55 protein-coding genes, 1 tRNA gene and 1 pseudogene (2 of these 57 running past the window's edge) are annotated in these 55,458 nt (G+C 64.2%); 25 read left to right on the forward strand and 32 right to left on the reverse strand.

Annotated features, from left to right (window positions below):
• Positions 1 to 277, forward strand: partial view of a glutamine amidotransferase gene (locus IVB13_RS18030; protein ID WP_026233871.1) — the end only. Its footprint begins 518 nt before the window's first position; only the last 277 of its 795 coding nucleotides appear in the window; its start codon lies off the left edge, out of view; the stop codon is at positions 275 to 277.
• Between the two features lie 109 nt (positions 278 to 386).
• Positions 387 to 1,199, forward strand: coding sequence for an enoyl-CoA hydratase (locus IVB13_RS18035; protein ID WP_018459743.1), 813 nt, complete (start codon positions 387 to 389; stop codon positions 1,197 to 1,199).
• Positions 1,200 to 1,307: 108 nt separating this feature from the next.
• Here IVB13_RS18035 and IVB13_RS18040 read toward each other — a convergent pair.
• Positions 1,308 to 1,383, reverse strand: a tRNA-Ala gene (locus IVB13_RS18040).
• 204 nt (positions 1,384 to 1,587) lie between these two features.
• Between IVB13_RS18040 and IVB13_RS18045 the strand changes: the two genes are divergently transcribed.
• Genes IVB13_RS18045 through folD form a run of 3 tightly spaced genes read left to right on the forward strand, consistent with a single transcriptional unit; the run spans position 1,588 to position 3,138 of the window.
• Entirely contained in the window at positions 1,588 to 1,878 is a 291-nt protein-coding gene (locus IVB13_RS18045; protein WP_007598721.1) for a YggT family protein, read from the forward strand.
• 20 nt (positions 1,879 to 1,898) lie between these two features.
• A complete protein-coding gene (locus tag IVB13_RS18050; RefSeq protein WP_018459744.1) occupies positions 1,899 to 2,243 on the forward strand; it encodes a DUF167 domain-containing protein in 345 nt (114 codons plus the stop codon).
• Between the two features lie 10 nt (positions 2,244 to 2,253).
• Positions 2,254 to 3,138 carry a bifunctional methylenetetrahydrofolate dehydrogenase/methenyltetrahydrofolate cyclohydrolase FolD gene (gene folD / locus IVB13_RS18055; protein WP_018459745.1) on the forward strand — a complete coding sequence of 295 codons (885 nt, stop codon included), beginning with the start codon at positions 2,254 to 2,256 and terminating at the stop codon, positions 3,136 to 3,138.
• 37 nt (positions 3,139 to 3,175) lie between these two features.
• Here folD and ppa read toward each other — a convergent pair whose 3' ends face one another.
• Both ppa and IVB13_RS18065 read right to left on the reverse strand, forming a co-directional pair.
• Positions 3,176 to 3,712 (reverse strand): inorganic diphosphatase, encoded by a 537-nt coding sequence (ppa, locus tag IVB13_RS18060; RefSeq protein ID WP_007604168.1) that lies wholly within the window; start codon positions 3,710 to 3,712, stop codon positions 3,176 to 3,178.
• A 175-nt stretch (positions 3,713 to 3,887) separates the two neighbouring features.
• Complete coding sequence (locus IVB13_RS18065; RefSeq protein ID WP_007598725.1) at positions 3,888 to 4,397, reverse strand: GNAT family N-acetyltransferase; 510 nt, start codon at positions 4,395 to 4,397, stop codon at positions 3,888 to 3,890.
• A gap of 262 nt (positions 4,398 to 4,659) precedes the next feature.
• On the opposite strand from IVB13_RS18065, the gene IVB13_RS18070 reads away from it, so the two are divergent.
• On the forward strand, positions 4,660 to 5,547 hold the full coding sequence (locus tag IVB13_RS18070) for an alpha/beta fold hydrolase (protein ID WP_018459747.1): 888 nt from the start codon (positions 4,660 to 4,662) through the stop codon (positions 5,545 to 5,547).
• 42 nt (positions 5,548 to 5,589) lie between these two features.
• A complete protein-coding gene (locus IVB13_RS18075) occupies positions 5,590 to 5,997 on the forward strand; it encodes a thiol-disulfide oxidoreductase DCC family protein (protein WP_018459748.1) in 408 nt (135 codons plus the stop codon).
• Between the two features lie 7 nt (positions 5,998 to 6,004).
• On the opposite strand, the gene IVB13_RS18080 is transcribed toward IVB13_RS18075, so the two are convergent.
• The 7 genes from IVB13_RS18080 to IVB13_RS18110 all read right to left on the reverse strand — a co-directional run bounded on the left by IVB13_RS18080 (position 6,005) and on the right by IVB13_RS18110 (position 13,548).
• Entirely contained in the window at positions 6,005 to 6,874 is an 870-nt protein-coding gene (locus tag IVB13_RS18080) for a type II restriction endonuclease (protein WP_247370613.1), read from the reverse strand.
• Positions 6,846 to 8,102 carry an NAD(P)/FAD-dependent oxidoreductase gene (locus tag IVB13_RS18085; RefSeq protein ID WP_247338195.1) on the reverse strand — a complete coding sequence of 419 codons (1,257 nt, stop codon included), beginning with the start codon at positions 8,100 to 8,102 and terminating at the stop codon, positions 6,846 to 6,848. Before IVB13_RS18085 ends, IVB13_RS18080 begins: the two co-directional genes overlap by 29 nt.
• 125 nt (positions 8,103 to 8,227) lie before the next feature.
• Positions 8,228 to 10,054, reverse strand: a complete 1,827-nt coding sequence (typA, locus tag IVB13_RS18090) for a translational GTPase TypA (RefSeq protein WP_018459751.1) — start codon at positions 10,052 to 10,054, stop codon at positions 8,228 to 8,230.
• A gap of 256 nt (positions 10,055 to 10,310) precedes the next feature.
• The gene (locus IVB13_RS18095; protein ID WP_018459752.1) at positions 10,311 to 10,580 is read right to left on the reverse strand and encodes a hypothetical protein; all 270 of its coding nucleotides are present in this window, start codon (positions 10,578 to 10,580) and stop codon (positions 10,311 to 10,313) included.
• Positions 10,577 to 12,007 (reverse strand): radical SAM protein, encoded by a 1,431-nt coding sequence (locus IVB13_RS18100; protein WP_018459753.1) that lies wholly within the window; start codon positions 12,005 to 12,007, stop codon positions 10,577 to 10,579. The genes IVB13_RS18095 and IVB13_RS18100 overlap by 4 nt, the downstream gene beginning before the upstream one ends.
• On the reverse strand, positions 11,988 to 12,704 hold the full coding sequence (locus tag IVB13_RS18105) for a prolipoprotein diacylglyceryl transferase family protein (protein ID WP_247295794.1): 717 nt from the start codon (positions 12,702 to 12,704) through the stop codon (positions 11,988 to 11,990). Before IVB13_RS18105 ends, IVB13_RS18100 begins: the two co-directional genes overlap by 20 nt.
• 79 nt (positions 12,705 to 12,783) lie before the next feature.
• Complete coding sequence (locus tag IVB13_RS18110) at positions 12,784 to 13,548, reverse strand: Crp/Fnr family transcriptional regulator (RefSeq protein WP_018459755.1); 765 nt, start codon at positions 13,546 to 13,548, stop codon at positions 12,784 to 12,786.
• Between the two features lie 156 nt (positions 13,549 to 13,704).
• On the opposite strand from IVB13_RS18110, the gene IVB13_RS18115 reads away from it, so the two are divergent.
• Entirely contained in the window at positions 13,705 to 14,106 is a 402-nt protein-coding gene (locus IVB13_RS18115) for a response regulator (protein ID WP_026233873.1), read from the forward strand.
• Between the two features lie 10 nt (positions 14,107 to 14,116).
• On the opposite strand, the gene IVB13_RS18120 is transcribed toward IVB13_RS18115, so the two are convergent.
• Both IVB13_RS18120 and IVB13_RS18125 read right to left on the reverse strand, forming a co-directional pair.
• Positions 14,117 to 15,658, reverse strand: a complete 1,542-nt coding sequence (locus tag IVB13_RS18120) for an alkaline phosphatase D family protein (protein ID WP_018459757.1) — start codon at positions 15,656 to 15,658, stop codon at positions 14,117 to 14,119.
• A gap of 103 nt (positions 15,659 to 15,761) precedes the next feature.
• On the reverse strand, positions 15,762 to 17,207 hold the full coding sequence (locus IVB13_RS18125; protein ID WP_247489935.1) for a TAXI family TRAP transporter solute-binding subunit: 1,446 nt from the start codon (positions 17,205 to 17,207) through the stop codon (positions 15,762 to 15,764).
• 154 nt (positions 17,208 to 17,361) lie between these two features.
• Between IVB13_RS18125 and IVB13_RS18130 the strand changes: the two genes are divergently transcribed.
• Both IVB13_RS18130 and IVB13_RS18135 read left to right on the forward strand, forming a co-directional pair.
• A complete protein-coding gene (locus tag IVB13_RS18130; RefSeq protein WP_018459759.1) occupies positions 17,362 to 17,664 on the forward strand; it encodes a 4a-hydroxytetrahydrobiopterin dehydratase in 303 nt (100 codons plus the stop codon).
• 91 nt (positions 17,665 to 17,755) lie between these two features.
• Complete coding sequence (locus tag IVB13_RS18135) at positions 17,756 to 18,145, forward strand: YkvA family protein (protein ID WP_018459760.1); 390 nt, start codon at positions 17,756 to 17,758, stop codon at positions 18,143 to 18,145.
• A 144-nt stretch (positions 18,146 to 18,289) separates the two neighbouring features.
• On the opposite strand, the gene IVB13_RS18140 is transcribed toward IVB13_RS18135, so the two are convergent.
• The 3 genes from IVB13_RS18140 to IVB13_RS18150 all read right to left on the reverse strand — a co-directional run bounded on the left by IVB13_RS18140 (position 18,290) and on the right by IVB13_RS18150 (position 21,699).
• Complete coding sequence (locus IVB13_RS18140) at positions 18,290 to 19,456, reverse strand: TAXI family TRAP transporter solute-binding subunit (protein ID WP_247338184.1); 1,167 nt, start codon at positions 19,454 to 19,456, stop codon at positions 18,290 to 18,292.
• Between the two features lie 18 nt (positions 19,457 to 19,474).
• A complete protein-coding gene (locus tag IVB13_RS18145; RefSeq protein WP_247370620.1) occupies positions 19,475 to 20,518 on the reverse strand; it encodes a hypothetical protein in 1,044 nt (347 codons plus the stop codon).
• Positions 20,519 to 20,724: 206 nt separating this feature from the next.
• Complete coding sequence (locus IVB13_RS18150; RefSeq protein ID WP_018459762.1) at positions 20,725 to 21,699, reverse strand: NADPH:quinone oxidoreductase family protein; 975 nt, start codon at positions 21,697 to 21,699, stop codon at positions 20,725 to 20,727.
• Between the two features lie 214 nt (positions 21,700 to 21,913).
• Here IVB13_RS18150 and IVB13_RS18155 point away from each other — a divergent pair, with 214 nt between their 5' ends.
• From IVB13_RS18155 to argG, 6 genes are all read left to right on the forward strand, one after another.
• The gene (locus IVB13_RS18155; protein ID WP_018459763.1) at positions 21,914 to 22,753 is read left to right on the forward strand and encodes an SDR family oxidoreductase; all 840 of its coding nucleotides are present in this window, start codon (positions 21,914 to 21,916) and stop codon (positions 22,751 to 22,753) included.
• Between the two features lie 117 nt (positions 22,754 to 22,870).
• On the forward strand, positions 22,871 to 23,533 hold the full coding sequence (locus IVB13_RS18160; protein WP_018459765.1) for an invasion associated locus B family protein: 663 nt from the start codon (positions 22,871 to 22,873) through the stop codon (positions 23,531 to 23,533).
• 169 nt (positions 23,534 to 23,702) lie between these two features.
• Positions 23,703 to 24,905, forward strand: coding sequence for a 23S rRNA (adenine(2503)-C(2))-methyltransferase RlmN (gene rlmN, locus IVB13_RS18165; protein WP_018459766.1), 1,203 nt, complete (start codon positions 23,703 to 23,705; stop codon positions 24,903 to 24,905).
• A gap of 157 nt (positions 24,906 to 25,062) precedes the next feature.
• Positions 25,063 to 25,557, forward strand: a complete 495-nt coding sequence (locus IVB13_RS18170) for a hypothetical protein (protein WP_018459767.1) — start codon at positions 25,063 to 25,065, stop codon at positions 25,555 to 25,557.
• A gap of 56 nt (positions 25,558 to 25,613) precedes the next feature.
• Positions 25,614 to 26,390, forward strand: a complete 777-nt coding sequence (locus IVB13_RS18175; RefSeq protein WP_018459768.1) for a phosphatase PAP2 family protein — start codon at positions 25,614 to 25,616, stop codon at positions 26,388 to 26,390.
• A 93-nt stretch (positions 26,391 to 26,483) separates the two neighbouring features.
• Positions 26,484 to 27,821, forward strand: a complete 1,338-nt coding sequence (argG, locus tag IVB13_RS18180; RefSeq protein ID WP_018459769.1) for an argininosuccinate synthase — start codon at positions 26,484 to 26,486, stop codon at positions 27,819 to 27,821.
• A 77-nt stretch (positions 27,822 to 27,898) separates the two neighbouring features.
• Here the strand turns inward: argG and IVB13_RS18185 are convergent, their stop codons facing one another.
• The 11 genes from IVB13_RS18185 to sdhC all read right to left on the reverse strand — a co-directional run bounded on the left by IVB13_RS18185 (position 27,899) and on the right by sdhC (position 40,257).
• On the reverse strand, positions 27,899 to 30,064 hold the full coding sequence (locus IVB13_RS18185) for an OmpA family protein (RefSeq protein ID WP_247489937.1): 2,166 nt from the start codon (positions 30,062 to 30,064) through the stop codon (positions 27,899 to 27,901).
• A 185-nt stretch (positions 30,065 to 30,249) separates the two neighbouring features.
• The gene (locus IVB13_RS18190) at positions 30,250 to 30,492 is read right to left on the reverse strand and encodes a hypothetical protein (RefSeq protein WP_018459772.1); all 243 of its coding nucleotides are present in this window, start codon (positions 30,490 to 30,492) and stop codon (positions 30,250 to 30,252) included.
• Positions 30,492 to 30,977 (reverse strand): pyridoxamine 5'-phosphate oxidase family protein, encoded by a 486-nt coding sequence (locus IVB13_RS18195; RefSeq protein ID WP_018459773.1) that lies wholly within the window; start codon positions 30,975 to 30,977, stop codon positions 30,492 to 30,494. The genes IVB13_RS18190 and IVB13_RS18195 overlap by 1 nt, the downstream gene beginning before the upstream one ends.
• A 72-nt stretch (positions 30,978 to 31,049) precedes the next feature.
• Positions 31,050 to 31,436, reverse strand: coding sequence for a VOC family protein (locus IVB13_RS18200; RefSeq protein ID WP_007598770.1), 387 nt, complete (start codon positions 31,434 to 31,436; stop codon positions 31,050 to 31,052).
• A 22-nt stretch (positions 31,437 to 31,458) separates the two neighbouring features.
• A complete protein-coding gene (locus IVB13_RS18205; RefSeq protein WP_018459774.1) occupies positions 31,459 to 32,283 on the reverse strand; it encodes an FkbM family methyltransferase in 825 nt (274 codons plus the stop codon).
• A gap of 127 nt (positions 32,284 to 32,410) precedes the next feature.
• A complete protein-coding gene (locus tag IVB13_RS18210; protein ID WP_026233875.1) occupies positions 32,411 to 34,366 on the reverse strand; it encodes an ABC transporter ATP-binding protein/permease in 1,956 nt (651 codons plus the stop codon).
• A gap of 53 nt (positions 34,367 to 34,419) precedes the next feature.
• Positions 34,420 to 36,591 (reverse strand): hybrid sensor histidine kinase/response regulator, encoded by a 2,172-nt coding sequence (locus IVB13_RS18215; RefSeq protein ID WP_247295784.1) that lies wholly within the window; start codon positions 36,589 to 36,591, stop codon positions 34,420 to 34,422.
• Between the two features lie 189 nt (positions 36,592 to 36,780).
• Positions 36,781 to 37,563, reverse strand: a complete 783-nt coding sequence (locus IVB13_RS18220; protein WP_018459776.1) for a succinate dehydrogenase iron-sulfur subunit — start codon at positions 37,561 to 37,563, stop codon at positions 36,781 to 36,783.
• 42 nt (positions 37,564 to 37,605) lie between these two features.
• Positions 37,606 to 39,441 carry a succinate dehydrogenase flavoprotein subunit gene (gene sdhA / locus IVB13_RS18225; protein WP_018459777.1) on the reverse strand — a complete coding sequence of 612 codons (1,836 nt, stop codon included), beginning with the start codon at positions 39,439 to 39,441 and terminating at the stop codon, positions 37,606 to 37,608.
• 4 nt (positions 39,442 to 39,445) lie between these two features.
• Positions 39,446 to 39,862, reverse strand: a complete 417-nt coding sequence (gene sdhD / locus IVB13_RS18230) for a succinate dehydrogenase, hydrophobic membrane anchor protein (protein WP_007598776.1) — start codon at positions 39,860 to 39,862, stop codon at positions 39,446 to 39,448.
• Complete coding sequence (gene sdhC / locus IVB13_RS18235; RefSeq protein WP_018459778.1) at positions 39,859 to 40,257, reverse strand: succinate dehydrogenase, cytochrome b556 subunit; 399 nt, start codon at positions 40,255 to 40,257, stop codon at positions 39,859 to 39,861. The genes sdhD and sdhC overlap by 4 nt, the downstream gene beginning before the upstream one ends.
• Positions 40,258 to 40,779: 522 nt before the next feature.
• Between sdhC and IVB13_RS18240 the strand changes: the two genes are divergently transcribed.
• Positions 40,780 to 41,640, forward strand: a complete 861-nt coding sequence (locus tag IVB13_RS18240) for a sulfite exporter TauE/SafE family protein (RefSeq protein ID WP_018459779.1) — start codon at positions 40,780 to 40,782, stop codon at positions 41,638 to 41,640.
• On the opposite strand, the gene IVB13_RS18245 is transcribed toward IVB13_RS18240, so the two are convergent.
• On the reverse strand, positions 41,637 to 42,146 hold the full coding sequence (locus tag IVB13_RS18245) for a hypothetical protein (RefSeq protein WP_204512880.1): 510 nt from the start codon (positions 42,144 to 42,146) through the stop codon (positions 41,637 to 41,639). The two genes, IVB13_RS18240 and IVB13_RS18245, sit on opposite strands and share 4 nt — an antisense overlap.
• A 28-nt stretch (positions 42,147 to 42,174) precedes the next feature.
• On the reverse strand, positions 42,175 to 43,704 hold the full coding sequence (locus tag IVB13_RS18250; RefSeq protein ID WP_018459781.1) for a malonyl-CoA synthase: 1,530 nt from the start codon (positions 43,702 to 43,704) through the stop codon (positions 42,175 to 42,177).
• Positions 43,705 to 43,814: 110 nt separating this feature from the next.
• Here IVB13_RS18250 and IVB13_RS18255 point away from each other — a divergent pair, with 110 nt between their 5' ends.
• From IVB13_RS18255 to IVB13_RS18270, 4 genes are all read left to right on the forward strand, one after another.
• A complete protein-coding gene (locus IVB13_RS18255) occupies positions 43,815 to 44,576 on the forward strand; it encodes an SDR family NAD(P)-dependent oxidoreductase (RefSeq protein ID WP_018459782.1) in 762 nt (253 codons plus the stop codon).
• Positions 44,577 to 44,876: 300 nt separating this feature from the next.
• Positions 44,877 to 45,431, forward strand: coding sequence for a fasciclin domain-containing protein (locus IVB13_RS18260; RefSeq protein WP_018459783.1), 555 nt, complete (start codon positions 44,877 to 44,879; stop codon positions 45,429 to 45,431).
• A 183-nt stretch (positions 45,432 to 45,614) separates the two neighbouring features.
• Positions 45,615 to 46,244, forward strand: a complete 630-nt coding sequence (locus tag IVB13_RS18265; RefSeq protein ID WP_018459784.1) for a cytochrome b/b6 domain-containing protein — start codon at positions 45,615 to 45,617, stop codon at positions 46,242 to 46,244.
• A gap of 14 nt (positions 46,245 to 46,258) precedes the next feature.
• Complete coding sequence (locus IVB13_RS18270) at positions 46,259 to 47,041, forward strand: molybdopterin-dependent oxidoreductase (RefSeq protein WP_204512876.1); 783 nt, start codon at positions 46,259 to 46,261, stop codon at positions 47,039 to 47,041.
• A gap of 138 nt (positions 47,042 to 47,179) precedes the next feature.
• Here IVB13_RS18270 and IVB13_RS18275 read toward each other — a convergent pair whose 3' ends face one another.
• On the reverse strand, positions 47,180 to 48,370 hold the full coding sequence (locus IVB13_RS18275; RefSeq protein ID WP_018459786.1) for a YbfB/YjiJ family MFS transporter: 1,191 nt from the start codon (positions 48,368 to 48,370) through the stop codon (positions 47,180 to 47,182).
• 132 nt (positions 48,371 to 48,502) lie between these two features.
• Here IVB13_RS18275 and leuB point away from each other — a divergent pair, with 132 nt between their 5' ends.
• The gene (leuB, locus tag IVB13_RS18280) at positions 48,503 to 49,615 is read left to right on the forward strand and encodes a 3-isopropylmalate dehydrogenase (RefSeq protein ID WP_018459787.1); all 1,113 of its coding nucleotides are present in this window, start codon (positions 48,503 to 48,505) and stop codon (positions 49,613 to 49,615) included.
• 148 nt (positions 49,616 to 49,763) lie between these two features.
• On the opposite strand, the gene IVB13_RS18285 is transcribed toward leuB, so the two are convergent.
• Complete coding sequence (locus IVB13_RS18285; RefSeq protein ID WP_018459788.1) at positions 49,764 to 50,150, reverse strand: hypothetical protein; 387 nt, start codon at positions 50,148 to 50,150, stop codon at positions 49,764 to 49,766.
• A gap of 156 nt (positions 50,151 to 50,306) precedes the next feature.
• Complete coding sequence (locus tag IVB13_RS18290; protein ID WP_018459789.1) at positions 50,307 to 51,095, reverse strand: hypothetical protein; 789 nt, start codon at positions 51,093 to 51,095, stop codon at positions 50,307 to 50,309.
• Between the two features lie 116 nt (positions 51,096 to 51,211).
• On the opposite strand from IVB13_RS18290, the gene IVB13_RS18295 reads away from it, so the two are divergent.
• Positions 51,212 to 52,246 carry an aspartate-semialdehyde dehydrogenase gene (locus IVB13_RS18295; RefSeq protein WP_018459790.1) on the forward strand — a complete coding sequence of 345 codons (1,035 nt, stop codon included), beginning with the start codon at positions 51,212 to 51,214 and terminating at the stop codon, positions 52,244 to 52,246.
• 115 nt (positions 52,247 to 52,361) lie between these two features.
• Here the strand turns inward: IVB13_RS18295 and IVB13_RS18300 are convergent, their stop codons facing one another.
• Positions 52,362 to 53,006, reverse strand: a complete 645-nt coding sequence (locus IVB13_RS18300; RefSeq protein WP_018459791.1) for a carbonic anhydrase — start codon at positions 53,004 to 53,006, stop codon at positions 52,362 to 52,364.
• Positions 53,007 to 53,116: 110 nt separating this feature from the next.
• On the opposite strand from IVB13_RS18300, the gene IVB13_RS18305 reads away from it, so the two are divergent.
• Both IVB13_RS18305 and IVB13_RS18310 read left to right on the forward strand, forming a co-directional pair.
• Positions 53,117 to 53,998 (forward strand): CoA ester lyase, encoded by an 882-nt coding sequence (locus tag IVB13_RS18305; RefSeq protein WP_018459792.1) that lies wholly within the window; start codon positions 53,117 to 53,119, stop codon positions 53,996 to 53,998.
• Positions 53,999 to 54,157: 159 nt separating this feature from the next.
• Positions 54,158 to 55,458, forward strand: a pseudogene (locus IVB13_RS18310) (caspase family protein) (it continues 342 nt past the right edge of the window).

Raw genomic sequence — 55,458 nt, forward strand, 5'->3', positions numbered from 1 at the left:
TGGCGCTGAACTGCTTGCCGAAGGCGATGATTTTCCGGTGCAGGCGTTCCGCACCGGCAACGCTTTCGGCGTGCAGTTTCATCCTGACGTGACCTACGCCATGATGCATTGCTGGACCACGCGCGGCTATGACGGTCTCAGCGCGCCCGGCGCGCGGCAGCGGCATCATCACTTCGCGGACCGTGCCGTCTACGATGCCGCGGAACGGGCCTGGCTTGATCAATTCATCGACGGCTGGCTGGCGCGTCGGCCGTTGCTGGCGCAAGCCGCCGAGTGATCGCGCCCTCCCAGGCCGTTGGCACAAGCCCTTGTCTCATCCCTTGATATGCTAGGCTCATGTCAACGAGCGCGCGCGAAACTGCGCCGGCAAACAAAGGGAGAGCACCATGGCTTACGAACACATTCTCTATGAGGTCAGCGACAAGGTCGCGACCATCACGCTCAACCGTCCCGATCGCATGAATGCGTGGACGCCGATCATGGAGCGCGACGTGCGCCATGCGATGGAAGCATCGAGCGCCGATGACAATGTCCGCGTCATCGTGATCACCGGCGCGGGCCGCGCCTTCTGCGCCGGTGCCGACATGGACGCATTGAAGGGGCTCGACCCCGATGATGTCAGGCGCGCGTCGAACCTGCCGCCCTTCGACATGAACCGGCGGCCGGACTGGCAGACGCGCCATGGCTTCTACCCGTCGATCGGAAAGCCTGTCATCGCCATGCTCAATGGCGCGACCGCCGGCATCGGCCTCGTCCACGCGCTCTATTGCGACCTGCGCTTTGCCGCCGACAACACCGTGTTCACCACCGCCTTCGCCCGGCGTGGTCTGATCGCCGAGCACGGCATCAGCTGGATGCTGCCGCGAATCGTCGGCCACGCCAACGCGATGGATCTGTTGCTCTCGGCGCGCCGCGTTTCGAGTGACGAGGCGCTGCGGATCGGGCTGGTGAACCGGCTCTGCTCGCCCGAGAAGCTGCGCGAGGAGACCTATGCCTATGCGCGCGACCTCGCCGATTTCGTCTCGCCGAGCGCGATGGCCGTGATCAAGCGGCAGCTCTACGAGGTGCCGTTCCAGACGCTGGCGGAGGCGACGATCGAAGCCAACCGGGACATGATGGTGGCGCTGAACGGCAGCGATTTCCGGGAGGGGGTCGCGAGCTTCATGGAGAAGCGGCCGCCGAGGTTTACGGGGAAGTAGGGAAGCTTAAGGGGCAGTCCGTCTTCGCCCTGCGGGCTACGCCGGACACCACGCTTCGCCCCTCGAGCTCCGCGCGGCTGCGCCACGCGTAGCCCGAAGGGCGAAGCGTGGTGGAGCCAGGCGGGATCGAACCGCCGACCTCGTCATTGCGAACGACGCGCTCTCCCAGCTGAGCTATGGCCCCTTTTGTAGGCCGCTCTGGTCAATGCGGCCGACAACCGGGCGCCATTTAAGTCCCCGCCAAGGTCAAGTCAAGGACGGGTGTAACCCGGTTTTAGCCATCCCGGCACCGACTTCCCTTGTTTGGACCGGGGGGAACCGATATCTAGCAGCAGGCGTCAATCCCGACCGCAGCCAGAATTTTCAAAAGTCAGAGTCTTCAAAAGCCATGCGTGCCGTTCTCGACATCGTCATCATCGTGCTCGACCTCTACGTCTGGCTGCTGATCGCGTCCGCGATCCTGTCCTGGCTGATCGCCTTCAACGTCGTGAACACCCGCAACCAGTTCGTTTCGGCGGTGGCGGAGTTCCTGTACCGAATCACCGAGCCGGTCCTGGCTCCGATTCGCAATTTCCTGCCCAGCCTCGGCGGCCTCGACATCTCGCCGATCATCCTGATCCTGCTCATCATGTTCATCGAGCGGGTGATCCTGTATTACATCTACCCGAACGTGATCTAAGCAAGCTGGAGCGCCCTGGGTTGCCAAAGAACCTTGTCATCAAGGAACCTTGGCGTTACGGGGCCGCAGGTATCAGCATCGCGCTGCGGGTGACGCCGCGCGGCGTCCGCGACGACATCGACGGGATCGAGCAGCTCTCCGATGGCCGCAGCGTGCTCAAGGTGCGGGTGCGCGCTATCGCAGATGGCGGCGAGGCCAACAAGGCCGTTCTGGTGCTGCTGGCGAAATCGTTGGGCGTGCCCAAGGCCAGCGTCAAACTCCTGTCGGGAGCGACCTCGCGGCTGAAGCAGATCGCGGTCGACGGCGATCCGGCGCGGCTCGGCGAAGCCCTGCGCCAGCTCGCATCAGCCAAATCGACAGACTGAGGGAACTGACATGACCGCCAAGATCATCGACGGAAAAGTCATCGCCGCAGAACTTCGCGCCCGCGTCGCCGACGAGGTCGCACGCGTCAAGCGCGAGCACAATCTGGTTCCGGGCCTTGCGGTGGTCCTGGTCGGAAGCGACCCGGCGAGCGAGGTCTATGTCCGGTCGAAACACACCCAGACCCAGGCCGCCGGCATGGCCTCGTTCGAGCACAAGCTGCCGGCCGACGTCTCGCAAGCAGATCTCCTGGCGCTGGTCGCAAAACTCAACCGCGATCCCGCCGTGCACGGTATTCTGGTGCAACTACCGCTGCCCAAGGGCCTCAATACCGAGGCGGTCGTCAATGCCATCGACCCCGCCAAGGATGTCGACGGGCTGCATCCGAACAATGCCGGCCGCCTCGCCGGCGGTTTCGAGGCGCTGTCGCCCTGCACGCCGCTCGGCTGCATCATTTTGACCAAGAGCGTGCATGCTTCGCTTGAAGGCATGAACGCCATCGTCATCGGCCGCTCCAACCTCGTCGGCCGACCGCTGGTGCAGCTGTTGCTGAACGAGAACGCCACGGTGACCATCGCGCATTCGCGCTCGCGTGACCTGCCCGGGCTCGTGAGGCGCGCAGACCTCGTCTATGCCGCCGTCGGAAAGTGCGAGATGGTGCGCGGCGACTGGCTGAAGCCGGGGGCGACCGTGATCGACGTCGGCATCAACCGGATTCCGAGGGACGACGGCAAGACGCGTCTCGTCGGCGATGTTGCCTATCAGGAAGCGCTCGCCGTGGCTGGCGCCATCACGCCGGTACCGGGCGGCGTCGGTCAGATGACAGTCGCCTGCCTGCTCGTGAACACGTTGCGCGCGGCCTGCGCGATTGCAGGGCTGCCGAAGCCGGCGGTGTAGTTCACCTCGCCCCGCAAGCGGGGCGAGGGAGCAGAGCTCAGGCCTTCTTCTTTTTCTCGCGATCGATGCCTTCGAGGATCAGCTTGTGCGCATCTTCGGGGCCGCCCCAGCGCAGGATCTTCACCCACTTGCCGGGTTCGAGATCCTTGTAGTGCTCGAAGAAGTGCTGGATCTGCTGGAGCGTGATGTCCGGCAGGTCGGAATACGACTTCACCTTGTCATAGCGCTGCGTCAGCTTCGACGACGGCACCGCAAGAATCTTCTCGTCGCCGCCGGCTTCGTCTTCCATGAACAGCACGCCGACCGGGCGCACGCTCATGACCGCGCCGGGAATGATGGCGCGGGTGTTGATGATGAGGACGTCGCAGGGATCGCCGTCGTCGGACAGCGTGTGCGGAATGAAGCCGTAGTTCCCGGGGTAACGCATCGGCGTGTAGAGGAAGCGGTCAACCACCAGCGTGCCGGCTTCCTTGTCCATCTCGTACTTGATCGGTTCGCCGCCCACGGGGACTTCGATGATGACGTTGACGTCGTGAGGGACGTTTTTCCCGATCGAGACCGCATCGATACGCATTCAAGGCTCCGTTGTTGCCGAGGTTAAATCGCACCCGGCAGCGATTTTGGCGCTGTCATACGCGGGCTTGGCCCGCTGATCCATCGCGTTTTTGTGAAATAATGAATCCGGCGATCACCGGCTCAAGGCAGCGGTATCGACGGAAGGAAAACGCTGCCGGCGGGACTTCAGCAGCTCAATTGGTCCAAGCGAAGGCAACCTTGTCGAGCGACTTCGGCCCGAAACGCTCCGAGGACCGCGCCACCATGCGGCCGCCCAAGGCGCGGTAGAACTCGGTGGCCGGATCGTTGTCCGAGAGCGCCCACACCACCATGCTCTTCAGGCCGCTCTGCATCAGGTCGCGGCGGGCCGCGGTGAACAGGCGGCGACCAAAGCCCAGGCCCTGGAATTCGGGACGCAGATAGAGCTCGTAGACCTCACCGTCGAAATGCAGGCTGCGGGCGCGGTTGCGGCCGTAATTGGCGTAGCCTGCGATCTTGTCGCCGAACACCAGCACGCTGACGCGGCTGCCCTTGCGGATCGCGCTGTCCCACCATTGCGGACCGCGGCGGTTGATCAACTTCTCCAGTTCGGCGCCGGGAATGATGCCCTGATAGGCGGAGCGCCAGGCTTCGTCATGGGTGGACGCCACCGCAGTTGCATCTGCGGCTTTGGCCGGCCGGACCTCGATCAGGGTTGTGCTCATGGACGTGATCAAACCAAGTCGCCGCGCCGGCGGCAAGACCTATCGTTAATTATCGGTTAACGTGTGGACTTTCTGCATCAGTATTTGAACCATGTTGTACCGAAAAAAGACAAGACGCCGATTCGAATGGCACCGGGGTGCTCTGCGCCGGTGCAAAACTGCTTTGCGGCAACGAATGAACGGCAATGGCAACGCAGAAAGTCTGCCGATATTGATTCGTTCCTACTAGTCTAACTGTCGCTGTTCTCGCCTCCGGCAATTCATGCGGATCCCCAACATCCTCGTGCCTTTGGCTCTGCTGGCCTTGCTGGCTGCGCCGCCGGTGTGCGCTCAGGTTTTTGGTTCGTCCGGAGCGGAGGGCGATCCGTTTCGCCGTCAGCAATGGCGCGTGCCGTCGCCGGATACCGACATCGCCGCTCATGCCCGGCTGTTTCGCCCGCCGGGTGCCGGCCCGTTCCGGCTTGCGGTGATCGCGCATGCTTCGACGCAAAATGGCTTGCGGCGCGCGCAAATGTCTCAGCCGGAATACCGCGCACTCACGGCATTCCTCATCGCGCGCGGCTTCGCCGTGCTGGTGCCCGAACGGCTCGGCCATGGTGCGACCGGTGGCCGCTATGTCGAGGACCAGGGTGGCTGCGACGAGGCGGACTACGTGCGCTCGGGCCGCGCAACGGCCGACGAAATCGCGCTCGCGCTGGACTATGTGCGAAAGCAGGATTTTATCCGCAAGGACGCCGCGATCGTGATCGGCCATTCCGCCGGCGGTTGGGGCGCGCTGGCGCTCGCGAATGCCGATCCGAAGGCGATCTCCGCCATCATCGCCATTGCGCCGGGCCGCGGCGGCCATGCCAATGACGAGCCGAACCGGATCTGCGCGCCGCATACGCTTCTCGCCGCGGCGGCTGAATTCGGCAAGGCCGCGCGCATCCCCATCACATGGCTCGTTGCCGCCAATGACAGCTACTTTGCACCGGCATTTTCGCTTGCGTTGGTCGATGCGTTTCGCGGCGGCGGTGGCAAGGTCGACTTCCGAACGACGCCGGCCGTCGGTAGCGAGGGCCACTGGATGATCGAAACCGAGGCAGGCGTCAAAGCCGCGAGTGCCGAGCTTGCGCGTGGGTTGAAGCCGGCGGCTGCCAAAAAGCCATGACGCCGTATTCCTGGTCACGCACCTGATATTGGACAATCGCTAATGCCCAAATGGCCCGACGATGACGTCATCCTGTTCGACGGCGTCTGCATCTTCTGCTCGCGCTGGGTCCGCTTCGTCGCCAAAAGGGACCCGGCGAAGCGGTTTCGCTTCACGCCGATTCAATCTGACTATGGCGCCCGGCTCGCGCGCACGTTCGGCATCGATCCCGCTGATCCCGACACCAATGCCGTGGTTCACGGCGGCGCGGTGTTCATGAAGTCGGACGCTGCGCTGACGGTGCTGTCGCAGCTCCCCGGCTGGGGCTGGGTGCGCGCGTTGTTCGCTGTGCCCAAGCCGCTACGGGACCCGCTCTACAATCTCGTCGCGCGCAACCGATACCGCATCTTCGGCAAGTATGATTCGTGCTTCGTACCGGATGCCGACTTGCGGGCGCGGGTGATCGAGTAGGACGTGGTCAGCGTTGGATTTTCTCTACAAGAGCCACAAATTCTTGCAGGTCCAAAAGGGCTCTTTGTTGAGTCGACTTGTACGTTTCGTGAAGCTTTTTTGGCAAGACAAGTTGCAACGATTTGGTGCGCATTTCGGATGTTTGATTTTCTGAAATTCCGGGCTCTAACGTCAAGAGATGCTTCGTCTTGATCCGGTTCGCTTCAGCTAACACTTGACGCCACCGATCCTTGCAGGTCGATTTTGCGCCGAGCATTACAAGGCGATTTTCTGAAAACGCTGACGAATTGTATTCCTTCGCCCCCGGGAACAGGAAATCCGGTCTATTGTTATTTTCGGTTCGCGCCCCTCTCTCGAACCTTAGCTTGCGGGCAGAAAAAATTGCAGCGAGATGATGCTCAAGAGCCGATCCGGCGCGCGACTTGCGGCGATTCTGGACGCTCAGCGAAAATTTGATGAAGCCTTCAACGTCAGCCTTCTTGCTGAGCATGAAACCGTCGGCCAGCCTTTTCGAGACAATGTGCCGCTCTAGGGTACGGAACAACCTTTCCTCAAATTCGATCCATGTCATGAGCGCGTGATCAGGATCGTCTCTAACACTCGTCTCGGGAGCATGCTTCCTAGCAAACTCAGAGAAGATGCCCGTTGCGGGGAATTCTGCACCAAATTTCTTTAGGAGCGCGTCGAGCCACTCATCCTCAGTAACGATAGCTTCGATTTCGATGAGCTCAAGAATATAGCGAGCCGTGAAAGAAAGTTCCTGACCGCGCTCTCGGCGAAAGTCTCGCTTATTGTCGTCGAAACGGTCTCCGGTTGCACGCAGACCGAATAGCCAAAAGAGTTGCTGCTCAATTGCGCTGCCCGCGGTGCAACTCATCGCAAGCAGTGGACCAGATTTTGGCTTGCAGAAAAACAGCGTGTCGCCAGCGCGCGCCTTCCGAACGACTTCTTCGGCAGCCGCCCGCAAAGAACAGCCGCCCATCGGTCGGTGCCGCCAGCACGGCGCGGTCACCGGCGTGGCCGGGCAGGGCGTGCGAGTAGGAGCCTCTCGCGAAGGGGTCGTGGGCCCAGCGCGACTCGTAGAGCGGCTTCAGCTTTCGCCTGATGTCGTTGCCGAGGAAGCCTGCGATCTCCTCGATGCTTTGGGCGGCAATGGCGCCGTCGCCCGCGTCTTCCAGTTCGCGTGCAAAGCTGCCGCCGAAAAAGCCTTCGATGCAGGGCTGGCCGAACGGGCGGATATGATAGGTGCCCATGTCAGTGCGCATCGTGGCGCCGCGCAAATTACCTTCCTTCGGGAAGGCTTCGGCATCGTCGAGCGCCAGCGTCACCTTGTCATCGACACCGAGCGGCAGGCCGGCCGCGGCGTCGACCTTGGCGGGGAGAGGTGGCGAGAAGCGGATCGCCTCATTGGCGATCAGATTGGTCGGCACGGTGACGATCACCTTGTCCGCGGTCAGCGTGCCCTGCGATGTCTCGATGCGGATGCGCTGGTCGGAATGATCGATCAGCGTGACGTTGCAGTTCAGCGCCACCGGGCATGGCGCGCCATAGGCCGCGATCAGCGCGCCGTAGCCGCGGCGGACGCGCCAGTTGAGGTCGCTGTCCTCATACGCGTCCCAGTCCAGCGTCGACATGTCCTTCAGTTCGCAGCCGTTGATGTAGGTCGAGATCGCGTCGATCATGGGATTCCAGCGATTGCCGGGCTCCAGGCTGAAGCTCGCGGGGACATCCTGGCCCTTCTGGGCGGTCTCCCACAGCCGCTGATAGAAGGCGTCCATGGCGTGCATGAAATCATCGCGCTCGGCTTTCGGAAACGCGTCGCCATAGGCGCGCTCGCGCCAGGGCGGGAGGTCCTTGTTGACCTCGAAATCGAGCTGCTTTGCAATCGCGACGAAGGAGTTGTTGTCCGCCGAATGCAGCCAACCGCAGCCGACGTCGAAGGTGACTTCGGGCGAGGCCTGCACCGTCCAGGCCCGGCCACCGAGCCGGTTACGCGCCTCGAGCACGATCACGGAGAGGCCGGAGCCTGCCAGCGCATGCGCCGCGCCGAGACCGGCGGCGCCCGCACCGATGATCGCGACGTCGACGGAGGAGGGGAGGGACATAGCGGTCAATTTCATCGTCATGCCCGGGCTTGTCCCGGGCATCCACGTCATTGACACCAGTATCGAAGACGTGGATGGCCAGGACAAGCCCGGCCATGACGCATTCGTCGTGTGTCCGAGTGGCCTTAAGCCACCGCTTCCTTGGATTTTTCCGCGCGCTTGCGCTCGTTCGGGTCGAGGTGCCGCTTGCGCAGGCGGATCGACTTCGGCGTGATCTCCACCAGCTCGTCGTCCTCGATATAGGCCAGCGCCTTTTCCAGCGTCATGCGGATCGGCGGGGTCAGGCGCACCGCTTCGTCCTTCGACGTGGTTCGGATGTTGGTGAGCTGCTTGCCCTTGAGCACGTTGATCTCGAGGTCGTTGTCGCGGGTATGCTCGCCGACGATCATGCCCTTGTAGACCTTCCAGCCCGGCTCGATCATCATCGGGCCGCGATCTTCCAGCTTGAACATGGCGTAAGCCACCGCTTCGCCCTGGTCGTTGGAGATCAGCACGCCGTTGCGGCGGCCCTGGATCTCGCCCTTGTACGGCGCGTAGCCGTGGAACAGACGGTTCATGATCGCGGTGCCGCGGGTATCGGTGAGCAGCTCGCCCTGGTAGCCGATCAGGCCGCGGGTCGGCGCGTAGAACACCAGCCGCAGACGGTTGCCGCCGGACGGCTTCATCTCGATCAGCTCGGACTTGCGCTCGCTCATCTTCTGCACGACGACACCGGAATGCTCCTCGTCGACGTCGATGACGACTTCCTCGATCGGCTCGAGGGTGGCGCCGGTGGCCTCGTCCTTCTGAAATACGACACGCGGACGCGACACCGAAAGCTCGAAGCCCTCGCGGCGCATGGTCTCGATCAGGATCGCGAGCTGCAATTCGCCACGGCCTGAAACTTCCATCGCGTCCTTGTCGGAGGCTTCGACGACCCGCAGCGCAACGTTGCCCTCGGACTCGCGCAGCAGGCGGTCGCGGATCATGCGGCTGGTGACCTTGTCGCCTTCGGTGCCGGCGAGCGGCGAGTTGTTGACGATGAAGGACATCGACACGGTCGGGGGGTCGATCGGCTGCGCCACCAGCGGGGTGTCGACCGACGGATCGCAGAAGGTGTCGGCGACGGTGCCCTTGGTCAGGCCGGCGATGGCGACGATGTCGCCTGCCTCGGCTTCGTCGAGAGGAGTGCGCTCGATGCCGCGGAAGGCGAGGATCTTGGTGATGCGGCCCTGCTCGATCGTCTTGCCGTCGGCGCCCAGCACCTTCACGGCCTGGTTCGGCTTGATCGAGCCTGAGGAAATACGGCCGGTGATGATGCGGCCGAGATAGGGGTTGGCTTCCAGAATGGTGCCGATCATGCGGAACGGGCCTTCCTCGACGGTCGGCGGCGCGACATGGCGCACGATCAGGTCGAACAGCGGCTGCATGCCGGCTTCCTGCGACCCGTCCGGGCTCTCGGCCATCCAGCCTTGCTTGGCCGACCCGTAGAGGATCGGGAAGTCGAGCTGCTCCTCGCTGGCGTCGAGCGCCGCGAACAGGTCGAACACCTCGTTGATGACTTCGGTTGCCCGCGCGTCGGGACGGTCAACCTTGTTGATCACGACGATCGGCTTCAAACCGACCTTGAGCGCCTTGGAGACCACGAATTTGGTCTGCGGCAGCGGCCCCTCGGCGGCGTCGACCAGCACCAGCGCGCCGTCCACCATGTTGAGGATGCGCTCGACCTCGCCGCCGAAATCGGCGTGGCCTGGGGTATCGACGATGTTGATGCGGGTGTCCTTCCACTGCACCGAGGCCGCCTTGGCCAGAATGGTGATGCCGCGCTCGCGCTCCAGATCGTTGGAGTCCATGGCGCGCTCAGTCACCTTCTGGTTCTCGCGATAGGTGCCGGATTGCTGGAGGAGGCGGTCGACCAGGGTCGTCTTGCCGTGGTCGACGTGGGCGATGATGGCGATGTTGCGAAGATTCATGAGTGGGCTTCTTTGCGGTCGGACAATGGGTTAAGCGCGATCTCGCCGGTCAGACCGGGACCTCTTCTCGAAACAACGCTTGAAGACTGGAAACGGGGCGCTTTCCGCCCAAAAGGGAAAGCCCGGCATATCGACCGGGCACCCTACGCGTTGCGGCGCAATATAGGCAAAAACCGCCAAAAAACAATGTGTTCTTTGGCCGTTGGTTGATTGAATTTTGTCCGGGAATTCCCGGGGGTTAGGCGAAAAGCCGGGCTCAGCCGCGCCGGCCCTTGATCGCGGCCCAGATCAGGGCGACCCCGCCCAGCCCCACGACCAGGCCTACGAACACCAGCGGTGCCACGTCGGAACCCATCCGGCCGCCCTCGATCACCGACATTCCGCCGAACAGCAATGCGCAGGCACCGGGTAGCAGCATGAGGATCCCGAAGATCGCCATGATCGCGGTCAGGCAGCCGCCGCGCTTGTTCGGCGGGGCAGGAGGCGGTCCCGGAGGGGCTGGCGGCGGCGTGTCGCTGATGCTCATGCCTGCAGGACTCCTGCGGTTGACTGCGCCGCCAGTTCGGCGCGGATGCCGTCGATCTTTCCGTTTCGGTAGAACAGATTGTAGGTGTCGAACGGGATGATCGCGCCGTTCTCGGTGACGAAATGGATGCAGCTGCGCTTGACGTTGCCGACGCAGAAATTGAAGCGATCGAGAAACTGCACGATGGTGACGCGGAATACGTTCTCGTACGTGATTCCCTGCGGCACCTCGAAGCTCGGCAGGCAGCACAGCAATTCGCAGACGCGCTCGCTCGTGTTCAGCGGTCCCGAGGACAGCGAGAACAGATCGATGAATTTCTCCCTCAGCGCCGGATGCTTCTCCGGGCTTATCGTATTGGGCAACAATGCGACGAGTTGCTCCTGCGGGATCAGCGAGGTCAGCGGCAGCACTTTCTTGCCGTTGCGCAGGCCGTAACCGATCGAGATGCTTTCGGGATTGCAGGGCAGCGGGATCATGTCCTTGTCGCCGAACACGCCGGTTTCGACCACGCGCTTGCGGATCTCCGACAGCATGATGCGATCGGTGTTCTTGTCGAAATTTTCGTTGCGGCCGGCGTCCTGCACCGGCTGCAGCGTGACGCCGCGAACGCACTTCCAGGTCAGCGCGTGGCGGACGATGTCGCCGATCTCGGCATCGTTGACACCGCGCTTGATGGTCGCCACCAGCGTGGTCGATACGCCGTAATGCTCGAGATTCTCCAGCGCCTGCTGACGGATCTTGCGCAAATCCGCGCCGCGCAGATTGATCAAAGCGTCGCGTTCGAGCGAGTCGAACTGGAGATAGACCTCGAGCCCGCGCTTGTTCTCGGCGAGCCGCGCCACGAAATCCTTTTCGCGGGCGATACGCAGGCCGTTGGTGTTGATCATGACATGGCGGATCGGGCGGGCGCGCACCGCATCGAGGATCGCGAAGAAGTCGGGATGCAGCGTCGGCTCGCCGCCGGAGATCTGCACCAAATCAGGCTCGCCCTCGCTCGCGACCAGCGCGTCCAGCATTCGCTCGACCTTGGCCAGCGGCGTGAAGCTGGTCCGCGCCGGCGAGGAATCGGCAAAGCACACCGGGCAGGTCAGATTGCAATGCTCGGTGATCTCGATCAGCGCGAGGCAGGAATGCTGCTCGTGGTCGGGGCACAGGCCGCAATCATAGGGGCAGCCGAATTCGGTATGCCGTTGAAAGGCCAGCGGCCGGTCGCCCGGCTTGATGAAATCCTTGCACAGGCGCCAATACGCGGCGTCCGTCGACACGAGCGTGGACTGGACGCCATGCTCCTTGCAGCGCTTCTCGTACCAAACCTCGTTGTCGAGGATCTGGATCTTGGCCGGCACCAGCTTCAGGCAGGTCTCGCAGAGAGATTGGGTCTGGCCCCAGAAGATATAGGGACGCGACTTACGCAACGGCGCGTTCATGCATGGGTCTCGCATTGGGCGCCCTCGCCAGCATGACGACGGCGTAGAGCAGGATGGACAGCGACAGCAGGTGAAACAGCGTGAAGGGGCCGATCAGCGTGCCGTAGGGCTTGAGGAATTCCCACAGGAAGCGCTGTGCTCCATAGTAGACGAGGACGAGGTAGAAACCATTGGTGATCACAAACGCGCTCCGGTTCAAGACCGCCACCACGTAGAGCAGCGCGAACACCCCCATCGCGGCGCTTTCGTAGAGCTGCACGGGATGGCGCGGGATGCCGTCGGCGAAATCATGGCCCCAGGGCCATGCCGTCGGCGTGCCGTAGGTGAAATCGTCGAGGCCCGCGAAAAAGCAGCCGAGCCGGCCGATCGCGATGCCGAGCGCCAGCGGCAGCGCAAAACGGGCGCCGGTTCGGACCGTGATCCCTGCGGACCATTTGTAGAGCTCGATCGCCAAGATGCCGCCGACCAGCGCTCCTTCCACGGAGCGCGCGATGCCGCTCTGGCCCGACAGCCACAGATTGGCGGAGCCGAACAGATAGGCGCCGAGCCCCGCGCCGAACACCAAAGCGGCGAGGTAGGACCGCTCAAAGGATTGCGCCGGAAACCGCAAGCCCTGTCGCGACAGCCCGTAGAGCGCCACGGCCGCAGTCAGCCACGCCGCGATGTCGAAGAGAGTGTGAAGGAAAGCCCCGCTCATGCGGGGACATTAGCCCAGGTTCCCCCGCGGCGGGATAGTGCGGCCGCTTCTTATCCCCGAAGAGGAGCGAGTCAGGCGGCTAGCCGGCCTGCCTCTCCTCGGTCGGATAGACGCCGCGCAGCACCTCCTCGAAGTGCATCTTCACGGCCTCGTTGCACAGGCAGGAGCGCAGGCGCAGGCCCTCGCGGTTGCGGACCAGGATCGATCCGCGTCGCGTGTCGAGCACGCCCTCCGCCTTGAACGACTGGAGCACGCGGCTGGCATAGCTGCGGCCGACGCCGAGCAGTGTCGCGAGTTGCTCGTGCGTCAGAGGCACGCTGCTCTCGTCGCCGGTCCGCTCCATAGCGGCCAGCATCCATTTGGCGGTGCGCTGCTCGATCGAGTGAATGGCGTTGCAGGCGGTGGACTGGAAGATCTGAGCCAGCATGCAGTCGGCGTAACGAGCGAAGACATGGCGCAACGAGGGCGAGCGCTGCTTGGCGGCCTCCAGCTTGCTGACGTGAATTCGCGCAAACGGCCCGCCGAATTTCACGCAGATCCGGGTATAGGCCGGCAGATAACCCTCGCTGACGATGCCGCCCACCGCGCCTTCGCGGCCGACCAGGATGGTCTCGACATCGCGGCCGTCCTCATTGGGAACGAGGAAGGTTGCAAGCGACGGTCCGCAGGGGAAGTGGACGACCTGGACGTCGTCGCCGGGGTTGTAGAGCAGCTCATTCGCTGCGGCGCTTTCGAGCATGACATGCGGCGCAAGCAGGGCGAAGTCGGCCGGGCTCAAGCGCCGCAGCAGATTGTTGGTCGGCCGGCTATCGATCTCGGTGGCGTTGCTGGTCCGCGCGTCCATCTTAAACTCCCATCCGCCTCCACATTTAGCGAGTTCCGACGAGGTCCTGTGTGCACAAGTAGACAGACCTAACAACTGTGATGTGGTGGTTTCGTTCCGGGAACCTCCGCGCCGGGTACAGGCGTCGTGACGCGGTATCCCAGTCAGAGAAACCTCATGCTCCAAGTTACGATGATGGCACCCGCTGTTTCCGATGGTTCAAACTGTCCCGCCGATGTGCTCATTGTCGAGGACGATCCGATCATCGCGATCGACTTCGAAGATCGCCTGCTCGGATTTGGCGTGAAGAGCGTCCGCACGGTAGGTTCAGTGGCGCAGGCGCTGACCGCAATCGCGGCGCACGCCCCCGAATTCGCCTTGCTCGACGTCGGTTTGAGTCGCGAGAACAGCTTTGCGGTCGCCGAACGGCTCGCGGCGCTGAAAATTCCCTTTGTGTTCGTCACCGGCTACGGCGCTGACGCGCGCATCCCGCCCGAATTCGCCGGCCAGCCGCGATTGCAGAAGCCGTGTTCGAGCGACGCGCTGGAGGCGGCGCTCCAGGTCCGCGCGGCGAACTAGCGATACGGCGTCAGGCCGGCTTCGGATCGAGCGTGGTTGACCACAGCGCGACGTCGGCGCGGTCGCGCAAGGTCACCGTCATCTGGCCGGAAGCGCCGTCGATCTTGACGTGACCGAAGAACTGCATGCCGGCGGATGGCGGCAGGTTCTGGTTGTCTTTCCCGGGCGCCTTGACGAAACGCACCTCCGGCCCAAACGTATTGTCGAGCGCGTTCGGACCGAATGTGCCCGCGTGAAGCGGGCCCGACACGAACTCCCAGAACGGCTCGAAATCCTGGAATTGCGCCTTGTTCGGATCGTAATAATGCGCGGCCGCGTAATGCACGTCCGCCGTGAGCCACACGGTGTTGCTGACCGGCGCCATCTTGATGAAACGCAGGATGTCGGCGATCTCGAACTCGCGGCCGCGCACCGGGCCGTCGCCCTGCGCAATGGCTTCCGATCCCCCCTTCGGCGTGTCTGACACGACGAGGCTGAGCGGCATGTCGGAGGCGATCACTTTCCAGGTCGCGCGAGAATTCAACAGGCCGCGCTTGAGCCAGGCGATCTGGTCCGGGCCGAGGAAATAGCTGGCCGGGTCGTAAACGGTTTCGAGGTTGGGGCCGTTCGGGCCGCGATAGCTGCGCTCGTCGAGCACGAACACGTCGAGATGGGGACCATAGGAGATCTGGCGATAGACGCGGCCGGGCTCGACGATGCTCTCGCGCATCGGATACATCTCGTGGAAGGCACGGCTTGCGCGGGCCGCAAGCAGTGCGATGTCGCGCTCCTTGTAGGTCGCCGGCAGCTCCTTCGACAGCGACCAGTTGTTGGTCACCTCATGGTCGTCCCACTGCACGAAGATCGGCACTTCGGCATTGAAGGCGCGAAGATTGTCGTCGGTGAAATTGTATTTGTGCGCGGCGCGGTACTCGTCCAGCGTCTCGGCGACCTTGGCCTTCTCGGGAATCGTGACGTTCTTCCAGATCTTGCCGTCCGCGAGCTTCACCTCGGACTGGATAGGGCCGTCGGCATAGATGGTGTCACCGGAGTGCAGGAAGAAATCCGGACGGTGCTTGCGCATCGCCGAGAAGGTGAACATGCCGCCGTCATCAGGGTTGATGCCCCAGCCTTGTCCTGCGACGTCGCCGCCCCAGACGAAGCTGACGTCGCGACGGTCGGCGGGTGCGGTGCGGAAGCGGCCGGTCACCGGCTCGCCCTCCACCGCGGTGTGCGAAAGATCGCGGAAGCGGACGCGATAAAAAATGTCCTGTCCGCCCGGCAGGTTTTCGATCAGCATCTTCGCGGTGAAGTCGCTGTCGGGCAGCGCCGCGATCGGCGGCAGCGCGCGGGCATCCCTGAACGACTCCGTCGTCGCCACCTCGACCAGCATCTGTGCGGGCCGGTCGGTGCGCGCCCAGACCACGCCGCTGTCGACGGTGACGTCGCCCGACTGCACGCCATGGGTCACCGCCGGCCGGTCGGCCGCGCGGGAGAGATGGGGCATTGCGACCGCGCCGAGCGCGCCGGCGCTGGTCGTCAGGAAACGGCGGCGGGAGAATTTGATGTTCATGAAGACGGTCTCGATATCGCGTGAGGCGATCGCCCAGGGCGGTCGCCATGGTGAAGCAGACGCTATATTGAGACAATGTGACGCGGCGATAACGCGCGAGCGCTTACGCGTTGCCAGCGGCCCGGAATTGGGCACCGGCGCGCTGCAGGTTCTGCGGCAGGCTGAACAGCACCGCCTTGCGGTCGGCAACCGCCGCATGGAACTGGTCGAGCGCGATGTTGAAGGCGGTGAGCGCACCTTCCTCGATCGCGCCGTGGTCGTAGCAGCGCAGCGTATCGCGCAGGATCTCGTCGGCCTCGGTCTGCATCTGATCGAGATCTTCAGTCGTTTCGCTCTTTCGAGCGGCGGTGATCATGTCGAGCAGCCGCCCGCGCAGATGGCTGTTGTTGTCGCGCTCGTCCTTCTTCAGATAGCCCGCAAACCAGGCGCCGATCGAGCCCATGGCCGAGAGCGCCATCAGGGTCCACCAGATGTAATCGCTGTATCTGTCGAGGAAGGTCTTTTCTTCGCCGTCGACGAAAGCGGCGGCGCCGGGATGCACGGGAATCACCGCATCCTTGTCGGTGTCGGGCGTTTCGATCTTCGCCGCCAGCGGGAATTCCGTCACCAATTGCTGGCGTACGGAGAAAAGCTGGCGCGTGAACGCCGCGATGGTGGTTTCGGACACTGCTTTGCGCGCCACGATGTGGTGCGAGAAGCTGATGGTCTTGACCTCGTCATCGGGACGATCGGGCGAGCCGCCGTAAGTGCCCGCGGGAATCTCGGCCGCTTCATAGACCGGATGGTTCTGGGCGATCGCATCCGCGGAATCGATCGCGAGAAAGGTCGGCGTGCCGAAATCCTTGGTGGAAGCGGCGATCGCCTCCGCCGTGATCTTGCTGTTGACGGGACCGGCCGCGAGATAGGCATCAGCCCTCTGCGCCTTGATCGCTTCGACGGCTTCGGTTGCCGGGTATTGCACGATCTCGACCTTGGCGGGATCGACACCGTATTGCTGCAGGATCACCTTGAGCAAATTGACGTTGGCCTGGGTGCGGCCGACCACGCCGACCCGATGTCCGGCGAGCTGCGCGATCTTGGTGATCTTCGCGCCCTTCTTCTTGCCCTTGCCGGACACGGACCATAGCGCCACGACGTTCTTGCGCAGGGTCGCAACCGCTTGCGCGTTCTTCGGTACGTCGACGTCGCCGCGCACAATGGCAAGATCGGCCTTGCCTTCCGCGAGCAGATTGGCGCTGGCGGTGGCGCCGTCGGTCTGGATCGGGCGCAACCGCACAGAACTCTTATGCTGCGCGAAGGCCTGGGTCAGTGCCTGCACGACCTTGACGTCATCGCTGTTGGCGGGGCCGACCGCGATCTTCAGCGTCACCGGCCGCATGGCAAAGTAATAGCCGCCGGCGAGCGCGCCAACGATCGCGAGCACCAGCGCGAGAGTCACGAGCGCCGTCTTCCGCGCCGATGATCGCGGCGAGGGCGGGGTGGGCGCTTCGGCCAGGTCCAATCCCCCGGTCATCGATCTCCCGAACATTCGCTTGAGGCTCAGTTTCATCTTGGCCGGCGGTTTACGCCTGCAAGTGTAGCAAATTTCTTGTCCGGCAGGGTTACATCTCCGTCATGGTTAGCGGATGGGGTCCAATCCCGTATGAACCCGGGGCGTCAGTGCGGTGTTAGGGTAAAGTTCCCCTGAAAGGACGGAGGCGAGGATGACAGAACGGCTCTCGGCGGAGGCACGCAGGCAGGCGCTGGGCGAACTACCTGGCTGGACCGAGGCTCAAGGACGCGAGGCGATCGGGAAAACCTTTGTCTTCAAGGATTTCAACGAGGCGTTCGGCTTCATGACCCGCGCGGCACTGGTCGCCGAGAAGATGGACCACCACCCCGAATGGCGCAATGTCTACAAAACGGTGGAGGTGGTGCTGTCGACCCATGACGCCGGCGGCGTCACCGCGCTCGACATCGAGCTCGCCAAGGCGATGAACGCCATCGCCAAGCTGACACCAGGCTGACGTCTTGCAGGGGAAGGCCGCGTCCCCATCTTGTGATCAGCACGGGATGCGGCGATCTGCCACCCAGGCTGGAACGGGGAGTTTGTCGAACATGGCTGCCGAACACAGCGTCGGTTTCGAGCCCGCCGACCGGCTCGCGGAAGATCGTGAGAGCGTGCGCCGCCGCTTCTGGCGCAAGCTGAAGCGTGTCGCCGCGCATCTGCCGTTCGCGGAGGATCTGCTCGCGGCCTATTACTGCGCGTTCGACCGCCAGACGCCACGCCATGTCCAGGCCTCGCTGCTCGGGGCGATCGCCTATTTCATCCTGCCGTTTGATTTCGTTCCCGACGTGATGCCGATCCTCGGCTTCACCGATGACGCCGCCGTACTCGCCACCGCGATCCGCATGGTTGCCAGCCACATCACGAACGAGCATCGCGAAGCCGCCCGCGCCGCGCTGAAGCGCGGGGTGGATGAGGTGGAGCCGGAAGCCGCGCAATAGCTGTCGCCGCATACTCCGCTGTCATTCCTCGCGATGGTGCGGAATCCAGCACGCCGCGGCCTTCCGATTGAACCATAACCGTCTCGGAATGCTGGATCGCCGCCTTCGCGGGCGATGACAGCTGTATGTGTGGATGACTGCTCGCTACTTCTTCTCCGCCTGCGCCTGGGCCTGGGCCTTTTCGGCGTCCCACGCCTGGAATTGCTTGAACAGCGTTTCCTTGTCCGCGTCGGACACTTTTGCGGCCGAGGGGCTCTGTCGCAGGAACGCCTCGAAGCGTTGCCGCGTCACCGGTTCGACGCCGTGGCGGTCGAGCCATTGCTGCGCCACCGGCAATCTGTTCCAGCCCGCCAGGGGCGCCGCGAGCGAGACCTCCTTCCACTTTGGATGGAAGGGCGGGTTCTGCAGCGTCGGGAATTTCGTGAAGAACGCGTCCACGTACAGTGCAAGCTTGCGGTAGCGCTCGGTGTTGGGCGCCCAGTTGTAGGCCGCGAGCACGGCCGGCACCGCGATGGTGTCCACGCTCTCGCCCTCCTTGACCAGGTTCGGATAGTCCTTGGCGGTCAGCGTCGCCGGCAGATAGTCGCTCTGGAGGGGCTTTGCATAATCCACGGTCGCAAGGTGGAAGCGGCCGTCATTGCCGAAGGTCGAAACGGACTTGTACGGTTTGCCGCCGACCACGATGACGGCGTCGATCTCGCCGGCCTTCAGTTTCTCCATCGCGATGCGCTGCTCGACATAAACGAATTTCGCCTTGATCCCGAGCCGCTCGAACACGGTGAGCGCGGTGACGAAGGTGCCGCCGTTGGGCAGATCGACGCTTACAGTTTTGCCTTCCAGATCCTTGAGTGTCGCGACCGATTTTGGCGCGATCACCTGCATCTCTTCGTTGTAGAGCTTCGTCACATAGGTGAATTGCTTCTTGATGTCCTTGGCAAAACCTTTGCGCTCGAGATAGTCGAGCGTATCCGCGCGGACGATTCCGAGATCGACGCCTTGCAGGAACAGGATGTCGGCAACGCTCTGCACCGAACCTCGGCCGACGATTGGCAACACACGAATCCTGTTGCCGTCGTCGAGCACGGAGGCGAGGTCGGCGCCGAATTGCACATAGGTGCCGCCGATCGTGCCGGTGATCAACGTCACGGTGTTGGCGTTCAGCGACTGCTTGGTCGAGGTCGAACCGAACTGGAAGATGGCTTTCAGGCTGTCAGAGACCTTGGCCGGATCATATTCGGTCTGCTCCGCGCGTGCCGCGAAGGCATAGATCATCATGATGGCGGCAAGCGCCATTCTCAAAGCATTACGCATGATATCCCCTAAAGAGTTCTAGTTCTGAAGCTGGGCGAGGCGTTGCCGCGCCTCCGCCGATCCAAGGCCTGCGGCCTTTTGGTACCAGTCGCGCGCGGCGGTCGCGTCGGCAGCAACGCGCCGCGCGTCGCTCGTGCCCAGCACCGCCGGGTCATAGGTTTGCGCGAGCAGAAATGCAGCCGTTGCATCCTGTGCATTGGCGGCCCGTTCGAGCAGCAGGCGCGCCGCGGCAATGTCGCCGACCGCCAACAGACCGTTCGCGCGCGCCATCAGCCCAGCCAGTGTGTCGGCATCGAGCGTCTTAGCGGGCGGTGGGGGCGCAGGCGGCGCCGCGACTGGCCCGGGCGCCTGGGCTTGCAGCGCGGTTTGATAGGCAGTCGCAATCGCTTCGCGGCTCGGAGCTGAGGCTGCGGGGAGATCCTGCGCGTCAGCGCTCGCCAGCCTTGTGTTGCTCAAGCGCGCCGGGTCCTTGTACGCGGTCTGAGGCCTGTCCGGCACGTTGGCCGACGCCATGGCCTGGTCCAGCTCGGCACCCGTCGGGCCGGCAGCGTCGGCGGCGAAGAGATTGCGGAGACTGGGCTGATACAGCGCGGCCGCAACGGCCAGCGTGGATGCGATGAGAACCGCCGCGAGAACACGCGGGACAATTCTGAGCCGGGGACCCAACGCCCGCGCCGTATATTCGCCTGACTCCGGCACACCGAGCGGATCGGACAGGAACAGTGGAATTGGATCTTCCGGTGACAGATCGAGCCGCGCGGCGCGCGCACGGATATAGGACGCGACGGCCGGATGTGATGCAGCTTGATCGGAATCGAACGATCTCGATTCCCTGGACGGGCGGTACGCCGTCGTCTCCATGGTGATGCTCCCCACTACTAACGCAACGCTGGGGCATCCCGGCTTCAGTCTTTTTGTTGTTGTCCAGAAATGCCCCGCAAACTGGAGCCGGTAAATCGCCGTCTGAATCAGCCCAAAAAACGTCGGCGGCTTGCGCGAATCGGGAGATATTTGGGTTTGATTGAGGCGAGGCGGAGGAATGCCCCGCAATTTTGTCGACAATGGTTGACGGGGATTGACCCGGCGGCGGCGCGGACACTGCCTGTCCCGCGCTCGCGGTCATTCCCCGCGAAGGCGGGAAACCAGTACGCCGCGGCTTCTCGATTCAATGACTGACGTCTCGGAGTACTGGTCGCCCGGTCAAGCCGGGCGATGACAGTTGAGCTCGTGGCGAGCGGCCGTACCGACACACGTCGTGCCGCATAGCCTCACGGATGCAGGATCACTTTGCCCATCGCCTGGCGTCCGGCGAGCACCTTGAGCGCATCCGCCGTCTGCGCCAGCGGGAAGACGCGATCGACATGCGAGGAGATCTTTCCTTCCGCTGTCCACTTCACGAGCTTCTCGAGATTGGCGCGGTTCTTTTCCGGGTTGAGCCGGGTCCAGGCGCCCCAGAACACGCCGCGGATATCGCAGCCCTTCAGCAGCGCGAGGTTCAGCGGCATCTTCGGAATGTCGCCGGCGGCGAAGCCGATCACGAGGAAGCGGCCTTCCCAGGCAATCGAGCGCAGGGCCTGCTCGGCATAGGTGCCACCAACCGGATCGAAGATGATGTCGACGCCCTTGCCGCCCGTAAGCTTTCGCAGGCCTTCCTTCAAATCTTCCTTGCCGTAATTGAGCGCGAGTTCTGCGCCGTGCGCCTTCGCGAATTCGAGCTTCTCGTCCGACGAGGCGCAGGCGATCACCTTCAGGCCCATCAGCTTGCCGAGCTCGCACGCGGCAAGTCCGGTGCCGCCGGCGGCGCCGAGCACCGCGAGCGTCTCGCCCGGCTTCGGGCTCGCGCGATCTTCCAGCGCATGCAGCGCGGTGCCGTAGATGATGATGATGCCGGCCGCGCGGTCATAATCGAGATTGTCGGGGATCTTCACGATCGATGCCGCCGGCAGCGCGATCTTTTCGCGCGCGCCGTTGTGGCCGCAGGAGGCGACGACGCGATCGCCGATCTTCAGATCAGTCACGCCGGGACCGATGCTCTCGATCACCCCAGCCACTTCGGCGGCCGGCGAGAACGGGAATGGCGGCTTGATCTGGTACTTGCCTTGAATCATCAGGATGTCGAAGAAGTTCAGCGCCGCAGCCTTGATCGCGATCACGGCTTCGCCGGGACCGGCCACCGGATCCGGCACGTCGGCCAGAACGAGATCGTCGGGCTGGCAATATTGCGAGCAGAGGATGGCTTTCATGGCGGCACCTTCTTGAGAAGTGAAGTACTGGGCGTTTCGAGTGGATTTATAGTTTGCCCGTTTCTGCCGGATTTAGGTGCGGGCGACAATCCGGTTTCTTTGTCAGTTGGAACGCAGGAGCCTATCCTCCCGTCATTGGGAGCGTAGCGAAGCCTATTTCCGCGGTACGGTTTCCCGCTGCGCGCGCAACGACGAAACAAGAAGGATTCAAACCATGTTTGAAACAGGCCTGCTCAAGGACAAGCGCATCCTCGTCACCGGCGGCGGTTCGGGCCTCGGTGCTGCAATGGCGCACCGTTTCCTCGCGCTCGGCGCCGAGCTCGTGATCTGCGGCCGCAAGCTCGATCGGCTCGAGGCGGCGGCGAGCAAGATGCGCGAAGAGAACGGCGGCAAGGTCACCACGATCGCCTGCGATATCCGAGACGGCACCGCCGTCGAGAGCATGATGGACGCGATCTGGCGCGGGGCGCCGCTCGATATTCTCGTCAACAATGCGGCTGCGACTTTCATCGCGCAGAGTGAGCATCTCTCATTCCGCGCCGCGGATGCGATTCTCGCGCCGACCCTGCATGGTGCGATGTATTGCACGCTTGCCGCCGGCAAGCGCTGGATCGACGGCAAGCATGGCGGCGTCGTGCTCTCGATCCTCTCGACCTCGACCATCACCGGTCGCGCCTTCACCGTGCCGTCGGCGATGGCGAAGTCGGCCGTGTTGGCGATGACCAAAAGTCTCGCCGTGGAATGGGGCCCGAAGGGAATCCGCACCGTCGCGATCGCGCCGGGACCGTTCCCGACCGCCGGCGCCTCGGGCCAGCTCCGCCCCGAGGGTCGCGACGAAGGGTGGGCCGCGCGCAACCCGATGGGACGAGCCGGCGAGCACCCCGAGCTTGCCGACCTCGCCAGCTTCCTAGTCTCCGACCGTGCCGGCTACATCAACGGCGAGATGGTGGTGATCGACGGTGGCGCGCATTTGCGCAGCTCCGGCGTCGAGGATTTGTTGCGCTGGACCGATGCGCAATGGGCGGAGCAACGCGCGGCGCGATCCAGGGCCTAGTCGCCGCGACCTTCGCTAACTGCCTTCCCAAATTGGACTTTCCCGGCTATCCCTGCCCCGGGGACAATGCGCGACCGGGCCATCTTCCAGTCACAATATTGAGGGAACCACTCCAGCATGTGGCGGGTGCTGATTTTAGCTTTGATGACGGGCGTGGCGGCCTGTGGAATCATCGATTCCGCGCGGGCGCAGACGGCGCAGCCTGCGCCCAAGACTGCACCGAAAGAGGCCGCGCCGAAACCGGCCGCGCCGGCGGCCAATACGACCGGAAAGACGGCTGCAAAGCCCGAGAGCAAGCCGGCGGCCCCGCACGCGGCGGTTGCCGGCGGCGCGGAGCCAACCCTGATCGGTCAGTTCGGCACCTGGGGCGCCTATTCGGCCGCGCCCAACGGCAAAAAGGTCTGCTTCGCGCTGGCCAAGCCGTCGTCGTCGAAGACCAACCCGCCGAATCGGCCGCGCGATCCTGCCTATGCCTTCGTCTCCACCCGCCCGGCGGAGAAGGTCAACAACGAAGTCTCGGTCATGATCGGCTATGCGCTGAAGCCGGGCTCTGAATCCTCGGTCGAGGTGGGCGGCGCCGCTTTCGCCATGTACTCGCAGGGCGACGGTCTCTGGATCAAGAACGCGGCCGAGGAAGAGCGGATGGTCGAGGCCATGCGCAAATCCGCCGATCTCGTGGTCAAGGGCATGTCGTCCAAGGGGACCGAGACCACCGACACCTTTTCGCTGAAGGGCCTTGCCCAGGCGCTCGACAAGATCGCGCAGGATTGCAGGCGTTAAGCCTGCGGTCGATAAGGTCGCAATCGGCCGTTCCGGTTGCTATATAGGGCGCGTTCCAGATTTTCTCCCGTCATTCCGGGGCGATGCGTAGCATCGAACTCGGAATCTCGAGGTTCCGGGTTTAGTCCTTTGGACCATCCCAGAACGACCACCTAAATCAGGCCATTCCATGCAACCGACGACCGAGCCGCACAACGCAACACTGGTGGAGAAGACTCCGCTCGAGACCTATGTGCCGCCGGCGAGGCCCTCGCTGATCGGCCTGTCGCGCACCGAGCTTGCCGATCGCCTCGGCGAGATCGGCGTTGCACCGGCGCAGCGCAAGATGCGCGTGCAGCAGCTGTGGCACTGGATGTATTTCCGTGGCGCCCAGAATTTCGAAGAGATGACGTCGGTCTCGAAGGGCATTCGTGCCGAGCTCGCGCAACATTTCACCGTCGACCGGCCCGAAGTCGTGGCCGAGCAGATCTCCAACGACGGCACCCGCAAATGGCTGCTGCGGCTGCCGAGCGGCGACAATGTCGAGCGGGCGCATGAAGTCGAGTGCGTCTACATCCCCGAAACCGATCGCGGCACGTTGTGTGTGTCCTCCCAGGTCGGCTGCACGCTGAACTGCTCGTTCTGCCACACCGGCACGCAGCGCCTGGTGCGCAATCTCACCGCCGGGGAGATCGTCGGACAGGTGATGGTGGCGCGCGATCGTCTGAATGATTGGGCCGATCGCGAAGACGGTACGCGCCGCGTCACCAACATCGTGATGATGGGCATGGGCGAGCCGCTCTACAATTTCGACGCGGTGCGCGACGCGCTGCTGATCGTCGGCGACAACGAAGGCATCGGCATCTCCCGCCGCCGCATCACGCTGTCGACCTCGGGTGTGGTCCCGAATATCGTGCGCGCGGGCGAGGAGATTGGAGTGATGCTCGCGATCTCGCTGCATGCGGTGCGCGACGAGCTGCGTAACGAGCTGGTGCCGCTCAACCGCAAATATCCGATCAAGGAATTGCTGCAGGCCTGCCGCGACTATCCCGGCGCCTCGAACGCGCGCCGCATCACCTTCGAATATGTGATGCTCAAGGGCGTCAACGATTCGCTCGACGATGCCAAGCTGCTGGTGAAGATGCTCAAGGGCATTCACGCCAAGATCAATCTGATCCCGTTCAACCCCTGGCCCGGCACCGCCTATGAGTGCTCGGACTGGGACCAGATCGAAAAATTCTCCGAATACGTCTTCAACGCCGGCTATTCCTCGCCGGTGCGCACTCCGCGCGGCCGCGACATCCTCGCCGCCTGCGGCCAGCTCAAGTCGGAGACGGAAAAGCTCTCGGCCCGTGAACGCCAGACGCTGCGGGCCATGGCGATGACGGATTGATATTGATGATGGCGACGCTCTCAACGCCCGTCATGGCCGGGCTTGACCCGGCCATCCACGTCGAGCCACGAGAGAGCAAGTCGTGGATGCCCGGGTCAAGCCCGGGCATGACGATTGTGGATGTGGCGACGCCGTCAGTCACCAATTCGTTCCCATCATGTCCCTGATCGGCCGCCTCGTCGTCATCTTCATCGGCTTCCTCGCCGCCTGTTTCGTCGGCGGCATGATCGTTGTCGTCGCGCTGTTGTTTCCGGAGTTCGCCGATCTCGGCGCCGGTCCCGTCGATCAGGGCACGATCGATATCCTGCTCGGGTTCGGCTTCATCTTCGTCTCGGGCTTTGCGCTGGTGCCGGCGGCGGTGATCGTGGCGATCACCGAGGCGCTCTACATCCGCAGCGCGCTCGCCTATGCCGTGGGCGGAGGCGTCGTGGGGCTCGCCTGCTATCTCGGCCTGGTCCCGTTTCATTCCGACACGCTGCAATTCGAAGGCATTGTGCGGCGGCATCTGGAGATCATGACCGGCGCGGGCATCGTCGCCGGCGTCGTCTACTGGCTGATCGCCGGCCGCAATGCCGGCGCTTGGCGCAATCCGCCGCCTGCGCGCCAACCGCCTCCGCCGCTGCCGTCGAATTCGCGGCCGGATGCGCGGTGACTTTCTGACTTGTCACGGGGTTTTCATCCCTTTCCCACTGGGCTAAACCGCGCGCCATGAACCGGACTGGACTCTTCATCGCCCTGGCGCTGTGGCTCGTGATCGGCGTCGTTTTCGGCCTCTATCCCGAGCTTGATCTCAAGCTCGCCGCGCTGTTCTTCGACCCTGAGACGAAAACGTTTCCGCTCAAGCTGAACGGTTGGGCCGGCTTCGCGCGCGACGCCGCGATGTGGGTCGCCTGGGCGTTCGTGCTGCCTGCGCTGATCGCGCTCGTGGTCAAGATGGTCCGGCCCGACCGCCCGCTGATGGTATCCGGTCGCGCGATCGTCTTCCTGCTGGTCACGATCATCATGTCGGCCGGCATCCTCACCAATCTCGCCTTCAAGTCCTATTGGGGCCGGCCGCGCCCGGTGGTGGTGACGCAGTTCGCCGGCGACCAGCAATTCGTGCCGTGGTGGGATCCGCGCGGGGGCTGCGCGCGCAACTGCTCGTTCTTCTCGGGCGAGGGCGCGACCGCGTTCTGGACGCTGGCGCCGGCCGCACTGGCACCGCCGGCGTGGCGACCGCTCGCTTATGCCGGAGCCGTGGTGTTCGGCCTCGTGACCAGCGGGCTGCGGATGGCCTTTGGCGGCCATTTCTTCACCGACGTGTCGATCGCCGGCCTCGTCACCTTCGTCGTGATCTGGTTTGCCTACGCGCTGATTTACCGCTGGCCGCGGACCCGGTTTTCCGACGAGGCGGTCGATGCCGCCCTGACTCGGCTGAACATGCCCGCTTACCGGCTCCGCCAGCGCCTGTTCGGACGCAAGACGGGTGCCGAGCCGTCAGTTTGAGCCATTAAAGGGGTGCCGAGCCCCGCGAAATTTGATATTCGCGCGGTCAACCCGTGAAACGACATCAGCCCTTCGAGACCGATTGGAAGCCCCATGACCACGATCCTGAAAAGCCTGCCCAAGGGGGAGAAAGTCGGCATCGCTTTTTCGGGCGGCCTCGATACCAGCGCGGCGCTGCTCTGGATGAAGCAGAAGGGCGCGCGCTGCTACGCCTATACCGCCAATCTCGGCCAGCCGGATGAGGCCGATTACAACGAGATCCCGCGCAAGGCGATGGAGTTCGGCGCGGAGAAAGCGCTGCTGGTCGATTGCCGCACGCAGCTCGTCCACGAAGGCATCGCCGCTATCCAGTCCGGCGCCTTTCATATCTCGACCGGCGGCATCACCTATTTCAACACCACGCCGCTCGGGCGCGCCGTCACCGGCACGATGCTGGTCGCGGCGATGAAGGAGGACGGCGTCAACATCTGGGGCGACGGCTCGACCTTCAAGGGCAACGACATCGAGCGCTTCTATCGCTACGGCCTCCTGACCAATCCGGGCCTGCGCATCTACAAGCCCTGGCTCGACCAGCAGTTCATTGACGAGCTCGGCGGCCGCGCCGAGATGTCGGCGTTCATGACGGCGCAGGGCTTTGCCTACAAGATGAGCGCCGAGAAGGCGTATTCGACCGACAGCAATCTGCTCGGCGCGACGCACGAGGCCAAGGATCTTGAAAGTCTCGACAGCGGCATCAAGATCGTCAACCCGATCATGGGCGTGCCGTTCTGGCGTGACGACTGCAACGTCAAGGCCGAGAAGGTTGTGGTGCGTTTCGAGGAAGGCCAGCCGGTCGCGCTGAACGGCCAGACCTTCTCTGATCCCGTCGCGCTGTTCCTCGAAGCTAACGCCATCGGCGGCCGCCACGGCCTCGGCATGAGCGACCAGATCGAGAACCGCATCATCGAGGCCAAGAGCCGCGGCATCTATGAAGCGCCCGGTATGGCGCTGCTGCACATCGCCTATGAGCGCCTCGTCACCGGCATCCACAACGAAGACACCATCGAGCAGTACCGCATCAGCGGCATGCGCCTCGGACGCCTGCTCTACCAGGGCCGCTGGTTCGATTCGCAGGCCCTGATGTTGCGCGAGACCGCGCAGCGCTGGGTCGCGCGCGCCGTCACCGGCGAGGTCTCGCTCGAGCTGCGCCGTGGCAACGACTACTCGATCCTCAACACCGAAAGCCCGAACCTCACCTATGCGCCGGAGCGGCTCAGCATGGAGAAGGTCGAGGACGCGGCGTTCACGCCGGCCGATCGCATCGGTCAGCTCACCATGCGCAACCTCGACATCAACGATACCCGCGCCAAGCTGAAGCTCTACAGCGACACGGGCCTGCTCTCGGGCAGCGAAGGCTCGCAGATCTTCCGGCTGGAGAGCGACAAGAGCTGACACGCTCCATCCGGGCTACGAAACAAAACAAAAAATGGCCGGGATTGCTCCCGGCCATTTTGCATTTGTGTGTCGCCTCAGCGCGGCGGCGCGGTGCCGGGCGGGGGCGGCGGCAGCGAGGCCTGGCCGCCGTTGAGCAACGGCGTGATGTTGCGGACGGTGACGCGCCGGTTGATCGCGCTCGGTCCTTGCGTCTGCTCCTTCAGGTACTGCTCGCCATAGCCTTGCGACGTCAGGTTTTCAGACGGCACACCGAATTGCTGGGTCAGCAATTCGGCCGCGGACTGCGCACGACGGTCCGACAATGACAAATTGTCGACGTCGTTGCCGACCGCGTCGGTGTGACCTTCGATCAGGAACACCACGCGCGGGTTGGCCTGGATCGCACGGTTGAGACCGTCCGCGATCGACTGCAGCTTCGCCGCCTGGTCCGGTGGGATGGTCCACGATCCGGTCTCGAAGTTGATCGTGTTGAGGTCGATGCTCGGCATTTGCATGCGAACATTCGGGCTGTAGCGGATCTCGTCGAGCGTGTAGCGACGGTTGATCCGCTGCACCGGCGGCGCCACCATCGTCTCGTAGATCACGTCCGGCGAGGCCTCCTGGGCGTCGACGATATAGCGATCGTAGGGCATGTTGACGACGGGCGGCGGCGCGTCGACATAGAAACCGCCGACCGACTGCGGATCGCGGTAGCTGTTGTCGATGATGACGAGCTCGCGCCCGGCCGGGTCCCTGCGGATTCGCCGCAGCAGCCGACCGTCCTGACCTACAACGGTAATGATCTCGCTGCCGTCGGGACGGATCACCACGGTGCGGGTATCGGCGCCGACAGTTTCGGTGCGGATGTCGCGGGCGCCATAGCGGAAGCGATAGAGATCGTTGCCGCGGACGTAGGTCTGCCCACCCGGATCGCGGATGATGATGCGGTCCGGCTCGGTGTAGACGGTGCGGCCGCCTTCGACCGACTCGCGGCGCTGGTTGCGGTAGTCGGCGATGGTGGCGCCGATCACGGCACCGGCGACGACACCTGCACCGATCGCGAGCGGCGTCAGGTCACGCTGCGGCGGACGCGGCGGTGGCGGCAGGGGCGTGGTCGTCGTGGGCGCGGCGCGGAACGCCGGCGCAACCGTGGGCGCCGCGTATTGCGCCCTGTTGGGCGGCGGGGTCGCAGCCGCCGAGCCCGGCACGGTGCTCGGTGCAGCGGCGCCGGCGGGGGGAGCCGGCGGCCGGGGCGGGGCGCCTGCCTGCGGCTGGGTCGGCGGAGCTCCGGCAGCGGGTGCACCAGCAGGAGGCGCACCACCCTGGCGTCCAGGGGGCGGTGTCACGGCGCCACCGGGGGCCGGCGTCGTTGTCGGAGCCGGAGTTGCACTAGGCGCAGGAGGCGAACCTGGACGGCCGGGCGGCGGCGTCGGAGTGCCACCGGGAGTCGGCGTGGCCGTCGGCGCGGGCGTGGCGCCTGGAGCAGGTGACCCTGCAGCCGGGGGCGCACCAGGACGTCCGCCGGGAGGCGGCGTACCGGGGCGGCCAGTCGGCGGCGTGCCCGGCGTGCTGCCTGGAGCCGGCGTCGCGGTCGGCGCAGGAGTCGCCGTCGGTGACGGTGTGGCTGCAGGTGCAGCCGGAGCACCCGGTCGCGCGGTCGGAGCGGCCGGCGCAGGCGACGGTGTTGCCGTGGGCGCCGGCGCTGGGCGTCCCTGCGGAGTTGCTGCCGCAGGCGGCGTCGGTGCGTGCTGCGGAGCCGCGGCGGACGGCGGTGCTGGCGGCGGGGGAGCCGGGCGCGCGGAAGGCGGTGCCGGAGGCGGCGGTGTCGGCGCGTGCTGTTGCGGAGCCGCAGCCGGGGGCGGCGCAGGTTGCTTCGGGGCGGCGGGCGGCGGTGGGGGCGGCGGCGGTGCCGGACGGGCCACAGGTGGCGGCGGCGGCGGTGCCGGACGGGCCGCAGGTGGTGGCGGGGGCGGTGGCGGCGCTGCTGGGCGCGGCGGTGCCGCAGCCGGCGGAGGCGCTGCCGGCGGATGGGGAGGTGCAGCTGCGGGCGGCGGTGCGGCCGGGCGCGCGGGCGCCGCAGGCGGCGCGGCCGCTGGTGGTCCCTTCGGCGGCTGCTTCGGTTTTCCGTCAGGGCCGGTCTCTTGTGGCTGCGCCTGCGCGACGACAAGCGGCGGCGCGCCTTGTGCATGCGATGCGGAGCTTGCGAATTGCATCGCGGTCAGAGCCGTGGTGGCAAGCAGCACGAAACGAAGGTTGGTCATGTGGTGAACTTCCCCGGAAGGTTCTTTGACGAAGTGTTCGGATGAACAGCTACGCGTTAGGCCGGATTGTGGCGGACGAAGCGGACGCGGCCCGATTTATTTCTGCACGCAAATCACCTCACTATGGTGACGTTCATTGCGCATTCAGACGCAGGTTGCAATTGCCTCGGATCTGATGCGTCGCCTCATGCGCGATCCCGCGGCGGACTTGCATCCGTCGCGGGATTCGGCGTGAGCGGTCCGTTCGGTCCGCGTGATGGAATCTCTTCAGGCATGCGGCCCGGCAATTCGTCGGGCGGCGCTGGCGAGCCGGGCTCGCGCACCGGCGGTGCGATTTCAGGCTGCGGATTGCTCGGCGGAATCCCCGGCGGCGGTTCGGTGGGCGTACCGGGCGTCGACGGCGGTATCTCGGGCGGCTCGATCGGCATTACATAGAGACCTTGCGGTTGTCGCCGAGATCGGGGCGCGTGTTCGTCACCGCCGCGGCCGCCATCTTCACATAGGAAATCACGGTGCCGGGCGAGTCCCAGAACTCGGCATCGTCAGGCGTGACCTTGAGCACGCGGATGTTCGGATCTTCCGCAGAGTCCCACCACGCCTTGGCCGGCGTCGAGAACAGCTCCTTGATCTTGGCACGGTCATTGGAGATCATTGCGGTGCCCGTCAGCGACACGTATTTCTGGCTGCCGGCATCTGCGAACGACAGGTTGATGGACGGATTGCGCGCGATCTCCTCGTCCTTGTGACGCCGCGCGTCGGTGAGGAAATAAATCGTGTTCGCGTTGCGGTCGAGATAGGCGCTCATCGGCCGCGCGCGGAGCTTGTCGCCATCGCGCGTCACCAGCATCGCGAATCCGATCGTCTTCATCAGATCCCATACGCGGTCGACGTCGCGGGCATTGTCGTTGGCCATGTCGTGCTCCTTCTTGCAAGGGACGACAACGGCGCGCGCGGAACGAGGTTCCGGCCGAAGGATGGAACTTATCTATTCCGGCGCGTGGCAAACCGCCTCGATGTTGTGTCCATCAGGGTCGAGCACGAAGGCGCCGTAATAGGTCGGATGGTAATGCGCCCGGATGCCCGGCGGCCCGTTGTCGCGCCCGCCCGCTGCAATCGCCGCCTTGTAGAACGCGTCCACCGTGGCGCGGTCCTTCGCCAGAATCGCGACATGCACCGGCTTGTTCAGCGCGCCCTCGCCGCCGATCCAGAAATCCGGCTTGCCGTCGGCGCCGAAGCCGGCGGCTGGATCGTGTCCGGTCTGCTCCTGCGTGACCTCCATGATCAGGCTGTAGCCGAGCGGCGCCAATGCCTTGGCGTAGAACGCCTTGGCGCGCTCATAGTCGGAGACCGGGAAGCCCATATGGTCGATCATTCGTAACATCCGTTGTTCGTCGTCAGCGCGACAGGAACGTATTGCTCCGCGTCTTGCGCGCAACCACGAAACCGCGCGCGACCATGTCGGCGATACAATCGTCCCGCCATTCCTTTTGCGACAAATGCTCGATTACCACCGCGCGCGGCCATAGCAATTGCGGCGCGTCGCGGAAGAAGCCGATCAAAACGCGATCCTCGAAGCCCTCGACGTCGATCTTCAGCGCGTCCACCTTGGTGACGCCGGCCTCGCCGAGAATGCGCGTCAACCGCAGCGAGGGCACCTTGATCGCCTCGGCGCTGGCCGTGCCGGTGACGACATGCGTGGCACCGAGATTGTCGCCGCCGCTCTCGATCATCAGCTCGCCGTCGCTGTCGCCGGCGGCCGCCTGCACCAGGCGCACCTGCGTCGCTTTCGACGCGGCCTGGTTGAACGACAGCCGTCCAAACGTCATCGGATGCGGCTCGATGGCGATCACTTTGCCTGATGGCCCGACCTGTCGCGCCATCACCAGCGCGAAGGTGCCGACATTGGCGCCGACGTCGACGAACACGCCGCCCTCCGGGGTGTGCTGGCGCAGGAAGTCGAGCTCGTCGAGATTGTAATCGGGATTGAACAGCGCGCCGCGCTCGGTGGCGCTGCCCTGGTGATAGAAGCGGAACGATGCGCCCTGGTATTGCACGTCGATGGGACCACCGCGCAGCAGGTTCACCAATCGCGACAGCCAGGGCCGGAACGCGCCGCGCTTCAGCCCCGATTGTGTCGCGAGGCGAATGATCGCGGCCTGCGCCGCGTTCGGCGCAAACGCGCCGAACGGCGCGGACGAAGGGGCATTATCGGTCGCCAAGTCAAAGTCCTCGTTGCAAGCGGCGCATGCATAGCCGGTTTTGCCGGGGACTCCAACGCTCGATCCGGGCAACAATCTCTGGGTCGTCCCGGCCTTCGCCGGGACGACGAAGAAAAGAGACCGCCCCTCACGCCGCCTTTTTCGGCGCCTTGCGCTGGCGCAGGAAGCGGCCGAGCAGCTTGCGCTTGCCCTTGCGCGGGATCAGGTCGATATCGCTGACGAGTTTTGCGCCGCCCTTGCGGCGCTCCAGCACGATCTTGCGGCTGTGGAAGGCTTCCAGCTCGACACGATGCGCGACGCTGACGATGGTGGCCTTCGGCAGTTCGTCGGTGATCATCTTCATCATCTTGTCCTGGCTCTTCTCGTCGAGCGCCGAGGTCGCCTCGTCGAGCACGACGATATCCGGGTTGTGCAGCAACAACCGCGCGAAGGCGAGGCGCTGCTTCTCGCCGCCGGACAGCGTCTGGTCCCAGGGTGCTTCTTCCTCGATCTTCTCCTTGAGATGGTCGAGGCCGACCTTGTGCAGGGCCTCGCCGATCTCCTCGACCGTCCAGTCGTCTTCCGCGCCGGGATAGGCGACGGCACGACGCAAGGAGCCCGACGGCACGTAGGGTCGCTGTGGCAGCATGAACAGCCGCCGGTCGGGATGGAAATTGACGCTGCCGCCACCCCATGGCCAGAGCCCGGCGATGGCGCGCACCAGCGTGCTCTTGCCGGTGCCGGATTCGCCGGCCACCAGCAGCCGCTCGCCACGCTCGATCACCACCTCGGTCTCGCCGACCACGGCGGTGCCGTCATCGAGCGTGACGGAGAGATCCTTCAGCTCCAGCATGGCGTCATTGCTGGTCTCGCCGCGCTTGATGCGGCCGAAGCCGTCGCCCAGCTCGGCGCGCTCGAGGCCGTCGAGCGACATCATCAGCGAGGCGATGCGGCGAGCGCAGGCATTCCAGTCGGCGAGCCGCGGATAATTGTCGACCAACCAGCCGAACGCGCTCTGCACGATGGTGAAGGCGGAAGCCGCCTGCATCACCTGACCCAGCGTCATGCTGCCGTCGAGGAATTTCGGCGCGCACAGCAGAAGCGGCACGACCGGCGCAACGAGGCTCGATCCCTGCGACACCAGCGTGGTGCGCATGTGCTGACCCGCGAGCCGCGCCCATTGCCGCAGCACGTTGGTGAAATTGCGGTCGATGCCGTCGCGCTCCTCCTCCTCGCCGCCGAGCAGCGCGATGCTCTCGCCGTTCTCGCGCACGCGCGTCAGCGTGTAGCGGAAATCGGCCTCAGCCTGGTTCTTGTCCTCGGAGACCTGCACGAATTGGCGGCCGATCACCAGGATCGAGCCCGATGCGATTCCCGCATAGAGCATCGCGGCGATCACCAGGAAGCCGGGAATGGTCACCGACGATCCCGCAAGGGTGACGGTGAGCGCGCCGCCGATCGTCCAGAGCACGACGATGAAGGTCACGGCCGACAGCAGCGCGGACGTCACGCCGGCGAGAAAATCCACCGGAGAATCGGTCGCGACGCGCAGATCCTCCGCGATCCGGTATTCCGGATTCTTGTGGTCGCCGCTGACGAGATTGAGCTGGTAATAGCGGCCGTTGCCAAGCCAGCGCGTCAGCACGCTTGCCGTCAGCCACGCCCGCCAGCGCCGCTGGATGCCCATGCGCGCGAACACTTGTGCCACGCCGAGCACGATGCTGCCGATCGCGAGCGGGAAGAATACCGCGGTGAGATGGAAGACGGTGGACGCCTCGCGCTTCTCGATCGCGTCGAAGATCGCCCGATTCCAGACATTGATGCCGTATTGGAAGCCGACGGTGAGGACGATCAGCAGGCCGAGGCCGACGGAGTAGAGCCACGCAAGCCGGTCGCCGTTGCCGCCCCAGAAGCCGCGCGCGCTGATCCAGAAGCGGGTGAGGAGATAGTCCTTGCGGGCCTGCTCGGCCTCTTCAGGCGACAGCTCCGGGTCGGGCTCGACCAGCTCGGGCGGCGGCGGAGCCACTTCCCCGCCGGTCTCGCCGATGATTTCGACGATGGGCGGCTTCTTGCCCGATTCGCGTTTTCTGACCGGCTTTTGCATGGCCGGATAACGCAAGCTAAATCAAAAGGTTCCCGTAGGTTCCGGGCGTCAGCTCACTCGGCGGCGCCGTCGCGCACCCGGCGCCGCGCGACCCGGTGCAGCACGCGCGATAGCTGATCGATCGCGTAGGGCTTCTGCACGAGCTCGAAATCGACCTTGCCGTCCTGGGACAGCGCCTCGCTGTAGCCGGTGGTCAGCACGACCGGCACGCCGATGCCGCGGTCGCGGACCGCCTGCGCGAGATCGAGCCCGGTCATGCCGGGCATCACGATGTCCGAGAAAACGACATCGAAGCGATCGGCATCCATGACCAGCTCGGCGAGTGCATCGGTTGCGTTGTCGATCAGCGTGACGCTGTAGCCGAGCTCGGTGAGGCCGTCGGCCGCGAAATTGGCGAGTTCGATATTGTCCTCGACCAGCAGCACCGACATGCCGCTGCCGGCCACGGCCGGGGCCGTATTCGGTGCCTGCCGCTGCGGCAGCAAATCCGGCGCCACGCGCGGCAGGTAGAGCGAGAAGGTGCTGCCGTGGCCGACCTCGCTGGTGACTGTCACCTCGCCGCCGGACTGCCGGGCGAAGCCGAACACCTGCGATAGGCCGAGACCGGTGCCGTGGCCGATCTGCTTGGTGGTGAAGAACGGTTCGAAGATGCGCTCGAGCCGCGTAGCCGGAATGCCGATGCCGGTGTCGCTGACGGCAATGCCGACGAAACCGTGTTTGCCAGCAAGGTCACGGCCGCCTGAAAGATCAGGGTTGCCCGAGACGGGAGCCCGCGTGTCCGCAATGGTCGCCGCGGCCTCGACGTTGAAGACGATCCTGCCCTTGCCGTGCATGGCATCGCGCGCATTGGTCGCCATGTTGATCAACGCCGTCTCGAACTGGCTTGCATCGGCATTGACGAGGCAGGGCTCGGCCGGCAGCCGCATCGCGATTTCGATCGCGGGTCCGAGCAGCGTCGCGAGCATGTCGTGCAGCGACTGCAACCGCGCGCCGACGTCGAACACCTCCGGCTTCAAGGTCTGGCGGCGCGCGAAGGCGAGCAGCTGCGATGTCAGCTTGGCTGCGCGCCCGACCGCGTCTGCGATGGCCGTGATGTAGCGCTGGCGCCGCTCCTCGCTCAGCTGCGGCCGGTTCAGCAGGTCAACGGAGGCGCGAATCACGGTCAGGAGGTTGTTGAAGTCGTGCGCGACGCCGCCGGTGAGCTGGCCGAGCGCCTCAAGGCGCTGGCTGTGCTTGAGCGCCTCCTCGGCTTCGCGCCGCGCGGCGGCCTCGGCCTGGAGATGCTGGGTGCGCCGGAACGCGAACGCCAGCAGCAGAAACAGCAGCGCGGTGGCGGGAATGCCGAACACCAGATGCTGGCCCATGGTGGCGAACCAGCGCGCGCGGATCGCCGAGGTCTCCAACCCCGCGCTGACATAGATCGGGTATTCGGCGATGCGTCGGTAGCCGATGCGGCGCTCGACCTCGTCCCATGGCCAGGCAATGGTGATGAGGCCATGCTCGGGGTGAGCTGCGATGCTGCGGCCGACCGGCCCGTTAGGATCGAGCCTGAGGTCGCGATCCAGCCGCGGAAGATGCGCCAGCACCACGCCGTCGGTGCGTCCCATGGCGAGGAAGCTGCCAGGGTCGGAGCCGATCCGGGCATAAAAGCTCTCGAAATATTCCGGGAGGACAGAGGCCTGGATCACGCCGATGAAGCTGCCGTCGTCGGAGCCGCGGCGGCGGCTGACCCCGAAGAAGCGCGCGCCCTGATAGGGCTGGCGCGGCGTCAGGGGAACACCGATGTAGCTGCCGATGGTCTGGTCGACATGGGCGGCAAAGTAGTCGCGGTCCGCAAAGCTCTGCGCCGGCGGCGGCGAGGCCAGGCTGTTGACCAGCGACTTTCCGTCCGCATCGAAGATCCATGCCGATTTGAGCTGCGGCAGCGAATCGGAGAGTTGCTTCAGGCGGCGGTGCAGGGCCGGCTCGCGCGAGCGGATGATGTCGTCGGGCATGCCGCGCACCACCTCGTTGATCTCGGCGAGGCTGCGGTCGATGGTCTCGAACACCTTGAGCGCATGCTCATGCGCGACATCGAGGGTGCGCTCGATCTCGCGGTCGGCGATATCTTTCGTCGAGGTGTAGGAGATCGAGGCGGCGATCGCGAACAGCGCAATCGGCAGCGCCAGGGACGCAGCCATCATCCACTGCAGCAATCTCAGCGAATTGCGTTGTGCGCCCTGCACGGTCGCTCCGGTCCCACGCCGGAGAGCTTACTTGAATTTCGCGCCGGGAAGGAAGCGGCTTGTGGCGGGAACCAGAGGTTGCAATCCGCCTGCTTGCGCGCGCAGGGGTGCAGGCAAAATCTACTCGAACACCTGCCCGTCGTAGAATGCCCCGGCCGTTCCGGCCGGGGATCGCAGCATGAATGACGCCTAGATCTGGCGCTCGACCATCTTGAGCTTGAGCTCGGCGATGGCTTCCGCCGGGTTGAGGCCCTTCGGGCAGGCCTTGGCGCAGTTCATGATGGTGTGGCAGCGATAGAGGCGGAACGGGTCCTCGAGATTGTCGAGCCGCTCGCCGGTCGCCTCATCCCGCGAATCCGATACCCAGCGGTTGGCCTGGAGCAGCGCGGCGGGACCGAGGTAGCGCTCGCTGTTCCACCAATAGCTCGGGCAAGAGGTCGAGCAGCAGGCGCAGAGGATGCATTCATAGAGGCCGTCGAGCTTCTCGCGGTCTTCGTGGCTCTGCTTCCATTCCTTCTGCGGCGTCGGCGAGGTCGTCTTTAGCCACGGCTCGACCGAAGCGTATTGTGCATAGAAATTGGTGAGGTCGGGGATGAGGTCCTTCACGACAGGCTGGTGCGGCAGCGGATTGATCTTCACCGCGCCGTCCTTCACGTCGTGCATCGAGCGGGTACAGGCCAGGGTGTTCTGGCCGTCGATGTTCATCGCGCAGGAGCCGCAGACGCCTTCGCGGCAGGAGCGGCGGAAGGTCAGCGACGGGTCGATGTTGTTCTTGATCCAGATCAGGCCGTCCAGCACCATCGGCCCGCAATCATGGGTGTCGACGTAATAGGTGTCGACGCTGGGAGTCTTGCCGTCGTCCGGATTCCAGCGATAGACGCGGAATTCACGGACCTCAGTCGCGCCCGCGGGCTTCGGCCAGGTCTTGCCGCCTGATATCTTGGAGTTCTTCGGAAGTGCGAATTCAACCATTTCGATAAAGCTTTCGCTGTTCGCTCAGTACACGCGCGCCGTTTAGTAAACGCGAGCTTTGGGCGGGATGTACTGGACGTCGTTGGTCATGGTGTAGTCGTGAACGGGGCGGTACTCGATCTTGACCTTGCCGGAATCTTCCAGCCAGGCCAGCGTGTGCTTCATCCAGTTCTTGTCGTCGCGCTCGGAGAAGTCCTCGCGGGCATGCGCGCCACGGCTCTCGGTGCGGTTGGCGGCCGAGTTCATCGTCACCACCGCCTGCGAGATCAGATTGTCGAATTCGAGCGTCTCGATCAGGTCGGAATTCCACACCAGCGAGCGGTCGGATACGGCGATGTCGATGATGCCGCTATGGACCTTCTCGATCAGGTTCTGGCCTTCGCTCAGGATGTCGCCGGTGCGGAACACCGCGCAATTGTTCTGCATCACGTGCTGCATGCCTTCGCGCAGCTTCGCGGTCGGCGTGCCGCCGGAGGCGTAGCGGTAGTGGTCGAGCCGGCCGAGCGCCAGGTCGGACGAATTCGCCGGCAATTCCGGCTGGCTGGCGTTCGGCGTGAGCTTCTCGGCGAGGCGCAGCGCCGCGGCGCGTCCGAACACGACGAGGTCGATCAGCGAGTTGGAGCCGAGGCGGTTGGCGCCGTGCACGGAGACGCAGGCGGCCTCGCCGATCGCCATCAGGCCGGGGATGATGGCGTTGTCGTCGCCGTCCTTCTTGGTCAGGACTTCGCCGTGATAGTTCGTCGGGATGCCGCCCATGTTGTAATGCACGGTCGGCACAATTGGGATCGGCTCGCGCGTCACGTCGACATTGGCGAAGATCTTTGCGGATTCCGAGATGCCCGGCAGGCGTTCGGCCAGCACCGCGGGATCGAGATGGTCGAGATGAAGGAAGATGTGGTCCTTCTTCTTGCCGACACCGCGACCTTCGCGAATCTCGATGGTCATCGCGCGCGAGACGACGTCACGCGAGGCCAGATCCTTGGCGGAGGGCGCATAGCGCTCCATGAAGCGCTCGCCCTCGGAGTTGACGAGATAGCCGCCTTCGCCGCGCGCGCCTTCGGTGACGAGACAGCCCGAACCGTAGATGCCGGTCGGGTGGAACTGCACGAACTCCATGTCCTGCATCGGCAGACCGGCGCGCAGCACCATGCCGCCGCCGTCGCCGGTGCAGGTGTGCGCCGAGGTGCAGGATGCATAGGCGCGGCCATAGCCGCCGGTGGCGAGGATCACGGTCTGGGCGCGGAAGCGGTGCAGCGTGCCGTCATCGAGCTTGAGCGCGATAACGCCGCGGCAGGTGCCCTGGTCGTCCATGATCAGGTCGATGGCAAAGAACTCGATGAAGAACTCGGCCGCGTGACGCAGCGACTGGCCGTACATCGTGTGCAGCATGGCGTGGCCGGTGCGGTCGGCGGCGGCGCAGGTGCGCTGCGCCTGGCCCTTGCCGTAGTCCATGGTCATGCCGCCGAACGGGCGCTGGTAGATCTTGCCGTCTTCGGTGCGCGAGAACGGCACGCCCCAATGCTCGAGCTCGTAGACCGCCTCGGGCGCGTTGCGCACCATGTATTCGATCGCGTCCTGGTCGCCCAGCCAGTCCGACCCCTTCACGGTGTCGTACATGTGCCAGCGCCAGTCGTCCTTGTGCATGTTGCCGAGGGACGCCGAGATGCCGCCCTGCGCCGCGACGGTGTGCGAGCGGGTCGGAAACACTTTGGTGATGCAGGCGGTACGAAGACCGGCTTCGCTGCAGCCGACCACGGCGCGCAGGCCTGCGCCGCCGGCGCCGACCACGACGACATCATAGGTGTGATCTTCGATCGGATAGGCTTTGCCGTTGGTGGCGGGAGCGCCGTTGCCCTTGCCATTGGTCTCTGTGGCCATGGGTTTAGACTCCGGAGGAAAGTTTCAGGATCGCGTAGGTCGAGGCGAGCGCCACGGCGAACGAGAAGAAGTTGTTGAGCATGATCGAGATGAGCTTCAGCTTCTCGTTATGGATGTAGTCCTCGATCACGACCTGCATGCCGATCTTCATGTGCCAGGCGCTGGCGAAGATGAAGAGCAGCAGGATCACCGCGATCGGCAGCGAGCCGAGAATCTGTGCGGCGCCGGCCTGGTTGCGGCCGAGCAGCATCATCACGATCACGATCACGGGGATCATCAGCAGCGTCATGGCGACGCCGGTGATGCGCTGGCGCCAGAAATCGGAGGTGCCCGAATGCGCCGCGCCGAGATTGCGCACGCGGCCGAGCGGGGTGCGCATGGAGGAGCCCTTCGGGGCGCCGTGGGATTCGTCGAAACTCATCGTCCGCCTCCGATCGCGTAGGCGATGATCCAAATGAGGACCGTGAGCACGATGCCGCCGATCAGGGCGCCCCAGGTCAACGCTTCGCGCTCATTGGCCTTGAAGCCGTAGCCGAGGTCCCAGACGAAATGCCGGATGCCGCTGAGCATGTGGTGCATCAGCGCCCAGGTGTAGCCGAACACGATCAGGCGGCCGATGATGCTGCCGGTGAAGGCTTGGACGTGGCTATAGGCGGCGGGGCCGGAGGCCGCCGCAATCAGCCACCAGGCCAGCAGCAGCGTTCCGGCGTAGAGGGCAATTCCGGTGGCGCGATGGACGATGGAAAGCGCCATCGTCAGGGTCCAGCGGTAGGTCTGAATGTGCGGCGAAAGCGGTCGTTCGATCCGTGCGGTCATGGGCTTCAATTGCTTTATTGCGGCCCAGCATGGGGCGCGCGGGGATCGCGAAAGGTCGGCTCTATTTACGGAGTCGATTTCACCTGCGCAATCACCAAATCGCCATAAACCGAACTTGAGTTCAGCTCTAGGCCCTTGATGTAACAAGGCCAATCGGAGACTTGGTATACCAGAGGGGTGGCGCACCGGCTAAAGATAGAATATAAATTCACCTCTTGTAATGAGACCCGAGACGCATTGAAATTACTATTGGAACGGCTCCAAGCCGCTGCGGGCCGGCCAGGGTTCGAGCCAGTCAGTTCATGACGTTCGAACCGGTAGGGATGGTCGGCAAGCAATCTCCAAGTTCCGCGAAGCGCGCCGATTTTTCGCGAGACGGGCGGATATGCGCAGTCCGCATCCCACCCCGGACCGGAGATGCGGCGGTCGACCCGACAAATCAGATCGCCTAGAGCATTGCGGGCAGCCGTTTCCGAGCGATGCATCGGAGAAGTTGCGACCCATCGCCGGGGCAGGTCAGGGGTGATTGCAGGACTTGATATCAAGGAGATCGCCGAACTCGCGCTGCTGCTGATCGCAACCGGCGCGCTCTCCGGATTTTTGGCCGGCGTGTTCGGCATCGGCGGCGGCGCGATTCTGGTGCCGGTGTTCTACGAGTGCTTCCGCATCGCCGGTGTGCCGCTCGAGGTGCGCATGCCGCTCTGCATCGGCACTTCGCTCGCTGTCATCATTCCGACCTCGATCCGTTCGTTCCAGGCGCACTACAGGCGCGGCGCCGTCGATCTTGCGATCCTCCGGGTCTGGTGGCTGCCGATCCTGATCGGCGTCGTCGCCGGCAGCGTGGTCGCGCGTTACGCGCCGGAGCGACTGTTCAAGATCGTGTTCGTCGCCGTCGCTTGGTCGGCCGCGGTACGGCTGATCTTCGCGCGCGAGAGCTGGAAGCTCGGCGATGATCTGCCGAAGGGCCCCTTGATGCGGATCTACGGCTTCTGCGTCGGCATTTTGTCGACGTTGATGGGCATCGGCGGTGGCCTGTTCTCGAACCTGCTGATGACGTTCTACGGCCGCCCGATCCACCAGGCAGTGGCGACATCGTCGGCGCTCGCGGTCTTGATCTCGATCCCCGGCGCGCTCGGCTACATCTATGCCGGTTGGCCTGCGGCGGTGAGCTACCCGGCCGTTGCAGCCCTGCAGGTCCCGTTCGCGCTCGGTTACGTCTCGCTGATCGGCGCGGTCCTGGTGATGCCAATGAGCCTTGTGACGGCACCGCTCGGTGTGAAGGCTGCGCATGCAATGTCGAAGCGGACGCTGGAAGTCGCGTTCGGGTGCTATCTGTTCATCGTCGGCAGCAGGTTTGTGATGAGCCTGGTGGGTGGGCACTAATTGACGGACCGGTCCTTCAATCTCACTTCGCTGTGGCCCCACATTTGAAGATTGCCTTGCGCCTCCAGGAGGTCGGCCTCAACCAACGCCTGAATGCGGGCCGCAAAGACCTCAAAATCGACGGGAGCCGCTAGCGCTTCTTCCTTTTCGACCCTCTCAACCGCGCAGTACAGGACCATTGCGAACTTCTGCCATCGCGACTTCATGACAGAGAAAATGACGCGATCCAAATCGGTCTCCAGCACAGAGGACGGAAGTGAAACGTCTTCCCACCGGAGTGTGCTGTCGATGGTGGCAGGCCGTCCCGGCGGTTCAAGATCCGGAAATCGCTTGTAGATCAATCGCAGAAGCTTGAATTGCAAATGGAAAACCGCCGTTACGAGCGGATCTGCAAACAGCTTTCGGCCGTCATCGCCAACATCGACGATCGCGGCCTCCGCTCGCCGGAATGCTGCGGCGGCATCGAGCAGGTGCTTGTGTATCTTCTTAGCTTGCTCTCGGTTCATGTCCCCCCAGCCCGGAGCAGTTGCGCCCCTATTTCTTCGCGTAAAGATCCTTGTACGTATCCCGCAGCACGTTCTTCTGCACCTTGCCCATGGTGTTGCGCGGCAGCTCGTCGACCACGAAGACCCGCTTGGGCATCTTGAACTTGGCCAGCCGGCCGTCGAGCGCCTTCAGCACCGCGGCCTCGGTCACATCGGCGCCCTTGTTGCAGACCAGCACCGCCGTGACGCCCTCGCCGAAATCAGCGTGGGGCACGCCGATCACGGCGGATTCGATCACGCCGGGCATGGCGTCGATCTCGCTCTCGATTTCCTTCGGGTAGACATTGAAGCCGCCGGAGATCACGAGATCCTTGCCGCGGCCGAGAATATGGACGTAACCCTTGGCGTCGATCTTGCCGAGGTCGCCGGTGATGAAGAAGCCGTCGTCGCGGAATTCCGCCTTGGTCTTCTCCGGCATGCGCCAATAGCCCTTGAACACGTTCGGGCCCTTGACCTCGATCATGCCGATTTCGTCACGGGGCAGCTCCTTGCCGGTCTCGGGATCGGTGACGCGTACGGACACGCCGGGGAGCGGAAAGCCGACCGCGCCGGGCACGCGCTCGCCGTCATAGGGATTCGACGTGTTCATGTTGGTCTCGGTCATGCCGTAGCGCTCGAGCACCGCGTGCCCCGTGCGCGCCGACCATTCGCGATGGGTTTCGGCGAGCAGCGGCGCCGAGCCCGAGACGAACAGCCGCATGTGCTTTGTGGTTTCGCGCGACAGCGCAGCGTTCTGGAGCAGACGGGTATAGAACGTCGGCACGCCCATCAGCACCGTGGCACGCGCCATCAGCTTGATGATCAGATCCGGGTCGAGCTTCGGCAGGAAGATCATCGATGCCCGCGCAAACAGCGTCACGTTGGTCGCCACGAACAGGCCGTGGGTGTGGTAGATCGGCAGTGCGTGGATCAGCACGTCCTTGTCGGTGAAGCGCCAGAAGCCGACGAGCGAGAGCGAGTTCGACGCCAGATTGTCGTGGGTCAACATCGCGCCCTTGGAGCGGCCGGTGGTGCCGGACGTGTAGAGGATCGCGGCGAGATCGTCGTTTGCGCGCGCCACCGTGGTGAATTCGCTGCTCGTCTTGTCGGCGGCGTCCGTCAGCGAGCCCTTGCCGTCAGGCCCGAGCGTCTCGACTTTGGCCTTCACCTTGGCGGCGATGGGGGCGAGGCCCTCCGCCTTGGCGGGATCGCAGACCACCAGCGAGGGCTCGGCATCGCCGATGAAGTAGTCGAGCTCGTTGAGCGTATAGGCGGTGTTGAGCGGCAGATAGACTGCGCCGGCCCGCACCGTGGCCAAATACAGCACGATGTTGGTCACGGACTTCTCGACCTGCACCGCAACGCGGTCGCCGGGCTTCACGCCGCGCGCGACCAGCACATTGGCCATCTGTCCGGCCCGGGCGATCAGATCACCATAGCTGATGCGGACCCCGTCATGCGTCTCGATCGCGAGGCGCTTCGGATCGTCGAGGCCGTCGAACAGGCGGGAAAACAGATTGGCGTTGGCAGCTTGGTTCATGCAAGATTTCCTCGACCGCAAGGCTTGACCGCAACGATCGTCAGAGGCCGGTCAAAACCGAGGGCTGGATTAGCAAAAACCGCCCCGATGAAGCAACGGAGACAGTTTGCATGACCAAAAACGGGAAACGCGTGGCCTGGGTGACAGGCGGGGGCAGCGGGATCGGGGAGGCCGGCGCCGAGGCGCTGGCGGCCGACGGCTGGACGGTGGTGGTTTCGGGCCGGCGCAAGGACGCCCTGGATACCGTGGTCGCGAAGATCGCCCAGACGGGCGGGGCCGCCGAGGCCATCGCGCTGGACGTGTCGGTCGCCGCCGCGGCCCAGAAGGCGGCTGATCAAATCGTTGCGAAGCACGGCCGGATCGACCTGCTGGTGAACAATGCCGGCATCAATGTCCCTAAGCGGAGCTGGAAGGACATGGAACTGGAGGGCTGGGACCAGCTGGTCCAGGTCAATCTCAACGGCGTGCTCTATTGCATGCGCGCGGTGCTGCCGACGATGCGCAAGCAGCAGGACGGCTCCATCATCAACGTCTCGTCCTGGGCCGGCCGCCACGTCTCGAAAATGCCGGGCCCGGCCTACACCACGACCAAGCATGCGGTGCTGGCGCTGACGCATTCCTTCAACATGGACGAATGCGTCAACGGCTTGCGCGCCTGCTGCCTGATGCCGGGCGAGGTGGCGACCCCGATCCTGAAGCTGCGCCCGGTGGTACCGAGCGAGGAGGAGCAGGCCAGGATGCTGCAATCCGAAGATCTCGGCCGCACCATCGCGTTCATCGCGAGCATGCCGGCGCGGGTGTGCATCAATGAACTGCTGATCAGCCCGACGCATAATCGCGGGTTTATCCAGACGCCGCACAACAGGGATTGAGCGGCAGGTAGATCGTCGAGGCGCGTCATTGCGAGCGAAGCGAAGCAATCCAGCGGTGCATCCGCGGTGGCAGCCTGGATCGCTTCGTCGCTTCGCTCCTCGCAATGACGCCCCCCACGGAGAACCACGCACTTAGTTTCACCCATCACAAAGAAGTTTTGTTCGAAACCGCTTCGCAAACGCTCCCGTAGTTCGAGCCAACGACGGCGCTGCTGCTTCACACTCGCAGGTCGCAGCCACTGTTGTTGCCCAACTCGAACGCCGGCAATCGCCGGTCACAATCCAATCGGGAGACCCTCCATGTCGAAGCGTATTGCCTATCTCACCGCTGCGGCCTTCAGCGCGCTGGCCATCACCGCGACCGTCGTCGCGCCCGCCCGCGCCGAGGAAAAGACCGTCATGGTCGGCGGCGCCGCGATGTTCCCGTCCAAGAACATCGTCCAGAACGCCGTCAACTCGAAGGACCACACCACGCTGGTGGCGGCGGTGAAGGCGGCCGGCCTGGTGCCGACGCTGGAAGGCAAGGGTCCGTTCACGGTGTTCGCGCCGACCAACGCCGCCTTCGGCAAGCTGCCGGCCGGCACCGTCGACACTCTGGTGAAGCCCGAGAACAAGGCGACGCTGACCAAGATCCTCACCTACCATGTCGTGCCCGGCAAGCTCGAGGCGTCCGACCTCACCGACGGCAAGAAGATGAAGACCGCCGAAGGCGAGGAGCTGACGGTGAAGAAGCAGGACGGCAAGGTCTGGATCCTCGACGCCAAGGGCGGTACCTCGATGGTGACGATCTCCAATGTCAACCAGTCGAACGGTGTAATCCATGTGGTCGACACCGTGCTGATGCCGGCGACGTAAACACCGCGCCGTCCGGCTTCATCCCCGAACCGGATGCGACGAAATGGCGAGCCGGGGGTACCCGGCTCGCTTTATTGTGACCACGATAGCCAGCCGACATGGATTCGATGCCGAACAGGGCGTAACGAAAGCGGAAGCATCGGCGTATAATTGCTGTCAGACGATGTTCAGGACGGAACCGCCATGTCGAGCCTCACAGTCACCGACGAGCAGGTCAGCGCCACCCCGGCCAAAGTGATCCAGCCGGCCTGGGTCCGGGTCATGCACTGGATCAACGCTTTCGCCATGATCCTGATGATCCTGTCGGGTTGGCAGATCTACAACGCCTCGCCGCTGTTCGGTTTCAGCTTTCCGCGCGAGTACACGCTCGGCGGCTGGCTCGGTGGCGGCCTGCTCTGGCACTTTGCGGCGATGTGGCTGTTGATGATCAACGGCCTTGCCTATCTCGTCACCGGCCTTGCCACCGGCCGCTTCCGGAAAAAACTGCTGCCGATCACCCCATCCGGCGTGCTCCACGACGTCAGGGCTGCGCTGACCTTCAAGCTCGGCCATGCCGATCTCTCCGTCTACAATTACGTCCAGCGCGTGCTCTATGCCGGCATCATATTGATCGGCGTGATCATCGTGCTGTCGGGGCTGGGAATGTGGAAACCGGTGCAACTGCACTGGCTCGTGTCCCTGTTCGGCGACTATCCGACCGCGCGCTACATCCATTTCTTCTGCATGGCCGCGATCTGCGCCTTCCTGGTCATTCATGTTTTACTCGCGCTGCTGGTGCCGAAGAGCCTGCGCGCGATGATCATCGGCCGTTGAGTGGAGAGAGAGTCATGGCGAAGCGCTCATTCCTGATCCCGGGCGTCGACAAGCGGCTGCTGATCAAGGATTCCATCAAGACGATGCCAGAGGTCAGCCGCCGCCGCTTCATCGCGGGCGGCGCAAGCCTCGGGGCGCTGACGCTGCTCACCGGCTGCGACGTGATCGACTCGTCCTCCGCGGAGGAGATGCTGAAGTCGGTTTCGAAATTCAACGATGCCGTGCAGGATTTCATCTTCAATCCCGACGCGCTGGCGCCGACGTTTCCCGAGAGCGCGATCACAAAACCGTTTCCGTTCAACGCCTATTACGATCTCGACGACGCGCCCGATGTCGACGGTGCCGACTGGAAGCTCGAAGTCCGCGGTCTCGTCGAGAACAAGAAGTCGTGGACGCTTCCCGAGCTGTACAAGCTGCCGCAGGCTACGCAGATCACCCGTCACATCTGCGTCGAGGGCTGGAGCGCGATCGGCAGCTGGACCGGTACACCCATGCGCGACTTCCTTAAGCTGATCGGCGCCGACACCCGCGCAAAGTATGTCTGGTTCCAGTGCGCCGACAAGGACGGCTACAATTCTCCGCTCGACATGCGCACCGCGCTGCATCCGCAGACCCAGATGACGTTCAAATATGCGGGCGAAATCCTGCCGCGCGCCTACGGCTTCCCGATGAAGATCCGCGTGCCGACCAAGCTCGGCTTCAAGAACCCGAAATACGTGGTGTCGATGGAAGTCACCAACGACTACAAGGGCGGCTATTGGGAAGACCAGGGGTACAATTCGTTCAGCGGAAGCTAGCTGTTGTCGTCCCGGCGAAGGCCGGGGCCCATACCGCGAGGTCTATCGATTTTCGCTAGATGCCAATCCCGAACGACCAGTCTTCCCCAAAATGCTCCCTGTGGTTATGGGTCCCGGCCTTCGCCGGGACGACACTTGTTATGAGGCCGGCTCCACTTTCCGCTGGCACAGCGCGGCAACCGCGCCCAGCGCCAGCAGCGCCGCCGACACATTCAGCGCGTAACTCAAGCTCCCCAGCGCGTCCGTGATCGCGCCGACCACGATCGGGCCCAGCGTCTGGCCGACGCCGAACGAGATCGTCATCGCCGCGATCGCGGTCGGCCACACCTCGGGCGGATAGTTGAAGCGCACGAAGGCGGTGGTCGAGCCGACTACGGCGAAGAAGGCGACGCCGAACACGATCGCCGAGACCGCGAGCCATGCCGGCGAATGCCCGAGCATCGGCAGGGCGGCGCCGAGCGCGTTGGTGCCGAGGATGATGGCGGTGGCAAGACCACCGCGATCGAGCGCGAGCACGCGGCGCCAGGCCCACGGCGTGACGAAGGCGCTCAAGCCAATCAGGCTCCAGAACGCGGCCTGCGCTGCGGCCCCGCCGCCGCCGTCGCGCACATAGGCGATCATGAAGGTCATGTAGGCGATGTAACCCGCGCCAAACAGGAAGTAGCCGGCGAGGTAGATCAGCACCGGAAAAATGGCGAAGGCGCCGTGGCCGCCTTGCGAGAAACGCACGCCGCTCTCGATGCGGACCAGGAACAGCGGCACGGTCATGACGACAGACAGCAGCGTCATCGCCCACCACACGATCCACCACGAGCCCGGCCCGAAATATTGCAGCGTGAACGGGGCGATCAGGCCCGAGGCGAGAATGCCGATGCCGGGTCCGGCATAGAACAGGCTCAGCAGGAAATTGGCCCGCTCCGGGCGCGACTGCGCAATGGAAGCGGCCAGCGCGCCGCCGGCGACGAAACCGGCCGCGGCGCCAACGCCCAGCACGAGACGGGCCAGGCTCAGCGCAACGAAGTTCCCGGTCAGCGCGCAAGTCGCAAGCGCGGCGACGCAGGCCAGGGTTCCGCCACGGATCGCGGCCGACCAGCCGACCCGTTCGATCAACCGGGATGCCACAAGCGCGCCCGCGAGGTAGCCGACGGCGTTGATGGTGTTCATGAAACCGGCCGCCGAGTAGGACCAGCCGAGGTCCTCCCGCATGTCGGGCAGCACCAGCGAATAGGCGAAGCGGCCGATACCCAGCCCAACCGTCGCAGCCAGCGACAGGGTCAGGATCAGCCGCGCGGGATGGGCGTCGGGCGGGGGACGTTCAGGGGCGTGCAAATGGGTACTCCGGCATGCGCAGTGTGGCAGGCCCTGCCCGCGTTGCACAGAACCGAAGCGGCAATGGTGTCTTGCCAAGCACGCAACGCCGCTCTAGCACTCCGGCCGAAATCGACCTCAGAGGAAACGACCATGGCGACCCACAAACTGCTGCTGCTTCCCGGCGACGGTATCGGCCCCGAGGTGATGGGCGAGGTGAAGCGGCTGATCGACTGGCTCAGTTCGGCGGGGATCGCCAAGTTCGAGACCGACACCGGCCTCGTTGGCGGTTCGGCCTATGACGCACACAAGGTGTCGATCTCGGAAGGCGACATGGCCAAGGCCAAGGAGGCCGACGCCATCATCTTCGGTGCGGTCGGCGGTCCCAAATGGGACGCGGTGCCCTACGAGGTGCGCCCCGAAGCCGGCCTACTGCGCCTGCGCAAGGATCTCGGTCTGTTCGCCAACCTCCGTCCCGCGGTCTGCTACCCGGCGCTGGCGGAGGCCTCCAGCCTGAAGCGCGAGGCGGTCGAGGGCCTCGACATCATGATCGTGCGCGAACTCACCGGCGGCGTCTATTTCGGCGAGCCCAAGACCATCACCGATCTCGGCAACGGCCAGAAGCGCGCCATCGATACCCAGGTCTACGACACCTATGAGATCGAGCGCATCGGCCGCGTCGCCTTCGAGCTTGCGAAGAAGCGCAAGAACAAGGTGACGTCGATGGAGAAGCGCAACGTCATGAAGTCGGGCGTGCTCTGGAATGAGGTCATGACCCAGGTCCACAAGCGCGAATATCCCGACGTCACGCTCGAGCATCAGCTCGCCGATTCCGGCGGCATGATGCTGGTGAAATGGCCGAAGCAGTTCGACGTCATCGTCACCGACAATCTGTTCGGCGACATGCTGTCCGACATTGCTGCGATGTTGACGGGATCGCTCGGCATGCTGCCCTCGGCCTCGCTCGGCGAGGTCGACGTCAAGAGCAAGAAGCGCAAGGCGCTGTACGAGCCCGTGCACGGCTCGGCGCCTGATATCGCAGGCCAGGGCCTCGCCAATCCGATCGCGATGATCTCGTCCTTCGGCATGGCGCTGCGCTACTCCTTCGACATGGGCGCGCTCGCCGACAAGGTCGACGCCGCGATCGCCGCGGTGCTGGCCAGCGGCCTGCGCACCGCCGACATCAAGTCGGAAGGCACCACTGCCGCCTCGACCACGCAGATGGGCGAAGCGATCTTGAAGGAATTGCAGAAGCTGCACGCTTAGAGCCGTAGCCCGGATGGAGCGAAGCGAAATCCGGCGTTCTTCCCGCGTGTCGAAAATCCCGGATTGCGCTTCGCTCCATCCGGGCTACACGACAAACAAAAATGGCCGGGCGCGAGCCCGGCCATTTGATTCGGTCGATATGTCCGCCTCAGTACAGCGGGAAATTCTGCGGATAGCCGCCAACATCCTGCGGCGTGCTCAGCGGCTGGCGATCGATCGGGCGGTTGAGATTTTCGCGCGCGAAGGTCGGATAGCCTACCGCCGGCGGGAAGGCGTAGTCGGAGAACTTGCGGTCGCCCGGATTGACCTCGGTGCCGCCGTCGAGCCAGGAGCGCTTGCTCACATAGATGCGGGTGCGGCCCTGCTGATAGCTCGAATTGGGGCCGCTCGGGCCGTAATAGTGACGGCCGCTGTCATAGCGCTGCTTCTTGGTGTCGGCCGAGGCGGGTGTCGCGAAGGCTGAGGACATGGCAATCACGGCGCCGGCCGTAAGCCACATCGCCAGTTTGTTCGCGGCAGAGAAATTCGAGCTCATCACGTCCCCTTCAGGCGGCAAGCCGCCAATCAATTTCACGCTCATACTAACCCGGCCGGGGCGGCTGCAACTAGGTCTATTGGGTCACACCAGCGCTGAATAATCGTGCGCGCCGGCAAAAGTTGCATGGATACAGCCACTTGAGCTTGATGCCGATCAGAGCGCGCCGCGCAACTGCGCATTGGCGGCGCCGAGCAGCCAGTCCGACGCGCCCGGGGGCGCGCAGGGGCGGCGCTTCAGCTCCGCATGGGCGAACAATTCGGCCAGCTTCGGCTCGTTGCCCGAGGTCAGCAGCGTTAGCCGGTTCAGCGTGCAGGCGATCGCGGCGCGCCGCGCAGGCAGGCTGTCGCCCTGGCAGGAGAATCCGGAGATCTGGAGCGCCGGCTCCTCGCTGCGCTTGAGGTAGCCGAGGCAGGCCCGCGCGCCCTCCGCCGGACCGGTCGGCTGGAATAGGGCGACGGGGCCGAATTTCGTGTCGATCAGGCCGGCTTGCTCCAGCGGGGTCGCGGTGCCCAGTCCCATCCGGACGGCCAGATCCATTGTTGCTGGACGCGTCACGTCGAATTCGCCGCCTTCCCGGTAAATCTCGAGCTCGGCCACGGTCCTGTCTGCCTCGCTGGCCCAGCGCATCACGTCCCTGCGGCCGCCTTCGGGATGCCTGAAGATCGCGTAAGAAGCTGTTTTTTCTGACGAATCGAGCCGGCTAAGGGCGAAGGCCGGAGGCGACCGGTCGGCCACGCTCCAATCGGGCTTCAGCGCCGGATCATCGTCGCGCAAGTTGGGCAGCTGGCCGAGTGCGGCAAGGCCGAGGATGGCAAACAGTACCAAAATCCCCACATAGGCGAACAGGCGCGCCAGCGTGCCGACGACCTCGTCGGCGAAGGCTGCAAGCGCCAGATGGATCTGGGTGGGGTTTGCGGCCGTGCTGGCCTCGGGCGAGTGCATCCACGTCCCTAAGGCATGGTCCAACGTTGTCTTGAGGCCGGTTCTCGCATAGAAGCGCTGCTCTTCCTGTTTAAGCCTCAGCTTCAGGAAAGAGCTTTTTCGTCGGAGAGTGAACGATGGGTTACAAAGTCGCAGTCGTCGGCGCGACCGGCAATGTCGGACGGGAAATGCTCAACATCCTCGACGAGCGCAAATTCCCTGCGGACGAGGTGGTGGCCCTGGCGTCACGCCGCAGCATGGGCGTCGAGGTCTCCTACGGCGACCGCACGCTGAAGGTCAAAGCGCTGGAGCATTACGACTTCTCCGACGTCGACATCTGCCTGATGTCGGCCGGCGGAGAGGTGTCGAAGGAATGGTCGCCGAAGATCGGCGCCGCCGGCACGGTCGTGATCGACAATTCCTCGGCCTGGCGCATGGACCCGGACGTGCCGTTGATCGTGCCGGAAGTGAATGCGGACGCGACTGCGGGCTTCAAGAAGAAGAACATCATCGCCAACCCGAACTGCTCGACCGCGCAGCTCGTGGTCGCGCTCAAGCCCCTGCACGACAAGGCGACGATCAAGCGCGTCGTGGTCTCGACCTATCAATCGGTGTCGGGCGCCGGCAAGGACGCGATGGACGAACTGTTCTCGCAGACCAAGGCCGTCTACACCAACCAGGAGCTGATCAATAACAAGTTTCCGGCGCGCATCGCCTTCAACGTCATCCCCCAGATCGACGTCTTCATGGAGGACGGCTACACCAAGGAAGAGTGGAAGATGATGGCGGAGACCAAGAAGATTCTTGATCCCAAGATCAAGCTCTCCGCGACCTGCGTGCGCGTGCCAGTTTTCGTCGGCCATTCCGAGGCCGTCAACATCGAGTTCGAGAACCCGATCAGCGCGGACGAAGCACGCGACATCCTGCGCAAGGCGCCGGGTTGTCTCGTCATCGACAAGCATGAGCCCGGCGGCTACGCCACGCCGTATGAAGCCGCCGGCGAGGACGCCACCTATATCAGCCGTATCCGCGAGGACGCGACGGTGGAGAACGGTCTCGTGCTGTGGTGCGTCTCGGATAATCTACGCAAGGGCGCCGCGCTCAACGCGATCCAGATCGCGGAAGTCCTGATCAACCGCAAGCTGATCAGCGCGAAGAAGAAGGCGGCGTAAGCCGTGCTGCCGTAGGGTGGGCAAAGACGCGAAGCGCCGTGCCCACCATCTTTCCACAATTGCTAGAAAAGTGGTGAGCACGCTTCGCTTTGCCCACCCCACAAGAGCTGCGGACCTACGCCATCTCGCGCGCGTTCCTGAATTCCTTCGCCGCCTTGTCCAGCACGAACAGTGATCCCTCCGCGACGCCGAAATAGGCGCCGTGGGTCTGCATCTGGCCGCTCTCGACCGCCTTCTGCACGAACGGGAAGGTCATCAGGTTTTCCAGGCTGCGGAACACCGCGGCCTTCTCGATGCGCTCGACGAATTGCGCCATGGTCTCGTGGTCGCGCTGCTCCACCACTTCGCCCGGCTTGATGAACATCTGCATCCATTTGCCGATGAAGTCGCCCGGCGTGAGCGGCTCGATCTTGTCGACGAAGGCGCGGATGCCGCCGCACTGGGCGTGCCCGAGCACCACGATGTGCTTCACCTTCAGCACCGTCACGGCATATTCCAGCGCCGCCGAGACGCCATGCGCGTTGCCGTCGGGCTGATACACCGGCACCAGATTGGCGATGTTGCGGACGACGAAGAGTTCGCCCGGCCCGACGTCGAAGATCACTTCGGGCGAGACGCGGCTGTCGCAGCAGCCGATCACCATCACTTCAGGGAACTGCCCCTTCACCGACAGCTCGCGGTAGCGGGTCTGCTCGGTCGGCAGCCGCTGGGTGGCGAAGGCCTTGTAGCCTTCCAGCAAATGCTCTGGGAATGTGGTCATGGCCTATGCCTAATCATATACCGCTGGGACGAACAAGCCTTTCGAATAGGCAGGCCAGATGCTATCGGCTTCGGTCGGAATGAGATGAGGAAACCGGAAGGAACGCTTGCATGACCCGCCCGCGCCGCAGCCATCTGTTCATGCCCGGCTCCAACCCCCGCGCGCTGGAAAAGGCGCGCAATCTCGCCGCCGACGGCCTGATCCTCGACCTGGAAGACTCCGTCGCGCCCGATGCCAAGGCAGTGGCACGCGATGGCATCGCGGCCGCGATCGCGGCCAAAGGGTTCGGCAAGCGCGAGATCCTGATCCGGACCAACGGCCTCGACACGCCCTGGTGGGCCGACGATGTCGCGATGGCGGCGAATGCCTCGCCCGACGGCATCCTGGTTCCAAAGGTTTCACGCGTGGAGGAGCTCGACACGATCGGCCGCCGTCTCGCCGAACTCGGCGCGGCGCCGACCGTAAAGGTCTGGGCCATGATCGAGACCGCGCGCGCGGTACTGCATGCCGAAGAACTCGCTGCCGCCGGGCGCGATCCAGCGCGGCGCCTGTCAGGCTTCGTGTTCGGGCCCAACGACATCTCGCGCGAGACGCGCATCAAGATGCTGCCGGGCCGCGCGGCGATGATCCCGATGATCTCCCATTGCATCCTGGCGACGCGCGCCCATGGCCTCGAAATCCTCGACGGCCCCTATAGCGACATCGCCAACTCCGATGGTTTCGCCACCGAATGCGCGCAAGGCCGCGATCTCGGTTTCGACGGCAAGACGCTGATTCACCCCTCGCAGATCGAAGCCTGCAACGCGATCTTCACCCCGCCGGAGGAGGAAGTCGCGCGCGCGCGAAAGATCATCGCCGCGTTCGAGCTGCCGGAGAACGTCTCGCGCGGCGCGATCCGTCTCGACGGCGCCATGGTGGAGCGGCTGCACGCCGACATGGCGCGGCGCACGATCGAGATCGCGGACGCGATTGCGGCGATGGGGAAGGGCTGAGGGCAGGCGGTTGCGCTCAAGCCGAACGAACATTGACGCGGTTACCGGTATGCTCGGGGAGCCGCGGTTCTCTGAACGACCACGATCCCGGCTTTTCCCGTTGCGGTGGTGAAAGACAATGCTACCCTCACGCTCGATATTGATCCGGGCAAGCATTTGATGCGCATTTTTTTCCTAGCAGTCCTTCTCGTTACGTCATTTCCATTCGCCACGCCGGCGCTTGCGCAGCAGGTTCGGGTTGCGCTCGTCATCGGTAACGGCGCCTATGAGAAGGTAGCCGAGTTGCCGAACCCGACGCGCGATGCGGCCGACATCGGCCGCGCGCTGGAGCGGCTCGACTTCAAAGTCACCAGGTCAAGAACGCGACTGCGCAAGAGATGAGGAAGTCTGTCGTCGAGTTCGGCCGCTCTGCGGAGGGAGCAGACCTTGCGGTCGTTTTCTATGCCGGACACGGCATGGAGGTCAGCGGCGAGAACTGGCTGATTCCGGTCGGCGCAGAGCTGCGCAGCGATACCGACATCGAAAGCGAGGGCATCAGCCTGCGCTCGGTGAGCCTTCAGGTTTCGAAGGCACGAAAGTTGGGCCTTGTGATACTGGACGCATGCCGCAACAATCCTTTTGCCGCAAAGATGAGACGCTCGCTGAGCACCCGGGCCGTGGCTCGCGGACTCGCTCCGACGGAGCCATCCGATAACGTTCTGATTGCGTACGCCGCCCGGGACGGTACTACGGCAAGCGACGGGGATGGCCGGAACAGCCCATTCACGGCATCGCTCCTTCGCCACATTGAAACGCCGGGGCTGGAGATATCGTTTCTGTTTCGTTGTGTTCGTGACGACGTGATGGCGGCCACCAGACGCGAGCAGCAGCCTTTCGTATACGGCTCTTTGTCGAAGGAAGAGATTTACCTGAGAGCTCCGGTGGCGAGCGCTCAAGCGCCAGTCGCGTCGGCTCCCGCGCCTGCAGATGCCGCGGAGGACGAGAAGTTTTGGCTGGCTATCCAGACGTCCACGGTGGCAGGCCTCTACGAGGAGTTTCTGACCAGGTACCCCCGCAGCAGCCACGCCGCAGAAGCGCGCCAGCGGGTGAAGAATTTCAAGGCCAACGAAGTTGCGGTGCTCTCATCCCCAGCTGCCCCTCCGAAACCGGACGCAAAAACCGTCGTCCGAAATCTATTTGCGCCCGAAGATAACCAGAAAGTTGCAGCCATCGCGGCAGCTCAGCAACTCAAACTGCCAAGCTACGCTATATCGCCTGATCAGAATGATCCGCTCAATGCTAACTCCAGATTTGTCGGCGTGTGGTCCAACAAACGTGGATGGACGAATGGCAAAGGACGGTATGCCATGCTGATCGTTACGGAAGTCTCTGCCACCGGGTTAGCCAAGGGACACTACCTCTGGGGACCGCCGACAAAGGCATCGTGGGTGAAGGATGAGGCGGGGTACCGGTCGTTTGCC

Origin of the sequence: Bradyrhizobium sp. 17 (assembly GCF_023073515.1) — a bacterium.
Classification (GTDB): domain Bacteria; phylum Pseudomonadota; class Alphaproteobacteria; order Rhizobiales; family Xanthobacteraceae; genus Bradyrhizobium; species Bradyrhizobium canariense_D.

Bases quoted from the DNA above. Each gene is read 5' to 3' on its own strand.
- IVB13_RS18195 (WP_018459773.1), bottom strand. From the start codon at position 30,977: ATGGCCAACGACAATGCCCGCGACGTCGACCGCGTATGGGATCTGATG.
- IVB13_RS18175 (WP_018459768.1), top strand. From the start codon at position 25,614: ATGAACCGGACTGGACTCTTCATCGCCCTGGCGCTGTGGCTCGTGATC.
- IVB13_RS18155 (WP_018459763.1), top strand. From the start codon at position 21,914: ATGTTTGAAACAGGCCTGCTCAAGGACAAGCGCATCCTCGTCACCGGC.
- sdhC (WP_018459778.1), bottom strand. From the start codon at position 40,257: ATGACCGCACGGATCGAACGACCGCTTTCGCCGCACATTCAGACCTAC.
- IVB13_RS18125 (WP_247489935.1), bottom strand. From the start codon at position 17,207: ATGAAACTGAGCCTCAAGCGAATGTTCGGGAGATCGATGACCGGGGGA.
- leuB (WP_018459787.1), top strand. From the start codon at position 48,503: ATGGCGACCCACAAACTGCTGCTGCTTCCCGGCGACGGTATCGGCCCC.
- IVB13_RS18105 (WP_247295794.1), bottom strand. From the start codon at position 12,704: ATGAGCGGGGCTTTCCTTCACACTCTCTTCGACATCGCGGCGTGGCTG.
- IVB13_RS18290 (WP_018459789.1), bottom strand. From the start codon at position 51,095: ATGCACTCGCCCGAGGCCAGCACGGCCGCAAACCCCACCCAGATCCAT.
- IVB13_RS18035 (WP_018459743.1), top strand. From the start codon at position 387: ATGGCTTACGAACACATTCTCTATGAGGTCAGCGACAAGGTCGCGACC.
- IVB13_RS18210 (WP_026233875.1), bottom strand. From the start codon at position 34,366: ATGCAAAAGCCGGTCAGAAAACGCGAATCGGGCAAGAAGCCGCCCATC.
- IVB13_RS18085 (WP_247338195.1), bottom strand. From the start codon at position 8,102: ATGTCCCTCCCCTCCTCCGTCGACGTCGCGATCATCGGTGCGGGCGCC.
- IVB13_RS18245 (WP_204512880.1), bottom strand. From the start codon at position 42,146: ATGAACCGAGAGCAAGCTAAGAAGATACACAAGCACCTGCTCGATGCC.
- IVB13_RS18100 (WP_018459753.1), bottom strand. From the start codon at position 12,007: ATGAACGCGCCGTTGCGTAAGTCGCGTCCCTATATCTTCTGGGGCCAG.
- IVB13_RS18115 (WP_026233873.1), top strand. From the start codon at position 13,705: ATGCTCCAAGTTACGATGATGGCACCCGCTGTTTCCGATGGTTCAAAC.
- IVB13_RS18220 (WP_018459776.1), bottom strand. From the start codon at position 37,563: ATGGTTGAATTCGCACTTCCGAAGAACTCCAAGATATCAGGCGGCAAG.
- IVB13_RS18135 (WP_018459760.1), top strand. From the start codon at position 17,756: ATGGCTGCCGAACACAGCGTCGGTTTCGAGCCCGCCGACCGGCTCGCG.
- folD (WP_018459745.1), top strand. From the start codon at position 2,254: ATGACCGCCAAGATCATCGACGGAAAAGTCATCGCCGCAGAACTTCGC.
- IVB13_RS18045 (WP_007598721.1), top strand. From the start codon at position 1,588: ATGCGTGCCGTTCTCGACATCGTCATCATCGTGCTCGACCTCTACGTC.
- IVB13_RS18185 (WP_247489937.1), bottom strand. From the start codon at position 30,064: ATGACCAACCTTCGTTTCGTGCTGCTTGCCACCACGGCTCTGACCGCG.
- IVB13_RS18065 (WP_007598725.1), bottom strand. From the start codon at position 4,397: ATGAGCACAACCCTGATCGAGGTCCGGCCGGCCAAAGCCGCAGATGCA.
- sdhA (WP_018459777.1), bottom strand. From the start codon at position 39,441: ATGGCCACAGAGACCAATGGCAAGGGCAACGGCGCTCCCGCCACCAAC.
- ppa (WP_007604168.1), bottom strand. From the start codon at position 3,712: ATGCGTATCGATGCGGTCTCGATCGGGAAAAACGTCCCTCACGACGTC.
- IVB13_RS18080 (WP_247370613.1), bottom strand. From the start codon at position 6,874: ATGAGTTGCACCGCGGGCAGCGCAATTGAGCAGCAACTCTTTTGGCTA.
- IVB13_RS18140 (WP_247338184.1), bottom strand. From the start codon at position 19,456: ATGCGTAATGCTTTGAGAATGGCGCTTGCCGCCATCATGATGATCTAT.
- IVB13_RS18250 (WP_018459781.1), bottom strand. From the start codon at position 43,704: ATGAACCAAGCTGCCAACGCCAATCTGTTTTCCCGCCTGTTCGACGGC.
- IVB13_RS18120 (WP_018459757.1), bottom strand. From the start codon at position 15,658: ATGAACATCAAATTCTCCCGCCGCCGTTTCCTGACGACCAGCGCCGGC.
- IVB13_RS18160 (WP_018459765.1), top strand. From the start codon at position 22,871: ATGTGGCGGGTGCTGATTTTAGCTTTGATGACGGGCGTGGCGGCCTGT.
- IVB13_RS18260 (WP_018459783.1), top strand. From the start codon at position 44,877: ATGTCGAAGCGTATTGCCTATCTCACCGCTGCGGCCTTCAGCGCGCTG.
- IVB13_RS18150 (WP_018459762.1), bottom strand. From the start codon at position 21,699: ATGAAAGCCATCCTCTGCTCGCAATATTGCCAGCCCGACGATCTCGTT.
- sdhD (WP_007598776.1), bottom strand. From the start codon at position 39,862: ATGAGTTTCGACGAATCCCACGGCGCCCCGAAGGGCTCCTCCATGCGC.
- IVB13_RS18265 (WP_018459784.1), top strand. From the start codon at position 45,615: ATGTCGAGCCTCACAGTCACCGACGAGCAGGTCAGCGCCACCCCGGCC.
- IVB13_RS18110 (WP_018459755.1), bottom strand. From the start codon at position 13,548: ATGGACGCGCGGACCAGCAACGCCACCGAGATCGATAGCCGGCCGACC.
- IVB13_RS18285 (WP_018459788.1), bottom strand. From the start codon at position 50,150: ATGAGCTCGAATTTCTCTGCCGCGAACAAACTGGCGATGTGGCTTACG.
- IVB13_RS18270 (WP_204512876.1), top strand. From the start codon at position 46,259: ATGGCGAAGCGCTCATTCCTGATCCCGGGCGTCGACAAGCGGCTGCTG.
- IVB13_RS18075 (WP_018459748.1), top strand. From the start codon at position 5,590: ATGCCCAAATGGCCCGACGATGACGTCATCCTGTTCGACGGCGTCTGC.
- IVB13_RS18095 (WP_018459752.1), bottom strand. From the start codon at position 10,580: ATGAGCATCAGCGACACGCCGCCGCCAGCCCCTCCGGGACCGCCTCCT.
- IVB13_RS18170 (WP_018459767.1), top strand. From the start codon at position 25,063: ATGTCCCTGATCGGCCGCCTCGTCGTCATCTTCATCGGCTTCCTCGCC.
- IVB13_RS18200 (WP_007598770.1), bottom strand. From the start codon at position 31,436: ATGATCGACCATATGGGCTTCCCGGTCTCCGACTATGAGCGCGCCAAG.
- rlmN (WP_018459766.1), top strand. From the start codon at position 23,703: ATGCAACCGACGACCGAGCCGCACAACGCAACACTGGTGGAGAAGACT.
- IVB13_RS18255 (WP_018459782.1), top strand. From the start codon at position 43,815: ATGACCAAAAACGGGAAACGCGTGGCCTGGGTGACAGGCGGGGGCAGC.
- IVB13_RS18295 (WP_018459790.1), top strand. From the start codon at position 51,212: ATGGGTTACAAAGTCGCAGTCGTCGGCGCGACCGGCAATGTCGGACGG.
- IVB13_RS18070 (WP_018459747.1), top strand. From the start codon at position 4,660: ATGCGGATCCCCAACATCCTCGTGCCTTTGGCTCTGCTGGCCTTGCTG.
- argG (WP_018459769.1), top strand. From the start codon at position 26,484: ATGACCACGATCCTGAAAAGCCTGCCCAAGGGGGAGAAAGTCGGCATC.
- IVB13_RS18305 (WP_018459792.1), top strand. From the start codon at position 53,117: ATGACCCGCCCGCGCCGCAGCCATCTGTTCATGCCCGGCTCCAACCCC.
- IVB13_RS18300 (WP_018459791.1), bottom strand. From the start codon at position 53,006: ATGACCACATTCCCAGAGCATTTGCTGGAAGGCTACAAGGCCTTCGCC.
- typA (WP_018459751.1), bottom strand. From the start codon at position 10,054: ATGAATCTTCGCAACATCGCCATCATCGCCCACGTCGACCACGGCAAG.
- IVB13_RS18130 (WP_018459759.1), top strand. From the start codon at position 17,362: ATGACAGAACGGCTCTCGGCGGAGGCACGCAGGCAGGCGCTGGGCGAA.
- IVB13_RS18190 (WP_018459772.1), bottom strand. From the start codon at position 30,492: ATGCCGATCGAGCCGCCCGAGATACCGCCGTCGACGCCCGGTACGCCC.